At 60.3% G+C, this 57,671-nt stretch carries 33 protein-coding genes, 11 pseudogenes and 2 riboswitches (2 of these 46 running past the window's edge); of the genes and pseudogenes, 26 read left to right on the forward strand and 18 right to left on the reverse strand.

Going from position 1 to position 57,671, the window contains the following annotated elements:
- The 3 genes from JFV26_RS26470 to glgB all read left to right on the forward strand — a co-directional run.
- Positions 1–1,663, forward strand: partial view of an alpha-1,4-glucan--maltose-1-phosphate maltosyltransferase gene (locus JFV26_RS26470; protein ID WP_201196480.1) — the 3' portion only. The gene continues 335 nt to the left of window position 1, outside the view; 1,663 of the gene's 1,998 nt are visible here — the last part of the coding sequence; its start codon lies off the left edge, out of view; the stop codon is at positions 1,661–1,663.
- A 201-nt stretch (positions 1,664–1,864) separates the two neighbouring features.
- Positions 1,865–5,206: a maltose alpha-D-glucosyltransferase gene (gene treS, locus JFV26_RS26475; RefSeq protein ID WP_201196482.1), complete on the forward strand. Its 3,342-nt coding sequence runs from the start codon at positions 1,865–1,867 to the stop codon at positions 5,204–5,206.
- Between the two features lie 2 nt (positions 5,207–5,208).
- Positions 5,209–7,440: a 1,4-alpha-glucan branching protein GlgB gene (glgB, locus tag JFV26_RS26480; RefSeq protein WP_201196484.1), complete on the forward strand. Its 2,232-nt coding sequence runs from the start codon at positions 5,209–5,211 to the stop codon at positions 7,438–7,440.
- Positions 7,441–7,596: 156 nt separating this feature from the next.
- Here glgB and JFV26_RS26485 read toward each other — a convergent pair whose 3' ends face one another.
- The 4 genes and pseudogenes from JFV26_RS26485 to JFV26_RS26500 form a co-directional block, all read right to left on the reverse strand.
- Positions 7,597–8,664, reverse strand: coding sequence for an autotransporter domain-containing protein (locus JFV26_RS26485; RefSeq protein ID WP_201196485.1), 1,068 nt, complete (start codon positions 8,662–8,664; stop codon positions 7,597–7,599).
- Positions 8,665–8,986: 322 nt separating this feature from the next.
- A pseudogene (locus JFV26_RS26490) lies at positions 8,987–11,531 on the reverse strand (autotransporter family protein); the annotation flags it as partial.
- 272 nt (positions 11,532–11,803) lie between these two features.
- Positions 11,804–12,526 carry an endonuclease/exonuclease/phosphatase family protein gene (locus JFV26_RS26495; RefSeq protein ID WP_342215491.1) on the reverse strand — a complete coding sequence of 241 codons (723 nt, stop codon included), beginning with the start codon at positions 12,524–12,526 and terminating at the stop codon, positions 11,804–11,806.
- Between the two features lie 149 nt (positions 12,527–12,675).
- Positions 12,676–14,521 (reverse strand): annotated as a pseudogene (locus JFV26_RS26500) (amidohydrolase).
- A 274-nt stretch (positions 14,522–14,795) separates the two neighbouring features.
- Between JFV26_RS26500 and JFV26_RS26505 the strand changes: the two are divergent.
- Positions 14,796–14,960 carry a hypothetical protein gene (locus tag JFV26_RS26505; RefSeq protein ID WP_201196487.1) on the forward strand — a complete coding sequence of 55 codons (165 nt, stop codon included), beginning with the start codon at positions 14,796–14,798 and terminating at the stop codon, positions 14,958–14,960.
- 213 nt (positions 14,961–15,173) lie between these two features.
- Here JFV26_RS26505 and JFV26_RS26510 read toward each other — a convergent pair whose 3' ends face one another.
- Complete coding sequence (locus tag JFV26_RS26510; RefSeq protein WP_201196489.1) at positions 15,174–15,488, reverse strand: SCP2 sterol-binding domain-containing protein; 315 nt, start codon at positions 15,486–15,488, stop codon at positions 15,174–15,176.
- Between the two features lie 64 nt (positions 15,489–15,552).
- Positions 15,553–16,263: a histidine phosphatase family protein gene (locus JFV26_RS26515; protein WP_201196490.1), complete on the reverse strand. Its 711-nt coding sequence runs from the start codon at positions 16,261–16,263 to the stop codon at positions 15,553–15,555.
- A gap of 206 nt (positions 16,264–16,469) precedes the next feature.
- Between JFV26_RS26515 and sohB the strand changes: the two genes are divergently transcribed.
- Together sohB and JFV26_RS26525 are read left to right on the forward strand one after the other, a co-directional pair.
- Positions 16,470–17,492 carry a protease SohB gene (gene sohB, locus JFV26_RS26520; protein ID WP_201196492.1) on the forward strand — a complete coding sequence of 341 codons (1,023 nt, stop codon included), beginning with the start codon at positions 16,470–16,472 and terminating at the stop codon, positions 17,490–17,492.
- Positions 17,493–17,681: 189 nt separating this feature from the next.
- Positions 17,682–17,828 (forward strand): hypothetical protein, encoded by a 147-nt coding sequence (locus tag JFV26_RS26525; RefSeq protein ID WP_201196494.1) that lies wholly within the window; start codon positions 17,682–17,684, stop codon positions 17,826–17,828.
- Positions 17,829–17,949: 121 nt separating this feature from the next.
- Here JFV26_RS26525 and JFV26_RS26530 read toward each other — a convergent pair whose 3' ends face one another.
- On the reverse strand, positions 17,950–18,444 hold the full coding sequence (locus JFV26_RS26530) for a DUF934 domain-containing protein (protein WP_201196496.1): 495 nt from the start codon (positions 18,442–18,444) through the stop codon (positions 17,950–17,952).
- A complete protein-coding gene (locus tag JFV26_RS26535) occupies positions 18,428–20,086 on the reverse strand; it encodes a nitrite/sulfite reductase (protein ID WP_201196500.1) in 1,659 nt (552 codons plus the stop codon). Before JFV26_RS26535 ends, JFV26_RS26530 begins: the two co-directional genes overlap by 17 nt.
- A 524-nt stretch (positions 20,087–20,610) precedes the next feature.
- On the opposite strand from JFV26_RS26535, the pseudogene JFV26_RS26540 reads away from it, so the two are divergent.
- A pseudogene (locus JFV26_RS26540) lies at positions 20,611–21,683 on the forward strand (ABC transporter substrate-binding protein).
- A 7-nt stretch (positions 21,684–21,690) separates the two neighbouring features.
- Here JFV26_RS26540 and JFV26_RS26545 read toward each other — a convergent pair.
- Positions 21,691–21,909 carry a DUF2970 domain-containing protein gene (locus JFV26_RS26545; RefSeq protein ID WP_201196501.1) on the reverse strand — a complete coding sequence of 73 codons (219 nt, stop codon included), beginning with the start codon at positions 21,907–21,909 and terminating at the stop codon, positions 21,691–21,693.
- Between the two features lie 222 nt (positions 21,910–22,131).
- A pseudogene (metH, locus tag JFV26_RS26550) lies at positions 22,132–25,841 on the reverse strand (methionine synthase).
- Between the two features lie 155 nt (positions 25,842–25,996).
- On the opposite strand from metH, the gene JFV26_RS26555 reads away from it, so the two are divergent.
- From JFV26_RS26555 to nfuA, 3 genes are all read left to right on the forward strand, one after another.
- Positions 25,997–28,282, forward strand: coding sequence for a fatty acid cis/trans isomerase (locus JFV26_RS26555; protein WP_201196503.1), 2,286 nt, complete (start codon positions 25,997–25,999; stop codon positions 28,280–28,282).
- A gap of 157 nt (positions 28,283–28,439) precedes the next feature.
- The gene (locus JFV26_RS26560; RefSeq protein ID WP_201196505.1) at positions 28,440–29,474 is read left to right on the forward strand and encodes an acyltransferase family protein; all 1,035 of its coding nucleotides are present in this window, start codon (positions 28,440–28,442) and stop codon (positions 29,472–29,474) included.
- A gap of 57 nt (positions 29,475–29,531) precedes the next feature.
- Positions 29,532–30,116: a Fe-S biogenesis protein NfuA gene (gene nfuA / locus JFV26_RS26565; RefSeq protein ID WP_054050953.1), complete on the forward strand. Its 585-nt coding sequence runs from the start codon at positions 29,532–29,534 to the stop codon at positions 30,114–30,116.
- Positions 30,117–30,258: 142 nt separating this feature from the next.
- On the opposite strand, the gene cobM is transcribed toward nfuA, so the two are convergent.
- From cobM to JFV26_RS26585, 4 genes are all read right to left on the reverse strand, one after another.
- Positions 30,259–31,005, reverse strand: a complete 747-nt coding sequence (cobM, locus tag JFV26_RS26570) for a precorrin-4 C(11)-methyltransferase (protein WP_201196506.1) — start codon at positions 31,003–31,005, stop codon at positions 30,259–30,261.
- 83 nt (positions 31,006–31,088) lie between these two features.
- Positions 31,089–31,502, reverse strand: a complete 414-nt coding sequence (locus JFV26_RS26575; protein WP_201196508.1) for a cobalamin biosynthesis protein — start codon at positions 31,500–31,502, stop codon at positions 31,089–31,091.
- A complete protein-coding gene (locus JFV26_RS26580) occupies positions 31,499–32,206 on the reverse strand; it encodes a CbtA family protein (protein ID WP_201196510.1) in 708 nt (235 codons plus the stop codon). The genes JFV26_RS26575 and JFV26_RS26580 overlap by 4 nt, the downstream gene beginning before the upstream one ends.
- Before the next feature lie 11 nt (positions 32,207–32,217).
- Entirely contained in the window at positions 32,218–32,412 is a 195-nt protein-coding gene (locus tag JFV26_RS26585; RefSeq protein ID WP_201196511.1) for a CbtB domain-containing protein, read from the reverse strand.
- Between the two features lie 118 nt (positions 32,413–32,530).
- A riboswitch (cobalamin riboswitch) is annotated at positions 32,531–32,759 on the reverse strand.
- Positions 32,760–32,936: 177 nt separating this feature from the next.
- Positions 32,937–33,149, forward strand: a riboswitch (cobalamin riboswitch).
- A gap of 96 nt (positions 33,150–33,245) precedes the next feature.
- On the opposite strand from JFV26_RS26585, the gene cobW reads away from it, so the two are divergent.
- The 5 genes and pseudogenes from cobW to JFV26_RS26610 all read left to right on the forward strand — a co-directional run bounded on the left by cobW (position 33,246) and on the right by JFV26_RS26610 (position 41,750).
- The gene (gene cobW, locus JFV26_RS26590; RefSeq protein ID WP_201196513.1) at positions 33,246–34,319 is read left to right on the forward strand and encodes a cobalamin biosynthesis protein CobW; all 1,074 of its coding nucleotides are present in this window, start codon (positions 33,246–33,248) and stop codon (positions 34,317–34,319) included.
- A 438-nt stretch (positions 34,320–34,757) separates the two neighbouring features.
- A pseudogene (gene cobN / locus JFV26_RS26595) lies at positions 34,758–38,184 on the forward strand (cobaltochelatase subunit CobN).
- A 137-nt stretch (positions 38,185–38,321) separates the two neighbouring features.
- Positions 38,322–39,337: pseudogene (locus JFV26_RS26600) on the forward strand (ATP-binding protein).
- A gap of 34 nt (positions 39,338–39,371) precedes the next feature.
- Positions 39,372–39,974 carry a vWA domain-containing protein gene (locus JFV26_RS26605; RefSeq protein ID WP_207204069.1) on the forward strand — a complete coding sequence of 201 codons (603 nt, stop codon included), beginning with the start codon at positions 39,372–39,374 and terminating at the stop codon, positions 39,972–39,974.
- A 130-nt stretch (positions 39,975–40,104) separates the two neighbouring features.
- Positions 40,105–41,750, forward strand: a pseudogene (locus JFV26_RS26610) (phospholipase D-like domain-containing protein).
- A gap of 89 nt (positions 41,751–41,839) precedes the next feature.
- Here JFV26_RS26610 and poxB read toward each other — a convergent pair.
- Positions 41,840–43,564 carry a ubiquinone-dependent pyruvate dehydrogenase gene (poxB, locus tag JFV26_RS26615; protein ID WP_201196518.1) on the reverse strand — a complete coding sequence of 575 codons (1,725 nt, stop codon included), beginning with the start codon at positions 43,562–43,564 and terminating at the stop codon, positions 41,840–41,842.
- Between the two features lie 321 nt (positions 43,565–43,885).
- Positions 43,886–45,108 (reverse strand): annotated as a pseudogene (locus JFV26_RS26620) (NADH:flavin oxidoreductase/NADH oxidase family protein).
- Positions 45,109–45,186: 78 nt separating this feature from the next.
- On the opposite strand from JFV26_RS26620, the gene JFV26_RS26625 reads away from it, so the two are divergent.
- Positions 45,187–45,597: a MerR family transcriptional regulator gene (locus JFV26_RS26625; protein ID WP_201196520.1), complete on the forward strand. Its 411-nt coding sequence runs from the start codon at positions 45,187–45,189 to the stop codon at positions 45,595–45,597.
- Here the strand turns inward: JFV26_RS26625 and JFV26_RS26630 are convergent.
- Positions 45,581–47,115: pseudogene (locus JFV26_RS26630) on the reverse strand (MFS transporter). The gene JFV26_RS26625 and the pseudogene JFV26_RS26630 sit on opposite strands and share 17 nt — an antisense overlap.
- A gap of 141 nt (positions 47,116–47,256) precedes the next feature.
- On the opposite strand from JFV26_RS26630, the gene JFV26_RS26635 reads away from it, so the two are divergent.
- The 10 genes and pseudogenes from JFV26_RS26635 to JFV26_RS26680 all read left to right on the forward strand — a co-directional run bounded on the left by JFV26_RS26635 (position 47,257) and on the right by JFV26_RS26680 (position 57,483).
- A complete protein-coding gene (locus JFV26_RS26635) occupies positions 47,257–48,177 on the forward strand; it encodes a LysR family transcriptional regulator (protein ID WP_201196522.1) in 921 nt (306 codons plus the stop codon).
- A gap of 299 nt (positions 48,178–48,476) precedes the next feature.
- Positions 48,477–50,033, forward strand: coding sequence for a TerC family protein (locus JFV26_RS26640; protein ID WP_201196524.1), 1,557 nt, complete (start codon positions 48,477–48,479; stop codon positions 50,031–50,033).
- A 645-nt stretch (positions 50,034–50,678) separates the two neighbouring features.
- The gene (locus JFV26_RS26645) at positions 50,679–51,527 is read left to right on the forward strand and encodes a transporter substrate-binding domain-containing protein (RefSeq protein ID WP_201196525.1); all 849 of its coding nucleotides are present in this window, start codon (positions 50,679–50,681) and stop codon (positions 51,525–51,527) included.
- Between the two features lie 176 nt (positions 51,528–51,703).
- A complete protein-coding gene (locus JFV26_RS26650) occupies positions 51,704–52,366 on the forward strand; it encodes an amino acid ABC transporter permease (RefSeq protein WP_201196527.1) in 663 nt (220 codons plus the stop codon).
- Positions 52,367–52,375: 9 nt separating this feature from the next.
- A complete protein-coding gene (locus tag JFV26_RS26655) occupies positions 52,376–53,038 on the forward strand; it encodes an amino acid ABC transporter permease (protein WP_201196529.1) in 663 nt (220 codons plus the stop codon).
- Positions 53,035–53,825 (forward strand): annotated as a pseudogene (locus JFV26_RS26660) (amino acid ABC transporter ATP-binding protein). The gene JFV26_RS26655 and the pseudogene JFV26_RS26660 overlap by 4 nt, the downstream one beginning before the upstream one ends.
- A 24-nt stretch (positions 53,826–53,849) precedes the next feature.
- Entirely contained in the window at positions 53,850–54,239 is a 390-nt protein-coding gene (locus tag JFV26_RS26665) for a RidA family protein (RefSeq protein WP_201196531.1), read from the forward strand.
- Between the two features lie 130 nt (positions 54,240–54,369).
- Complete coding sequence (locus JFV26_RS26670; RefSeq protein WP_201196533.1) at positions 54,370–55,134, forward strand: IclR family transcriptional regulator; 765 nt, start codon at positions 54,370–54,372, stop codon at positions 55,132–55,134.
- A gap of 39 nt (positions 55,135–55,173) precedes the next feature.
- Complete coding sequence (locus JFV26_RS26675) at positions 55,174–56,391, forward strand: amino acid deaminase (protein WP_201196534.1); 1,218 nt, start codon at positions 55,174–55,176, stop codon at positions 56,389–56,391.
- 157 nt (positions 56,392–56,548) lie between these two features.
- Positions 56,549–57,483: pseudogene (locus tag JFV26_RS26680) on the forward strand (sugar kinase).
- Positions 57,484–57,615: 132 nt separating this feature from the next.
- Here the strand turns inward: JFV26_RS26680 and JFV26_RS26685 are convergent.
- Positions 57,616–57,671: the final stretch of a peptidylprolyl isomerase gene (locus JFV26_RS26685; protein WP_007898282.1), read on the reverse strand. Its footprint extends 220 nt past the window's final position; only the last 56 of its 276 coding nucleotides appear in the window; its start codon lies beyond the right edge, outside the window; the stop codon is at positions 57,616–57,618.

Consider the following 57,671-nt stretch of genomic DNA (forward strand, 5'->3'; position numbering starts at 1 on the left):
TCTGTTCGCCAGCTTCTGTTACGAGCTGGAAAAGAAACACACCGCCCGCGTGCCGGTGAGCCTGGAGTTGCAGGAAGGCCGGACGCTGGTCCAGCAGGCCGTCGAGCGCAGCGACGGTCAGCTCAGCGAACAACTGGCGGGGCTGCACCATGAACTGTCCGGGCTGCTCGAAACCGAGCAGGTTGCGCTGTTTCTGCACCAGCGTAGCGCCGAACTCATGGCCCAGGCCGATCACCGCGCTTTCCTGAGTCTGAGCCCGGAATACCCGCTGGATGTGGAACGGGATATCGCCCAATTTGCCAGTTGGTACGAGCTGTTTCCACGCTCGATCACCGACGATCCGACCCGTCATGGCACCTTTAACGACGTGCACGCGCGATTGCCGATGATTCAGGACATGGGCTTCGATGTGCTGTACTTTCCGCCGATTCATCCGATCGGGCGCAGTTACCGCAAAGGCCCGAACAATTCCCTGACCGCCGGACCCGACGATCCGGGCAGTCCGTATGCCATTGGCAGCGCCGAGGGCGGGCACGAGGCGATTCACTCCGAGCTGGGCACCCGCGAAGACTTTCGCAGGCTGGTCGTTGCGGCGGCGGATCATGGGCTGGAAATCGCTCTCGACTTTGCCATCCAGTGTTCCCAGGACCACCCGTGGCTTGAACAGCATCCGGGCTGGTTCAACTGGCGCCCCGACGGCACGATCAAATACGCCGAGAACCCGCCGAAGAAATACCAGGACATCGTCAACGTTGATTTCTACGCCGCCGACGCAATTCCCAGCCTCTGGGTTGAGTTGCGCGACATCGTGGTCGGGTGGGTCGAGGAGGGCGTGAAGATCTTTCGCGTCGACAACCCGCACACCAAACCGCTGCCGTTCTGGCAATGGCTGATCGCCGATGTCCGGGCGCTGCACCCGGAAGTGATCTTCCTCGCCGAAGCCTTTACCACCCCGGCGATGATGGCTCGACTGGGCAAGGTAGGTTACTCCCAGAGCTACACGTACTTTACCTGGCGCAACACCAAGTACGAACTGTCGACCTATTTCAGCGAGCTGAACGAGTCGCCGTGGCGCGAATGCTTCCGCCCGAACTTCTTCGTCAACACGCCGGACATCAACCCGGGGTTTCTCCACGAATCCGGGCGTCCGGGGTTTCTCATCCGCGCGGCGCTGGCGACTATGGGCTCAGGCCTTTGGGGCATGTATTCAGGCTTCGAGCTGTGCGAAGCCGCCGCCGTGCCGGGTAAGGAGGAATACCTCGATTCCGAGAAGTACGAGATCCGTCCACGGGACTTCAATGCGTCGGGCAACATCATTGCCGAGATCGCCCAGCTCAACCGTATCCGTCGGCAAAACCCGGCACTACAGACGCATCTGGGGCTGAAACTCTACAACGCCTGGAACGACAACATTCTGTATTTCGGCAAACGCAGCGCCGACGGCAGCAACTTCATTCTGGTGGCCATCAGCCTCGATCCGCATAACGTCCAGGAAGCGAGTTTCGAGTTGCCGCTGTGGGAAATGGGCCTGCCCGACGACGCCAGCACCCAGGGCGAAGACTTGATGAACGGCCATCGCTGGACCTGGTACGGCAAATACCAATTCATGCGGATCGACCCGGCGCATCAGCCGTTCGGCATCTGGCGGATTACCGCCTCTTGAGTGCAGGCATCGACGGCTGCTGATTCACCCCGTAGGAGCTGCCGAAGGCTGCGATCTTTTGATCTCAAGCTTTTGGCGCCTTGGACATTGCCGAAGATCAAGATCAAAAGATCGCAGCCTTCGGCAGCTCCTACACTGGGTTGCCAGTGCCAAGTGGGTGTTGCGCCTTACTCGCGCTATCGAATTCAACAGGAGTTTCAAATGGCGAAGAAACCCAAGTCAGCCACCTTTATCAAAGACCCGCTCTGGTACAAGGATGCGGTGATTTATCAGGTTCATGTTAAGTCTTTTTTCGACTCCAACAACGACGGAATCGGCGACTTTCCCGGTCTGATCGCCAAACTCGATTACATTGCCGATCTGGGCGTCAACACCATCTGGCTATTGCCGTTCTATCCCTCGCCACGCCGGGATGACGGTTACGACATTGCCGAATACCGCGGCGTCCATCCAGACTACGGGACCATGGCCGATGCCAGGCGCTTCATCGCAGAGGCCCACAAACGCGGCCTGCGAGTGATCACCGAGCTGGTCATCAACCACACCTCCGACCAGCATGCCTGGTTCCAGCGCGCACGCAAGGCCAAGAAAGGCTCGGCCGCCCGGGACTTCTACGTCTGGTCCGATGACGATCAAAAGTACGACGGCACCCGCATCATTTTCCTCGACACCGAGAAGTCCAACTGGACCTGGGACCCGGTCGCCGGCCAGTACTTCTGGCACCGTTTCTACTCCCACCAACCGGATCTTAACTTCGACAACCCGCAAGTCATGAAAGCCGTGCTCTCGGTGATGCGCTACTGGCTCGACATGGGCATCGACGGGCTGCGGCTTGATGCGATCCCGTACCTGATCGAACGCGACGGTACCAACAACGAAAACCTGCCCGAGACGCACGACGTCCTCAAGCAGATCCGTGCCGAAATCGACGCCAATTACCCCGACCGCATGTTGCTGGCCGAGGCCAACCAATGGCCGGAAGACACTCAGCTGTACTTCGGTGACACCGACGCCAAGGGCCTGAACGGCGACGAATGCCACATGGCGTTCCACTTCCCGCTGATGCCGCGCATGTACATGGCGCTGGCCCAGGAAGACCGTTTCCCGATCACCGATATCCTGCGTCAGACCCCGGAAATCCCGGCCAACTGCCAGTGGGCGATTTTCCTGCGCAACCATGATGAGCTGACCCTGGAAATGGTCACCGACAAGGAGCGTGATTACCTGTGGAATTACTACGCGGCCGACCGTCGGGCGCGGATCAACCTGGGGATTCGCCGCCGTCTCGCGCCGCTGATGGAGCGCGACCGCCGTCGTGTCGAGCTGCTCAACAGTTTACTGCTGTCGATGCCCGGCACGCCGACCATGTATTACGGCGATGAAATCGGCATGGGCGACAACATCTACCTCGGCGACCGCGATGGCGTGCGTACGCCGATGCAATGGTCGATTGACCGTAACGGCGGCTTCTCCCGCGCCGATCCGGCCAGCCTGGTGCTGCCGCCAATCATGGACCCGCAATACGGCTACCTCTCAGTCAACGTCGAAACCCAGGCTGGCGACCCGCATTCACTGCTGAACTGGACCCGGCGCATGCTGGCAGTGCGCAAGCAGTCCAAGGCCTTCGGTCGCGGCACGCTGAAAATGCTTTCGCCGAGCAACCGCAGGATTCTGGCCTACACCCGTGAGTTCACTGGCGCCGACGGCAAACACGAAATCATTCTGTGTGTGGCCAACGTGTCCCGCAGTGCGCAGGCGGCAGAACTCGACTTGTCAGCCTACGCCGGCATGGTTCCGGTGGAGATGCTCGGCGGTAACGCCTTCCCGCCGATCGGCCAGTTAAATTTCCTCCTGACCCTGGCTCCATACGGTTTCTACTGGTTTGTACTCGCGGCCGAAAACCAGATGCCGAGCTGGCACGTGGAACCGGCGCAAAGCCTGCCGGACTTCACCACGCTGGTGCTGAAAAAACGCATGGAAGAACTGCTCGAAGCGCCGTCTCGCGGCACACTGGAACAAGGCATCTTGCCGAACTGGTTGCAGAACCGTCGCTGGTTTGCCGGCAAGGACACGGCCATCGACAGCGTCAACATCGCTTATGGCGTGCGTTTCGGTGACCCGCTGCATCCGGTGTTGTTGAGTGAAATCGACGTCACCAGCGCCGGCCAGACCAGTCGCTATCAACTGCCGTTTGGCTTTATCTCCGAAGATCAGGTTGGCGCGGCGTTGCCGCAACAACTGGCATTGTCGCGGGTTCGGCGAGTGCGCCAGGTCGGTTTGATCACCGATGCGTTCAGCCTCGACACTTATATCCGCGCCGTGCTGGAAGGCCTGCAGGCCAGTACCGTGTTGCAGTCCAGCGAAGGCGAGATTCGTTTCGAACCGACCGCCGAACTGGCCAAGCGCGGTCTGACCGCTGAATCGGAAGTGCGTTACCTGGCCGCCGAACAGTCCAACAGTTCGGTGGTGATCGGCAACAGCCTGGTGCTGAAATTGATCCGCAAACTCGCCTCGGGCGTGCACCCGGAACTGGAAATGAGCGCGTACCTGACCGCCGCCGGTTTCGGCAATATTTCGCCATTGCTCGGTTCGGTGATTCGTCGTGATTCGAAGGGCGAAGACACCCTGTTGATGATTGCCCAAGGTTATTTGAGCAATCAGGGCGACGCCTGGGAATGGACGCAGAACAACCTTGAACGGGCGCTGCGGGACGAACTGGCCGACGCCATGTCCGAGCAGGAGCAGCACTACAACGCCCTCGGCGAACTGAAAGATTTCGCTGGCATGCTGGGCCAGCGCCTGGGGGAAATGCACGCGGTGCTGGCAACGCCGACCGACGACCCGGACTTCGCCCCACAAATCACCTCACAAAAGGATGCCCTGGCTTCGGCCAGGGACGTGGCGGCGCAACTGGAACACGCCTTGAAGTTGCTCAAGCAGCATCAAAGCGAACTGAACCCGGCAGACAAAGCCTTGGTCAGTCATTTGCTGGACAACAAAAAAGCCATTCTTGGCCATGTCCAGCAACTCGGTAAAAAAGCCGCGGGTGGGCTGCGTATTCGGGTCCACGGCGACTTGCATCTAGGCCAGGTACTGGTGATCAAGGGTGACGCCTACTTGATCGACTTCGAAGGTGAGCCGGCGCGGCCACTCAGCGAGCGGCGCGGCAAGCACAGCCCGTATAAAGATGTGAGCGGGGTGTTACGTTCGTTCGATTACGCGGCAGCGATGGCGATCAACGTGCATAACGTCGATAACACCGCCGATGCCCAGGCAGCCCGACAACGGGTGGCCGCTCGTTATTTAAGTGAAGCGCGACAGGCATTTATCGACGCTTATCGGCTGGCGGCAGCTAGTCTTGCTCATGCGTGGCAAGATCCTGAGGGCGAAGACGCCGCATTGGCGTTGTTCGGTCTGGAGAAGGCGGCCTATGAAGTGGCTTATGAGGCGGAAAATCGCCCCACCTGGCTGCCGGTGCCGTTGCACGGTTTGTATGGGTTATTGAGTGGGCTCAAACCCTTTTCCGATCTTGGTGGAGAGTAGTCATGAGTTTCTCGAACACGGAACAGGGTCACCACAAAGAAACACTGCTGCCCAGGGCGTCGGACATTGATGCGTTGGTACGCGCAGAACACCACGACCCGTTTGCCATACTCGGCCCTCACGGCGATGACAATGGCGGGCAATTCATCCGGGCCTATCTGCCAGACGCTTTAAGCGTTCAGGTGCTGGCCAAGGATTCCGGCGAAGAGCTCGGCAGCCTTGAAGCCACTCAGACGCCGGGGCTGTTTGTCGGCCACTTCAACCGCGCCCAGCCTTACCTGCTGTGCACCCGGTGGGCCGGCGGCGAGCAAGTCGCCGAAGACCCTTACAGCTTCGGGCCGCTGCTCGGTGAGATGGACTTGTATCTGTTTGCCGAAGGCAATCACCGCGATCTCAGCGCCTGCCTCGGCGCGCAGTTGAAGAGCGTCGATGGCGTCGATGGCGTGCGGTTCGCTGTGTGGGCGCCAAATGCCAAACGGGTGTCGGTGGTCGGCGATTTCAACGTCTGGGACGGTCGTCGGCACCCGATGCGCCTGCGTCATCCGACCGGGGTCTGGGAGTTGTTCATTCCGCGCCTGCAAGCAGGGGAGGCGTACAAGTACGAAATCCTCGGCACGCAAGGCATTTTGCCGCTCAAGGCTGACCCGATGGCCCTGGCCACGCAAATGCCGCCGGACACTGCTTCGAAAGTCGCTTCGCCGCTGAACATCGACTGGCAGGACCACGAGTGGATGCAGTCCCGTGGCGAGCGTCAAAAACCGAGCGCGCCGCTGTCGATCTACGAGCTGCACGCCGGTTCCTGGCAGTGCGAGCTGGATGATCTGGGCGAAGTTGCCCGCCAGTACACCTGGCACGAATTGGCCGGGCGGCTGATTCCGTATGTGAAGGAGCTGGGTTTCACCCACATTGAGCTGATGCCGATCATGGAGCATCCGTTCGGCGGTTCCTGGGGATATCAGTTGCTCTCGCAATTTGCCCCGAGCGCTCGTTACGGCACGCCGGATGACTTCGCCGCGTTCGTCAACGCCTGTCACCAGGCTGAGATCGGCGTGATCCTCGACTGGGTGCCGGCGCATTTCCCTACCGATACCCACGGTCTGGCGCAGTTCGACGGCACGGCGCTGTATGAATACGCCAATCCGATGGAAGGCTTCCACCAGGATTGGGACACGCTGATCTACAACCTCGGCCGCACCGAAGTACACGGCTACATGCTCGCTTCGGCGCTGCACTGGCTCAAGCATTTCCACGTCGATGGCCTGCGGGTCGATGCGGTGGCGTCGATGCTCTATCGCGATTACTCGCGCAAGGCCGGCGAATGGGTGCCGAACCGCCATGGCGGCCGCGAGAACCTGGAAGCCATCGACTTCCTGCGCCATCTCAATGACGTCGTCGATCTCGAAGCGCCCGGCGCGCTGGTGATCGCTGAAGAGTCGACAGCCTGGCCGGGTGTCAGCCAGAACACCCAGCAGGGTGGCCTCGGTTTCGACTACAAGTGGAATATGGGCTGGATGCACGATTCGCTGCATTACATTCAGCAGGACCCGGTGTACCGCGCCCATCATCACAACGAGCTGAGTTTCGGCCTGGTGTACGCCTGGTCCGAGCGCTTTATCCTGCCGATTTCCCACGATGAGGTGGTGCACGGCAAGCATTCGCTGATCGACAAGATGCCTGGCGACCGCTGGCAGAAATTCGCCAACTTGCGGGCGTACCTGAGTTTCATGTGGGCGCATCCGGGCAAGAAGCTGTTGTTCATGGGCTGCGAGTTCGGCCAGTGGCGTGAGTGGAATCACGATCAGCAACTGGATTGGTACCTGTTGCAGTACTCGGAACACAAAGGCGTACAGAAACTGGTGGGTGACCTCAACCGGCTGTACCGCGAAGAGCCGGCGCTGCACGACCAGGACGACGCACCGCAAGGCTTCCAGTGGTTGATCGGTGATGATGCGATCAACAGCGTCTATGCCTTCATGCGCTGGAGCAAAGAGGGGCGGCCGGTGCTGGTGGTCGCCAACTTCACCCCGGTGCCGCGTCAGGCCTACCGGATCGGCGTGCCATTTGCCGGGCGCTGGACCGAGATGATCAACAGCGATGCCGACACCTACGCCGGTTCCAACTATGGCAATGGCGGCGGGGCGTTTACCGAGGAAGAACCGAGCCATGGCCAGGCGCTGTCGCTGGTGCTGAACTTGCCGCCGCTGGCGGTGTTGATTCTGCGTCCGGAGGGTTGATTTAAAACCGTGTCGCTCCCTTCGCGGGCAAGCCTCGCTCCTACAGGCGTTATGTCGTGCCGAAATGACGATGACGCGACCAACACAAATCCTGTAGGAGCGAGGCTTGCCCGCGAAGGCGCCAGATCAAACAACATACCTATTGCGGTTAACCCCTCACCACCGCATCCGAATCCCCAAACTCCCAATAATCCCGTTCAAATCATTCGCGTCCACGGCACTGCTGTAATCGGCACTGATGTACAAGCTGACGGTGGGCGAGACCCTGGCCACCAATCCAAGCCCCAACTCGACCGTGGATGAATTGCGACTGCTGCTGATCTTGTCCACCTGATCCAGTGTCACGGTATTCCCGGTATACATGGTGTGCCACAGGTTGGTCCGCACATAGGGTTCGACTGGCAGGCCATTGATGGCGTAGTTGCCTTTCAATTGGGCGCCGACCCGACCGCTCCAGGACGACAGATCGCTGCTGGTGGCGTTATTGGCACCGGCATAGGGCGTGTCCAGGGTAATGCGCTGGTTAACCAGCTGGACCTGGGGTTCGATCACCCAGTTGTCGCCCAGGCCGATGGGGAAACCACCTTCTACCGATACCGTCATCGCGCTGCCTTCAGCGGTTTGCCGCATCCCTTGGGCATCTCGGCTAAAGCCGTTGACCCGGCCGCCGCTGGCAGTCAAGTCGACGTGCCAGCCTTGGGGGCCGATCAGGCTCCAGTAGGCGCCGAGGGCCTGGCCTTGAAGGTTGAGGGTGTCGTTGCCGGGGTCAGTAAAGGCGCGATTGCTCAGCAGGCCGTTGCTGTTGCCCTGGTACTGGCTGATGCCCCCCACCAACCCGACTCGTTGCACCCGGCCGCCGCTGCTTTGCAGGGTCAGGATGGCCGGGCCTTTGAATTCGTCTGCGCCGGGGAGCGAAAAAGCCCCGGATAGAACATTGGTTTCTGCCAGGCGTGAAGCCTGCCCGTAGAGTTGATCCCAGGCACCCGGCGCGGCGTCTTCGATGGTCAGGTGTGAGCTTCGCATGTCCGGGGTTGCACTGAAGTGCCCCGGGTAAATGGCCGCGATGTTTGGCAAGGTCAACGTCGGGACGTCCTGGCGATACCAGGGGGTGGCGTCATCCTCGGCCGGCCCGGCCTGCACCTCCATGGACGAGCACAGCAGGAGTGAACCCGAGACCGTGTAAAAAGTAATTTTTATCTCTTGTTGGGTGAATGAAGTTTTCATGGAGGTCTACCTTGCAAACGCATGCCATATCGCGCTTTGGCGTCTCTCCTACCCCGAATGAGGGGCGACCGAATGGATTGGGGCAAGCCTCTGGCCGCCCGTTTTTGCAGGTTTCTGAAGGCTTGCCCCTGGTGATATTTCCGGGGGTAGTACGGTGTAGCTAAGAAGACCTGTGGCCTTGCGTCAAGAAAATGGCCGATAAATGGTATGGCTATTTTGGTGATTACAAATAACTGATTTTTGGCGTGTCTATAAGTTATTGTTTGTAAAAAAAATCATCAAAAACCGCTGATACAAGGGCTTTCGATAGCTGGCTATCGGCTTACCAGCTCATCCTTATCCCGATGTTGCCGACGATTCCACGCAACTGATTGCTGTCAATATTGCTGGTGTAATCGGTACTGGCGTACACACTCACGGAGGAGGCGACGCTTCAGTAGGACCCCGACGCCAAGATCGGCAGACGAGGATCGTTGCTGAGTCTGGATCTGGTCGGCATGGTCGAACGTCACCGTGTCGGTGCCCGAAAAGGTGTGCCACAGATTCGCCCGCAGATAAGGTTCCAGAGGCCGGCCACTGATCTCATAGCGGGCCTTTAAGCGAGCGCCGAGGCGACCGGTCCAGGCACCGTCGGAGTCAAACGACACCCGTGAAATGCCGTCGTCCTGGCTGTCCAGGGAAATCTTCTGATGGATGACTTGTGCTTGCGGTTCAACCACCCAGTTGCCTGGCAACGCGATCGGGTAGCCGACCTCTGCCGAAAGGCTCAGGGCATGGCCGCGGTTGTCGATTTTGAGGCCGCGATCGGAACGGTTGTCGCCGTCAAACCGAGTGCCCATGGCCACGGTATCGAGGTACCAGCCTTCAGGATCGGTCAGCGTCCAATACAGGCCAAAGCTGTCGCCTTCCAGTTCCACATTACCGGCGTGCTGGCCTTCAAAGCCTTCGTTGAAACCGTCGACATCGCCCTGCAAACGGGTGTGGCCGACGAAGAACCCGGTGCGTTGGGTTTGCCCGCCCGAGGTCTGCGAACTGTACAGGTCGTTACCGACCTGAAAACCGTCCAACGAACCATTGAGCCGTGGCGTGACAGTGCCGGCCCAGGTCTGGTCGAAATTCTTGCCATACACTCGACCCCAGCCGGCGCCGAACGCCCCGGTTTCAGTGAGCAGTCGTTGATCGCCCTGACGATCATGGAAAGTGCCAAGGGCACTCAAGGTCAGTTGCGCGGCGGCGGGTGGCAGCACCGACCAGGTCGGGACTTCCGGTCGATACAGCGGAATCGGCGCAGCGCCCGGTACGGCAGCGGGTAATACCGGTAGCGTTGGAGCGCCGACCGCAACGATGATAGGTGGCAAGGATGGATCGGGGTTGGGAATGCTTATGATCGTCGGCGTCGCAGCTGCCACGGGTATCGCCACCACCGCAACGATGATCGGTGGCAAGGCTGGATCGGGGTTGGGAATGCTCATGACCGCTGGCGCGACCACCGCCGAGCGAAGGTACCAACTGTTTTCGGAGCCTGCGGTCACGCCACCCTTGAAGAGGCGGTAATCGTAAGCACCCGCCGACACCGGGCCCTTGAGGACAAACGCGGTGTTATCGCTGACCGCCGAGCCTTGGGCCTGGACCAACTGGATACCGTTCTGCAGGGTCAGACCGCCGACGCCGCCGAGGTTGGTGACACTGATCACAGTACTTCCGGTCAAGGTCCCGTCATTCACCACCAGTTTGTCGCTGGGGGAGCTGTCGTCGCCGACAACACTTTGCAACAGCAGTTGGCCGCCATTGCCAGCGTAGTTGCCTTGCACCGTCAGGGTGTCGTTGGTGCGAGTGTTGCCGCTGGCCAGGTCGATCACCCCGGCGTTGTTCAGGGTTGCGAATCGACCTGCGGTGAAGGGTGTGATGCTGCCCTGGGTGGACGTCAGCGTGCTGCTGCCATCAATGTTGAACACCCCGGTGCCGCTGATGCTGTCGCCAAGAACGACTTTACCGGCGAGGTTGAGTTGCGAGCCGTTGCTCAGATTGACCGTTTCCCAGTTGATGTAGCGGGCGGGGTTCGCAGAGTTGGTGTGATCAAAGGTCAACAGGTCATTGCCGGGACCGCCGTCAATACTCGGGGTGAGGGCGAGGGTGTTTTCATCCAGATTGCTCAACGTCGCACGGTCATTGCCGTCGCCCATCAGGATGGCTGAACGGATGATTCCGCCGCCATTCCAGACCAGAGTGTCGTCGCCAGTACTGGCGCGTATTTCGCCGACAATCTCGCCACCGGTGACGGTGATGCTGTCGTTACCGCCGCTGACGCTGATATTGCCGCCGATTCGCCCGCCCGAGACGATAATGGTATCCGTGCCAAACCCGGTGACCAGGTTGCCGAGGATCTGGCCGCCCGAGAGGTCGAAAATATTGTTATCGAGCTTCATGTCAACCCGGCCAATGGTCCCGCCAGTCATCCTCGCCACATCACCGTCTTCGAAAGCGCCGGTGATCGTGCCGCCCGTCATCAGGAAGGTATCGCGCCCGTCGCCTTGGGCGAGGGACTGAATCGTCCCGCCGCTCATGATGAAATTATCGATGCCGTTGCCTTGGCTGACGGCGCCAGTGATTTGCCCGGCGCTGATGCGCAGGCTGTCGTTGCCACTGCCCTGATCCAATTGACCGGTGAGGGTGCCGGAGTTCATTTCCACCGCGTCGCTGCCGGCACCGAAGGTCACATTGCCGTTGATCCGGCCGGTGCCATTGGCGGGGAAGGTCAGGCTGTTGTTGCCCGCCAGATCGGTCAATGCACCGCTGGTGCCGCTGTCGCAGGTGAATACATCGTTACCGGGGCCGGCAATCAATATGCAGGCACCGGAGGCTGGGGGCTGACGAAAATCAACAGTGAAACGGGTACAACGAAGACCTGCGGCAAAGTCCGCAGAAGCCCGATGTAACGACTCATGGTGAATCCCTGCTTTGAGTTTCGGGGATATCATCCTTGGTGGTTCGCCGGACTTTGAATTAACTCGATTTCATGAATTACGCGAGACCTGTGCCCTAACGACTTGAATCTGCTACTCCTTAGCTTTTTAAGGTGTAGACGCATTCTTGGGGTCTGGTCAGTGCGGCTGACGAATGGTTCGGTCAAAAGTATGAGTCAGAGGTGTATTTCCACCGCCAAGGGCAAATGGTCAGAGAGGTGGGTCCACGGTTTGTTGCCGAGAATTTTCGGTTGATGGCTGCTGGCATTGCGCAGGTAGATACGGTCAAGCTGCAACAGCGGAAAGCGGGCCGGGTAAGTCTTCGCGGGCTGCCCTTGGTGGCGTTCGAAGGCTTCGTGCAGGTATTCGCGCCGGGCGAGGGCGGCATTGCCTTGCAGTTGCCAGTCATTGAAATCACCGGCGATGATCACCGGTGCGTTGTCGGGCAGGGAATCGAGCAGTTGGCAGAGCAACTGCAACTGGCGATGGCTTTCGAGCAGGCTCAGGTGCACGCAAATCGCGTGGACTTCGGCGTGGCCCGGCACGTCCAGCACGCAGTGCAACAAGCCACGGCGCTCGGGGCCGGTGATCGAGACATCGAGGTTGCGATATTCGCGGATCGGGTATTTCGACAGCAGCGCGTTGCCGTGGTGCCCGTCGGGGTAGACCGCGTTGGGGCCATAGGCGAAATCACTCCACATGCTGTCGGCGAGGAACTCGTAGTGCGACACCTGCGGCCAGGCGTTGTAACGGGCAGAGTGCCGCTCGTGCTCACCGACTACTTCCTGGAGAAACACCAGGTCTGCCGAGGTGCTGCGTACCGCTTCGCGCAGTTCCGGAAGGATGGCGAGGTGCTGCAGCGCGGCGCCACGGCCGAGCTGTTTGGCTCGGCGTGGCATCCGTATACGCGGGAGTTGCTGGGACATCGTTCGCACAGAGTCCCTTGCAGGAGCGAAGCTTGCTCGCGAAGGCGGCTTAACATTCAACATTGAAGTTGACTGACATGCCGCCTTCGCGAGCAAGCTTCGCTCCTACAGTTGGTCGGTGATCAGAACGCGAAACACGAGCAGCCAAACGCGCCCCAAAACCCTTGGAAATCACTGACCGGCGCCGACGACATCCGCGCCTGTTGGTGACTGTGAGCATGCACCGCACACGCCCCGACACACTGGTGAACCTGTGCCGTCAGCGGCGCCAACGGTTTCCAGTGCCCCGGCACCTTGGCCACCGGCGACCACTGCGGCACCACCGGAATCGGCGGCGGTGAGAGCTTGTCGAACTCGACGGCGCCGTAGACGATCTTGCCATCGACGATGGTCAGCACCGATTCGATCCACTTGATCGCTTCGTCCTCGATGTGGAAGTAGTCCGCTGACAGTGCAATCAAGTCCGCCAGTTGCCCGACTTTGATCTGGCCTTTCTGGCCTTGCTCCGACGAGAACCAGGCGCTGCCGTGGGTGAACAGCTCCAGCGCCGTGTCGCGGCTCAAGCCTTGCGGGTACAGTTCCAGGCCACCGACGGTGCGGCCGCTGACCAGCCAGTACAGCGAAGTCCAGGGGTTGTAGCTCGACACGCGGGTGGCATCGGTGCCGGCGCCGACCGGGATACCTTCGGCGAGCATCCGGGCAATCGGCGGGGTGTGCTCGGCAGCTTTGGCGCCGTAACGGTTGACGAAGTATTCGCCCTGAAACGCCATGCGATCCTGAATCGCAATGCCGCCGCCCAGGGCTTTGACCCGCTCGATGTTCTGTGGGGTGATGGTTTCGGCATGGTCAAAGAACCATGGCAAGCCATCGAACGGAATGTCGCGGTTAACCTTCTCGAACACGTCGAGCATGCGGCCGATGGATTCGTTGTAAGTGGCGTGCAGGCGAAATGGCCAACGCTGTTCCACCAAGTGCCGCACCACCGGTTCCAGTTCCTGTTCCATGGTTTGCGGCAGGTCCGGGCGCGGCTCGAGGAAGTCTTCGAAATCCGCCGCCGAGAACACCAGCATTTCCCCGGCACCGTTGTGCCGCAGGAAGTCGTCGCCCTGACCGTAATGGGAGGTGCTGGTCCAGTTCTTGAAATCGCTCAGTTCTTCCTTGGGTTTCTGAGTGAACAGGTTGTAGGCGATGCGCACGGTGAGCTGTTTGTCGTTGGCCAGTTGCTGGATGACTTGATAGTCGTCCGGGTAATTCTGGTAACCGCCGCCGGCATCGATGGCGCTGGTGAGGCCGAGGCGATTGAGTTCACGCATGAATTGGCGGGTCGAGTTGACCTGATATTCCAGTGGCAACTTCGGCCCCTTGGCCAGGGTCGAGTAGAGAATCATCGCATTCGGCCGGGCGATCAGCATGCCGGTCGGGTCGCCATTGGCATCGCGCACGATCTCGCCACCCGGCGGGTTCGGCGTGTCGCGGGTGTAGCCGACCACTTTCAGCGCCGCGCGGTTGAGCAGGGCGCGGTCGTACAGGTGCAGGACGAACACCGGGGTGTCGGGTGCGGCTTTGTTCAGTTCTTCAATCGTCGGCAGGCGCTTTTCGGCGAACTGGAATTCGGTCCAGCCCCCACCACTCGCACCCACTGCGGCGTGGGTGTGCGGTCAGCCTGGTCCTTGAGCAGGCGCAAGGCATCGACTAGTGACGGCACGCCTTCCCAGCGCAGTTCGAGGTTGTAATTGAGGCCGCCGCGAATCAAGTGCAAGTGCGAGTCGTTGAGGCCGGGATCACCGTGCGACCGTGCAGGTCGATGATTTGCGTGCCGGGGCCTTGCAGGGCCATGGCCTGGGCATCGCTGCCGACCACCACGAAGCGTCCGTCCTTGATCGCGACGGCACTGGCCTGGGGTTTCTTGCGGTCGACGGTGTGCAGGCGTCCGTTGTACAGAATCAGATCGGCCGGGGCATCGGGCATGGTTTTACTCCCTGCGAAAAGTGGACTGACCCAGGCACCGGCGGTGCCTGCCGAAAGGCCATGCAGTACACGGCGGTGATTGAATCCGTCGTGGTCGTCAGGTGGGCTCATGGCAGTGTTCTCCGCATGACTCTTCGTAAAAGAAGTCGGATCGAACAGCCGATGTCTGACGCATGCGGCCAGAAGGAATATAGACCGCAAATCCGCTGGCAGCCTGTTTTAGGTCCCTGATAGATCAGTTAGATTCCTGCCCGCCCAAACAAGGATGTAGACGATGATTAAACTCAGTAACCCGAAAGGTATCTTGATCGCTGCGCTGATCGCCGTCGGCCTGGTCGGGACTTATCTGTATGCCAGTCAGGCCAGCGCTATCCCCGATACTGTCATGATGACGGCTGACTCTATGGGGAGGGTTGCAACGTTCGATGCGACAAAGTGAAATGGATGACGCCGGCACGTGCTAAACCAGGATGATCACGTAGGAGCTGCCGAAGGCTGCGATCTTTGATCTTGATCTTTTCGGCACCGATGAAGATCACAAGCAAGATCAAAAGATCGCAGCCTTCGGCAGCTCCTACGCTAGAAACGACGAATCCCGCCAGGCGGGATTCGTGTGCAGCCAGAGAGGCTCCCCAAGGCGGGAGCCGTCATCTTACGACGGGAATAGCTCGGACAGTTTCATCGCCAGCATCATGTCGCCTTCAGCGCGCAGCTTGCCACCCATGAACGCTTGCATGCCGTCGGTCGAACCGTCGACGATGCCTTCCAGGGTTTCAGCGTCCATGACCAGGGTCACTTGAGCGTCCGGGTTGACCCCTTCTTGCAGGTCGCAAGTGCCGTCTTTAACGATCAGCGAGAAGTTTTTGTCTTCGTCGATGCGGAAACCGAATACCAGGTCCAGGCCGGCAGCAGCGGCTGGGTTGAACTTGGCTTTCATTGCTTGTACGGCATCAGCTACGGAGGTCATGGTTCGATCCTTTCTTGGGTAATTAGAGCTGGGTGATTACAGCCAGGGTCACAATAGTCCGGACTCAGCGAAACGTGATGAGTTCCGGGGCCTTCAGCAGTTGCAGGTGAGCATGACTGTTGAAGGAAGCCAGAGCCACCTCGCGACCACGAAACTTCAGTTGGTTGAGCGAGGTGTTGACGATTTGCCAGTTGAGTTCAAAAGCCTGCCGGGCAGGCATTTGCGTAATGAGGTGGAGCAGGGCAGTGATGGTGCCGCCGGAGGTGAACACGGCGATTTTCTGGGTGTTGTCGGCTTGTTCAAGGATGCGGTTCAGTCCGCCTTGCACGCGTTCGACAAACCCCAGCCAGCTTTCCAGGCCCGGTGTGTCGTAAGTGCCGGCCAGCCAGCGCTCGATGATCAGGGCGAAAATACGCTGGAACTCAGCACGGTTTTGCGCGGCGTTGCGCAGGATGTCCAGCGCCTCGGGTTCGTCGGCCAGCATGGCCGGCAGCAGGGCGCGAATCACCGCGTCGGCGTCGAATTCATTGAACGCGCAATCGATTTCCAGCATTGGCACCGGCAGGCCCACCGCGGCGTACTGTACCAGCGCGCTGTTGGCAGTATGTTGCTGACGGCGCAAGTCTCCCGACAGGCAGCGATCGAAGCTGATACCGAGCTCAGCGAGGTGCTGGCCGAGGATTTCTGCCTGGCGAATACCGGTCGGCGACAGGACGTCGTAGTCGTCTGCACCAAAGGAGGCCTGGCCATGTCGAATCAAATAGATGCTGCCCACGTCCGCGTCATCCCGGTACGTTGAAGGTTTGGCGAGGTTATGAGGATGGCAGTGAGCTGTCAATGAAAAAACATACGCTTGTTTGAAATGCCCGTTACAGGCCTGTTGCCAGCGCTTTCACGGCTGGCCCCAAAGGCGGGGCATGGGTATGCTGGCGTCATCCCGCGCGCGCGTATATGCGGCGCATTGCATTAAAGGAGTCCTGTGTGGAGTTTTTTGCCGAGTACGCCAGTTTTCTGGCCAAGACCGTGACACTGGTGATCGCCATTCTGGTGGTGCTGGCCAGTTTCGCGGCATTGCGCAGCAAAGGTCGGCGCAAGTCAGCCGGTCAGTTGCAGGTCAGCAAACTCAATGATTTCTACAAAGGGCTGCGCGAACGCCTGGAGCAAACTCTGCTCGACAAGGACCAACTCAAGGCCCTGCGCAAGTCCCAGGCTAAAACCGAGAAAAAACAGAAGAAAAAACCCGAAGCCAAAGGCCGGGTGTTCGTGCTGGATTTCGACGGCGACATCAAGGCTTCCGCCACCGAAAGCCTGCGCCATGAAATCACCGCGCTCCTGACCCTCGCGACCCCCAGGGACGAAGTGGTTCTGCGTCTGGAAAGTGGTGGCGGCATGGTTCACAGCTATGGCCTGGCATCGTCACAACTGGCGCGCATCCGTGAGGCCGGTGTGCCGCTGACCGTGTGCATCGACAAAGTCGCGGCCAGCGGCGGCTACATGATGGCGTGCATCGGCGAGAAAATTATCAGCGCGCCGTTCGCCATCCTCGGCTCCATCGGCGTGGTGGCGCAGTTGCCCAACGTCAACCGCTTGCTGAAAAAGCATGACATCGACTTTGAAGTCCTGACCGCCGGTGAGTACAAGCGCACACTGACGGTATTTGGCGAAAACACCGAGAAGGGCCGGGAAAAGTTTCAGGAAGACCTGGACATCACCCACCAATTGTTCAAGAACTTCGTCTCCCGCTACCGTCCGCAATTGGCCATCAATGAAGTGGCCACCGGTGAAGTCTGGCTCGGTGTCGCGGCACTGGACAAGCAACTGGTGGACGAACTCAAGACCAGTGACGAATACCTCGCCGAACGCGCCAAGGGCGCCGAGCTGTTCCACTTGCATTACGCCGAGCGCAAGAGCTTGCAGGAACGAGTTGGCCTGGCTGCCAGTGGCTCGATTGATCGCGTACTGTTGACCTGGTGGAGCCGACTGACCCAACAACGCTTCTGGTAATGCTCCTTGAAAACCCGGTCACTGTCGGTGATCGGGTCTAATGAGAGGGTCCGTCTGACCGAGAAGCCCTGCAGGTTTACGCTTGCAGGGCTTTTCTCGTTTTCGGCGCAGGATCTCTCATGAATACGATGACGCTTCTGGGTATCGACATTGGCAAACACCGCTTCCATTTGCACGGCCGATTTGCGAGTGAACGACACAGCGCTGCAGGAACGTGTGCGGCATAGGGTTGACGAGCTGGACGCGTCACCGGGGCTGTGCCGCGACCTGTTCGAGGAGGTGCAATGGCCGGCGATTGATGGAGATGATTCGTTTGCCGGTTTCGTGCGGCTGTGAAGGTTCAATCGCTGAGTACGGGAGTGCTGCTGCGGGAAAAAATTCGCGGTAATGACTTTCTCCAGGCGAAAAAAAACCTCGAGCTCCGGCACACTGGCCAAGACTCAAGGCTTTTTGACAGTCAGCGGCGACGGAACAGCGGCAGCGGTTCGTCGGTCGCGGCCTGGTACGTCACCGAGAAGTCCTTGAGGCTATCAAGGGCTTCGTACGGGTCTTTATCGGCGCGCAACGCAAAGGCGTCGAAACCGCAGCGGCGCAGGTAGAACAACTGGTCGCGCAGAATATCGCCAATTGCCCGCAGTTCGCCCTTGAAACCATAACGGTCACGCAGCAGGCGGGCGTTGGAGTAGTTACGGCCATCGGTGAAGGCCGGGAAGTTCAGGGCAATCACCTTGAACTGATCGACCTCGTCACCGATTTCCTCGGCTTCTTCATCGGCGTCCAGCCACACACCCAGGCCGCCATCGCGGGCCTTGAGCATACGGCTGTGTTCGCGCCACAGCGCCAGTGGCACGATCAGGTCGTCGCAGTTGCTGATCTCGTCGATGTTGAAGTCCTTGGGCAGCAAGTGCCAGGTTTCGTCGACGACTTCGTTGTTCTTAATGATTCGCTGCATAGACGCGCTCCTTGAAGAGGTCGATGCCAATACGTTGATAGGTGTCGATGAAGCGCTCGTCTTCGGTACGTTGTTCGATGTACACGTTGATCAGCTTTTCGATCACATCAGGCATGGCTTCCTGGGCAAAGGACGGGCCGAGGATCTTGCCCAGGCTGGCGTCACGGCTGGCGCTGCCACCCAGGGACACCTGGTAGAACTCTTCGCCTTTCTTGTCCACCCCGAGGATGCCGATGTGGCCGACGTGGTGGTGACCACAGGCGTTCATGCAACCGGAGATGTTCAGGTCCAGTTCGCCGATGTCGAACAGGTAGTCCAGGTTGTCGAAACGACGCTGGATCGATTCGGCAATCGGGATCGACTTGGCGTTGGCCAGGGAGCAGAAATCACCGCCAGGGCAGCAGATGATATCGGTCAGCAAGCCGATGTTCGGCGTAGCAAAACCTTGCTCGCGCAACTCGCCCCACAGGGTGAACAACTGAGCCTGTTCGACGTCGGCCAGGATGATGTTCTGCTCGTGGGAGGTGCGCAGTTGACCGAAGCTGTAACGCTCGGCCAGGTCGGCCACCGCGTCGAGCTGCTTGTCGGTGATGTCGCCCGGTGCAACACCGGTCGGCTTCAGGGACAGGGTCACGGCCACATAGCCCGGCTTCTTGTGCGCCAGGGTGTTGCGGGTGCGCCAGCGAGCGAAGCCGGCGTGTTCTTTGTCGAGGTCGGCCAGTGCCTGGGACTGGTTGTCCAGGGCCTTGTAATCCGGGTCGACGAAGTGTTTGGCGACGCGATGCACTTCGGCCTCGGTCAGCGTGGTCTGGCCACCGCGAAGGTGTTCCATTTCCGCGTCGACTTTTTGCGCGAAGACTTCAGGGGTCAAGGCTTTGACGAGGATTTTGATCCGCGCCTTGTACTTGTTGTCGCGACGGCCGTAGCGGTTATAAACCCGCAGGATGGCGTCGAGGTAGCTCAACAGGTCCTGCCACGGCAGGAACTCATTGATGAACGCACCCACCACGGGGGTACGGCCCAGGCCACCACCGACCAGCACACGGAAACCGAGTTCACCCGCAGCGTTGTGTACCGGCTCGAGGCCGATGTCATGGACTTCGATGGCCGCACGGTCAGACGTCGAACCGTTGATGGCGATCTTGAACTTGCGCGGCAGGTAAGCGAATTCCGGGTGGAACGTGGTCCACTGGCGGACGATTTCGCACCACGGACGCGGGTCGATCAACTCGTCGGCAGCGACACCGGCGAACTGGTCGGTGGTGACGTTGCGCAGGCAGTTACCGCTGGTCTGGATTGCGTGCATCTGCACGGTCGCCAGCTCAGCCAGGATGTCCGGAATGTCTTCCAGCGCCGGCCAGTTGAACTGCACGTTCTGCCGGGTGCTGATGTGGGCATAGCCCTTGTCATAGTCACGGGCAATCTTGGCCATCATTCGCGTCTGGCGCGAAGTCAGTTGGCCGTAAGGCACCGCGACCCGCAACATCGGCGCGAAACGCTGGATGTAAAGGCCATTTTGCAGGCGCAGGGGGCGGAATTCTTCTTCGCTCAGCTCGCCTGCCAGATAGCGTCGGGTCTGATCACGGAACTGCTTGACGCGGTCCTCGATGATCCGCTGATCGTACTCGTCGTATACGTACATATAAGTCCTGTTCTCAGGCTTGGGCCGGTCGGTTCCAGTTGCGTTTTTCGCTTGCTGACGTTTCCGATACTGCCTCGGCAATTCTGCGCGCACGGCCGCGCACTCCCTACGGAGCCGGGGCAAGATACCAGTTTGCAGTTATGCGCAAAAGTGATGTTTGAGTATATGTAAAGAACCAAAATAACTAACGAGAGCCGTTATTGCTAAACCCTTATTTGTGGTGCGGGCAATCGTCGTCTTTACTGTGGTCGAGTCTTTATGCAATCACCGATAAAACCGACAAGAGGCGATGCAATGAGCAACCCAACCAAAGCAAGGAAAAGCGATAGCACGGTCGATGCCTGGGCGATTTTGTTCCTGATCATCCTGGTCGTGGGCACGGCAGTATTTTGGGTCGCGCATCTATAAACGACCCCGTCCGGGCCTGGTTCCGACGATTGTCGGACAAAAACCGGAATCAGCGCAGTTTGCCGGCAGTTCGGGGGCTATAATGCGCGCCATTTTTCCGGGGCTCGGATGATCCAATGTTCAAGTTTTTCTACACCTGCCTGCTGATGTGCGGCGCAGTCTACGGACCCGGCGTGCGCGCGGAATCGGTGTTGTTCCTGAACCCGGGCTCCACTCAGGAAAGATTTTGGGTCAGCTACTCGCAATTCATGCAGGCGGCCGCCAAGGACCTGGGCATGGATCTGCAGATTCTTTATTCCCAACGCATGCCCGAAGTGACGATTGCCCAGGCCCGAGAGGCATTGCAGGGGCCCAATCGTCCGGACTATCTGGTATTCGCCAATGAACAATACGTCGCCCCGCAAATCCTGCGCCTGGCCCAAGGCAGCGGCGTGAAACTGTTTATGGTCAACGCATCCCTGACCGACAATCAGTTGCGCCTGCTGGGGGAGCGCCCGGATCGATTGGGTAGCCTGGTGCCCAACGACGAGGAGGGCGGCTACCTGATGCTCAAGGAACTGATTCGCCAGCATCCACCGGCAACGCCTGGCCAACCCATCGAGTTACTGGCGTTTTCCGGCCTGAAGATCACCCCTTCGGCGCAACTGCGCGAAAAAGGCATGCTGCGCGCCTTGGCTGAACACCCTGAGGTGCGCTTGCGCCAATTGGTCTACAGCGGCTGGACCCGTGAGCGCGCCTATGAACAGGCGAAACTGCTGTTTCGGCGCTACCCCGAGGTATCGCTGGTGTGGTCCGCCAATGACGAGATGGCGTTCGGTGCCATGCAGGCGTATTCGGAGACGGGAGGCACGCCGGGAAAGGGGGCTTGTTCGGTGCTTTCAATACCTCGCCCGCAGCCTTGAACGCCCTGGTCGACGGCCGTTTGAGCGTGTTATTGGGTGGGCACTTTACGCTCGGTGGCTGGGCGCTGGTGCAATTGCATGATTACGATCAAGGCGTGGACGTGAACCAATACGGCGGTCGTGACCGGCAGATTCCGTTATTGCAACTGATCGACAAGGCCCAAGCCAAGCGGCTGCTGGCCAAGGGCGATTCACCGGATTTCGGTGTGAACTTCCGGCTCCTGTCGGCCAAGGGGCGACCGATCTCCTATCGCTACCCGTTCAGCCTGCAAACGTTGATGCGCTGAAACCGCGTCACACCCCGGCCAGGTGCAGCACCAGTTTCACGATGCCAAACAGCGTCAGCGCGAATACCGCTGTGAACAGTATCCCCATAATCACGAAATGACTCGGCTTGCCATGGGTAAAGTCCCGGGCGCGATTCTTCCCGCTCTGCACCCCGAACGCCGCGGCTATCACGCTGTGCAGCATCTGCAGGAAGGTCGGTGGCTTGTTGTCGACTGGATCGTCCATAAATCCCCCGTCACGTATGTATGAGCCGTAAGCATAGACAACAGACACGAATCCTGTAGGAGCGAGGATTTGTGACCGCCCCAAAACCACTGTGGGAGCGAGCCTGCTCGCGAAGGGGCCATCACATTCAACATCATCGTTGAGTGTCACACCGCCTTCGCGAGCAGGCTCGCTCCCACAGGGTATTTGTGTTGGCCACTGTGTTGTGGCCAGTCCGTGAGCTTAGTTGTCGTACCCGAGGTTCGGGGCCAGCCAGCGCTCAGTCACGCTCAATTCCTGCCCTTTGCGCGAGGTATAGCTCTGCACCTGGTCCTTGTCGATCTTGCCCACGGCAAAGTACTGCGCCTGCGGGTGGGCGAAGTACCAGCCGCTGACCGCTGCCGCCGGGAACATCGCATAGTGTTCGGTGAGGAACACGCCGCTGCGACCGGCGTGCATTTCGCTGGCTTCGGGGTCGAGCAGGGCAAACAGCGTGCCTTTCTCGGCGTGATCCGGGCAGGCCGGGTAGCCTGGTGCCGGGCGGATGCCGGTGTATTGCTCCTTGATCAGCGCCTCGTTGTCCAGCGTCTCGTCCTTGGCATAACCCCAGTGTTCTTTACGCACCTGTTGGTGCAGCCACTCGGCGCAGGCCTCGGCCAACCGGTCGGCGAGGGCCTTGACCATGATCGAGTTGTAATCGTCGCCTGCGTCCTGGTAAGCCTTGGCCACTTCTTCGGCACCGATCCCGGCGGTAGTAATGAAACCACCCACGTAGTCGGTCACTTCGCTGTCTTTAGGCGCCACAAAGTCGGCCAGGGAGAAGTTCGGCTTGCCGTCAGTCTTGATGATCTGTTGGCGCAGGTGATGCAGCTTCGCCAATGGCTTGCCGTCATCGCCGTAGACTTCGATGTCATCGTCGCGCACCTGGTTGGCTGGCCAGAAGCCGAACACCGCGCGGGCACTGATCAGTTTCTCGTCGATCAGCTTGGCGAGCATGTCCTTGGCGTCGGCGTACAGCGCGGTGGCGGCTTCACCGACCACTTCGTCTTCGAGAATGCGCGGGAACTTGCCGGCCAGGTCCCAGGAGATAAAGAACGGCGTCCAGTCGATGTATTCGGCCAGCACCTTCAGGTCAATATTGTCCAACACGCGAGAACCGGTGAAGGTCGGCTTGACCGGCGCATAAGTGCTCCAGTCGAACTGCGGCTTCTTGGCGATGGCCGCCGGGTAGCTCAAGCGTTCGGTGCGGGCGCTGCGGTTGGCGGTGCGCTCGCGGACTTCGATGTATTCCAGGCGCGTCTTCTCGACAAACGCCGGCTTCAATTCCTTGGACAGCAACTGCGTCGCCACGCCCACGGCGCGGGAGGCGTCGGTGACGTAGATCACCGCGTCGTTGCTGTACTTCGGCTCGATCTTCACCGCGGTGTGGGCTTTGGAGGTGGTCGCGCCACCGATCATCAACGGCAGGTGGAAGTCCTGGCGCTGCATCTCGCGAGCCACGTGGACCATTTCGTCCAGCGAAGGCGTGATCAGGCCAGACAGGCCGATGATGTCGCACTTCTGTTCCTTGGCGACCTGCAGGATCTTCTCCGCCGGTACCATCACGCCGAGGTCGACGATGTCATAGCCGTTGCAACCCAGCACCACGCCAACGATGTTCTTGCCGATGTCGTGCACGTCACCCTTGACCGTGGCCATGAGGATCTTGCCCTTGGCTTCGGGCTTGTCGCCTTTTTCCAGTTCGATGAACGGGATCAAGTGCGCCACGGCCTGCTTCATCACGCGGGCGGATTTCACCACTTGTGGCAGGAACATTTTGCCGGCGCCGAACAGGTCGCCGACGATGTTCATGCCGGACATCAGCGGGCCTTCGATCACTTCGATCGGGCGGGCAAACGACTGACGGGATTCTTCGGTGTCTTCAACAATGTGCGTGGTAATGCCTTTGACCAGCGCATGTTCCAGGCGTTTGTTGACGGGCCAGCCACGCCATTCCTCGGTCTCGGCTTCCTTGACGCTGCCGTCGCCCTTGTACTTGTCGGCGATGGCGAGGAGGGCGTCGGTGCCTTCCGGGGTGCGGTTGAGCACCACGTCTTCCACGGCGTCACGCAGTTCGGCCGGGATCTGGTCGTAGATCTCCAGTTGGCCGGCGTTGACAATACCCATGGTCAGGCCATTGCGGATCGCATACAGCAGGAACACCGAGTGGATCGCCTCGCGCACCGGGTTGTTGCCGCGGAACGAGAACGACACGTTGGACACGCCGCCGGAGGTCAGCGCGTACGGCAGTTCGTCGCGGATGTAGGCGCAGGCATTGATGAAGTCCACGGCGTAGTTGTTGTGTTCTTCGATGCCAGTGGCCACGGCGAAGATGTTCGGGTCGAAGATGATGTCTTCCGGCGGGAAGCCGACTTCGTTGACCAGAATGTCGTAGGAGCGTTTGCAGATTTCTTTCTTGCGCGCTTCGGTGTCGGCCTGACCCGCTTCGTCGAACGCCATCACCACGACTGCGGCGCCGTAGCGCTTGCACAGTTTGGCGTGATGAATGAACTGCTCGACGCCTTCCTTCATGCTGATCGAGTTGACGATGCCCTTGCCCTGGATGCATTTCAGGCCGGCTTCAATCACTTCCCACTTGGAGGAGTCGATCATGATCGGTACGCGGGAGATGTCCGGTTCACCGGCAATCAGATTGAGGAAGGTCACCATGGCCTTCTTCGAATCGAGCATCCCTTCGTCCATGTTGATGTCGATCACCTGGGCGCCGGCTTCGACCTGTTGCAAGGCGACTTCCAGGGCTTCGGTGTAGTTGTCTTCACGGATCAGCCGGGCGAACTTGGCGGAACCGGTGATGTTGGTCCGTTCGCCGACGTTGACGAACAACGAGCTGCGATCGATGGTGAACGGTTCCAGGCCCGACAAGCGGCAAGCCTTCGGGATTTCGGGGATTTCACGTGGCGCGTAACCGGCTACCGCTTTGGCGATGGCTTCGATGTGGCCCGGGTGGTGCCGCAACAGCCGCCGACGATGTTCAGAAAGCCGCTTTGGGCGAACTCTTCGATGACCTTGGCGGTTTCCGACGGCAATTCGTCGTACTCGCCGAACTCGTTCGGCAGGCCGGCGTTCGGGTGCGCCGAGACGTGGGTGTTGGCCTTGTTCGACAGCTCTTCCAGGTACGGACGCAATTCGCTGGCGCCGAGGGCGCAGTTCAGGCCCACCGAGATCGGCTTGGCGTGGGCCACGGAGTTCCAGAACGCTTCAGTGGTCTGGCCAGAGAGGGTCCGGCCGGAGGCGTCGGTGATAGTGCCGGAAATCATGATCGGCAACTCGATGCCCAACTCTTCGAAAACCCCTTGCACGGCGAAGATCGCGGCTTTGGCGTTCAAGGTGTCGAAGATGGTTTCGATCAGGATCAGGTCGGCGCCGCCTTCGATCAGGCCTTTGGTGGCCTCGGTGTAGTTTTCCACCAGTTCATCGAAGGTCACGTTGCGGTAGCCGGGGTTGTTCACGTCGGGGGACAGCGAGCAGGTGCGGCTGGTCGGCCCGATCACGCCGGCGACGAAACGCGGCTTTTCCGGGGTTTCCAGGGTCTTGGCATCGGCGATTTTGCGGGCCAGGCGCGCGCCTTCTACGTTTAGCTCGTACGCGAGGCCTTGCATGCCGTAGTCTGCAAGGGAGACTTGGGTGGCGTTAAAGGTGTTGGTTTCCAGAATGTCGGCGCCGGCATCCAGGTAGGCTTTTTCGATCGCCCCGATCACGTCCGGGCGGGTTAACACCAGCAGGTCGTTGTTGCCTTTGACATCGCTCGGCCAGTCGGCGAAACGTTTGCCACGGTAATCCTGCTCTTCGAGCTTGTAGCTCTGGATCATCGTGCCCATGCCGCCGTCGAGAATCAGGATGCGCTCTTTGAGGGCGTGCTTGAGAGCTTGAAGGCGAACACTGCGATCGGACATTTGGACTACTCGGAAAGACCATGACGAAGGGGCGGGATGATAGCAAACCTGTGCGCTTTTAGAGCATGCCAAGGTTTTGCATGAATATCGCTCATGTTGGTGCCAGGGCCGGACCGGTAGAATCGCGGCGTTTTCATATGATCGGGACCAGGGACATGTCGTATCGCGTCGTCATCAGCATTTTTTTGCTGTTTTCAAGCTGGGGCGCCGCTGCGCAAAGTCCCGCCATTTCCTACACCCGAGATATTCAACCGATCTTCACCGAAAAGTGCGTGGCCTGCCACGCCTGCTACGACTCCGCCTGTCAGCTCAATCTGGGCAGCGGCGAAGGGGCGGCCCGCGGTGCGACCAAGATTGCGGTCTACGACGGTGAGCGCAGCGTCGCATCCGCGCCAACCCGTCTGTTCTATGACGCCTTCGGCAAACTGGCCTGGCAGCACAAGGACTTCTATTCGGTCCTCGACGCCCAAGGCAGCCAGGCAGCGCTGATGGCGCGGATGCTTGAGCTGGGCCACAAAACCCCGTTAACGCCCAATGCCAGGTTGCCGGAAGACATCGTGCTGGGCCTGAACCGGGAAAACATGTGCGCCATGCCGGCGGAGTTCGACGGTTATGCCGGCGCGCACCCGAAAGAAGGCATGCCGCTGGCGGTGACCGGCCTGACCGATCAGCAGTACCAGACCCTGCAACGCTGGCTCGCAGCCGGTGCGCCGATTGACGAACAAGGCCTGGTGCCCAGCGCCAGAGAAGCGCTGCAAGTGCTGCAGTGGGAAAATCTGCTCAACGCCCCCGGTGCTCGCGGCAGTCTGGTGGGACGCTGGTTGTTCGAACACTGGTTCCTGGCGCATATCTACTTCAAGGATGGCGAGCCGGGGCATTTCTTCCAGTGGGTGCGTTCACGCACGCCAACCGGCCAACCGATCGACCTGATCAACACCCGCCGGCCGAACGACGATCCGGGCACGCAGATTTATTACCGGTTATGGCCGGTGCAAGGTGTGATCGTTCAGAAGACCCACATCACCTATCCGCTGAGCGCGGCGAAGCTGTCCCGGGTCAAAAGCCTGTTCTTCAGCGGCAACTGGCAGGTCAACGCCTTGCCGGGGTACGGCCCGGAGCGCCGGGCCAATCCGTTTACCACGTTCGAGGCGATCCCGGCCCAGGCGCGTTATCAGTTCATGCTCGATAACGCCGAGTACTTCGTGCGCACCTTTATCCGCGGCCCGGTGTGCCGTGGGCAGATCGCTACAGATGTGATTCGTGACAACTTCTGGGCGCTGTTCCAGGCGCCGGAGCACGACCTGTACATCACCGATCCGAACTATCGCGGCCAGGCCACGCCGCTGCTGGCAATGCCGGGCCAGAACGACGACGTCGGCAGTGTTTTGAGCCTGTGGCATGACTACCGCAACAAGCGCAACGAATACGAAGCCCTGCGCCGGGACAGCTACGCCCAGGTGCCGGCGCCGAGCTGGTCGACGCTGTGGGCCGGCAACGACAACGCGTTGCTGACGATCTTCCGCCACTTCGACAGTGCCTCGGTGAACAAAGGCCTGATCGGTGACGTGCCGCAAACCATGTGGCTGTTCGATTTCCCGTTGTTGGAGCGCACGTATTACCAGTTGGCAGTAAATTTCGACGTGTTTGGCAACGTCTCCCACCAGGCCCAGACGCGGCTGTACTTCGACCTGATCCGCAACGGTGCCGAGCAGAACTTCCTGCGCTTGATGCCGGCCGATTCCCGTAACGACTACCTCGACGATTGGTACCAGAGCAGTGGCAAGTTCAAGATGTGGCTGGATTACGAGTCCATCGACAACGACAAGTCCAGCGCGCTGAAACTCGACGAAAAAGACCCGAAACGGGATTTCGCCATGCAACTGCTGGCGCGTTACGGCGACCTCAACGCCAAACCCGACCCGATCAACCGCTGCGACGGCGCGTATTGCTCGCGGCCGAACATCGCCCCGGCGTTGCAGAACGCCGAACAAGCCTTGAGTCGCCTGACTTCGCGTCCGGCAGCAGGTTTGAAGGTCATTGATCAATTGCCGGAAGCAACGATGTTGCGCATCGAAACGGCGAGCGGCAAACGCGAGATCTACAGCCTGCTGCGCAACCGTGCGCACAGCAACGTGGCATTCATACTCGGTGAATCCCTGCGTTATCAGCCGGGGCTCGATACGTTGACCATCTATCCAGGTGTGCTCAGCAGTTATCCGAACTTCATGTTCAACATTCCGGCGGAGCAGGTGCCTGAGTTTGTTGATGCGATGGAAAAATCCAAGGACACCGACAGTTTCGAGAGAATCGTCGAGCGCTGGGGCGTTCGGCGTAGCCATCCGCAGTTCTGGTTCTACTTCCACGACCTGAGCACGTACATCCACGAAACCGACCCGGTGGAAGAGGGCGTGCTGGACATGAACCGCTACGAGAATCTTTGATCGACCTTTGCAGATCAGCAAGTGTCCCACCTGTAGGTGCAAAGCTTGCTCGCGATGGCGGTCTGACAGTCATGTTGATGTTGAATCTGCCACCGTCATCGCGAGCAAGCTTTGCTCCTACCGGGGATATGAGGTGATTTGGACGGGAGGGCGGTCGATGTTGATTTCAGTACAAGCCCTGCGCGCCATCGCAGCCTGGGCAGTGGTCTGCCACCATTTCATGCAGATTTTCTTTAACTTCCAGGCGCGCGGACCGGTGGGGCAGGCGTTTATCGACAAGGGCGCCGTGGGCGTCGACATCTTCTTCGTCATCAGCGGTCTGGTGATCTTCCTGTCCACCCAGGGCAAATCGCTGCCGCCGGCGCAGTTTCTGTTGCATCGGCTGTGCCGCATCGTCCCGGCGTATTGGCTGTACACGGTACTGATGGCGCTGGTGGTGGTGTTCGCACAACCGCTGTTGCCGGATCAGACGGTCGACTGGTCGCACTTCCTGCTGTCGCTGCTGTTCATTCCTGGGCAAAACCCCGGCGGCTATGGGATTTATCCGACGCTTAATGTCGGCTGGACGCTGAACTACGAAATGCTGTTTTACCTGCTGTTTGCCTGGGCGCTGCTGTTTCGCTTGCAGGTCAGGTTGCTGATCGTCGCAGCGCTGCTGTTTACGGTGTGCCAGGCCTGGACCGGTTATGGCTGGGTTAGCCAGTTCTATCGATCCGGCATCGTTTATGAGTTTTTGCTGGGGATTGCCATCGGCATGATCTACCGCCGGGGCTGGATCAAACCGGGGTTATCACTGCCGCTGCTGGGGATTGGTGGCGCGTTATTGGCCATTTACCACTGGGCACCGGAGCCTCGATTCCTGGCCTGGGGCTTGCCGAGCGCCCTGTTGGTGATTGCGTGCATCTCGCTGGAGCGTTACTTCGAGAACAACCGGGTATTGGCGTTACTTGGCAATTGTTCTTATTCGGTCTACCTGATGCACGTGCTGGTGCTGTCAGCCGGCGGATTTATCGCACAACGCTACGGCGTAAATCCTTACATCACGTTTGCCATTTGCGCGGCCACCATCGGCGTGGCTTCCTGGGTAAGTTACGAATGGGTGGAAAAACGCAGCTATCGGTGGCTTAAAGCCTGGATTGACGGCGAAACAGTTGCGCAGGCGGTGCCGGCTCTTTCCCGACAAAAATACTAGGACTTTGTGCCGCGCGATGATTGGCGTAAACTGCGCCCAAGCCTGCGAGGAGTTTCCATGACCGCTATTACCATCACTGACGCCGCCCACGATTATCTGGCTGATCTGCTCTCCAAGCAGAACACCCCAGGCATCGGCATCCGCGTCTTTATCACCCAGCCTGGCACCCAGTACGCCGAAACCTGCATTGCTTATTGCAAGCCGGGCGAAGAAAAACCTGAAGACACCGCGCTGGGGCTCAAAAGCTTCACCGCGTACATCGACTCATTCAGCGAAGCCTTCCTGGACGATGCGGTAGTCGACTACGCCACCGACCGTATGGGCGGGCAACTGACCATCAAGGCGCCAAACGCCAAAGTCCCGATGGTCAACGCCGACAGCCCGGTCAACGAGCGCATCAACTACTACCTGCAAACCGAGATCAACCCGGGGCTCGCGAGCCACGGCGGTCAGGTCAGCCTGATCGATGTGGTCGAGGACGGCATTGCCGTGCTGAAGTTCGGCGGCGGTTGCCAGGGCTGCGGCCAGGCCGACGTCACCTTGCGCGAAGGCATCGAGCGCACCTTGCTCGAACGCGTTCCCGAGCTCAAGGGTGTACGCGACGTGACTGACCACACGCAGAAAGAAAACGCCTACTACTAAGGTGTTCGTCTGCTGAAAGTAAAAAACGGCACCCGTGAGTGCCGTTTTTTTATGCGTGAAGCAAAAGATCGCAGCCTGCGGCAGCTCCTACAGGGGCACGTATTTCTCTGTAGGAGCTGCCGAAGGCTGCGATCTTTTGATCTTAGGGCCTATAAAGATGCGCATGCCCCGCGCGATACAGCGACGACTCACTAAAGTGATCGCTCCCCAGCACCCGACCCACCAGAATCAACGCCGTACGCCGAAACCCCTTGGCCTCAACCTTCGCGGCAATGTCCTCAAGCGTCCCCACCACCCAATCCTGGTCCGGCCAGGTCGCGCGGTGAATCACCGCAATCGGGCAGTCTGCGCCGTAGTGCGGCAGCAATTGGGCGAGGATCTTCTCCAGATGATTGACCCCCAAATGAATCGCCATGGTCGCCCCGTGTTGCGCCAGGCTACCCAGCTCTTCTCCGGCCGGCATCGCGGTTTTGTCCGCGTAGCGGGTCAGAATCACGCTTTGTGAGATGTCCGGTAAGGTCAACTCAGCTCCCAGCAGTGCTGCGCAGGCGGCGATAGCCGTGACACCAGGAATGATTTCAAACGCAATACCGAGTTCGCGAAGATAACGAATCTGCTCGCCAATCGCGCCATACAGGCTCGGGTCGCCAGAGTGCACGCGGGCCACATCCTGCCCTTTGGCGTGAGCACTTTTGATCAGTTCAATGATCTGTTCCAGGTGCAACTCGGCGCTGTTGACCACCGTTTGTGCCTGGTGCCCTTCCAGCACGGCAGCCGGCACCAGGGAGCCGGCGTAGATGATTACCGGGCAGCTGCGAATCAGCCGCTGGCCTTTGACGGTGATCAGTTCCGGGTCGCCGGGGCCTGCGCCAATGAAGTAGACGGTCATCTTCGGTTCCTGTGAGAAAAAGGGCCTGGGCAAGGCTTCAGATGAAGATTGCTCATGATCGAAGGCGGTGATTATCGGGGGTTTTACGCAGCACTGGCCAATGCGAGGGTGGCCTGCGCGTATTTTTGCCTGGAAATCAGCAGTTTCGCCGGTGCCTGGGCCAGGTGTTCGGCCAGTGCCAGGGCGGCACTTTCCGCGACGCCGTAACAGCCGGTGCGTTCGAAAGCGATCTGCGAATGGTGGCTGAGTTGCGGCTGATAACCGGCCAATTGTTCGCTGCTGAAGTACATCACTTCCAGCCCAAGCTGCGCGGCCAATTCGATCAGGCCAGGTTCATCACGTTTCAAGTCGATGCTGGCCAGGGCCTTGACCTGTCGAAGTTCGATTTGATGCGCCTGTAACGCCTGATCAAGCAGCGCCCGCAACGTGCTGGCGGGGCAGCCGCGCTGGCAGCCCAGGCCGACCACTAAAGTCGGCGCTGTGCTGGTGTCGGTCATGCGTGGTATTGGCCATCGCTTTTGCGGCGGAACAACCAGGCGCTGATCAGGCCCAGGGCCAGCCAGAACACCACGTTGGTCAACTGCGAAGCGATTTTGAACTGAGATTCCAGGGCTTGCGGGGCCAACATCGAGTGGACTTCCGGTTGTGGCGCGCCAATTACGTGCGGAACCGCCAGAATCGCCACGCCCAGGACCTTCATCAGCCAGTGACGGCTGAACACGATCAGCGCGATGCCGACAGCGGTAGACGCCGCAGTGCCGATCCACCAGACCTGCCGTTGCGCCAGATCGGCGGCGGCAGTGCCTGGCAGTTCCGGCGGTAGACCGAGGGTCGGCGCCAGTACAAAGGTTGCGTAACCGGCCAGACCCCAGAGTAGGCCCTGAGCGGTTTTAGTCGGCGCGCGCAAGGTGTAGAGACCGGCGAGCATCAGCGCAAAGCCGACCGCGACCACCAGGTTGCCGCCTGTGGTAGACAGCACGCGCTGCCAGCCGTCTTCCGGTTCCCAGGCTTCGGCATCGTGGGTGTGAGCGGCCATGGCGCCTTCGGTGTGCTCGTGAGCTACAGCGGCGGCGGGTTCGGATTTTTCGTAGGTTTCCGCCTGAAGAATCAGCGGGGCAACCCAGAAGCTTTGCAGCAGGGTCAGCAGCAAGGCGGCCAGCAGCCCGGTGAAACCTGCGGTTTGAGCAATACGCTTGATCATGTCAGCAGGTCTCAATGGCACGGGAATGCGGAGCTGTGATGGGTATCGTGAGCGGCGTTGTGCACCGCTTCGATGTGCGAGAAACCGGCGAAATACACCAGGCACGCACCGAGGATCGACGCGCAAACGGCGGCGGTCAGGCGTTGGCTCAGGGTTGTGGTGGTGCTTGCAGTGCTGCTGTGGTCGGTGCTGCTGATGATCGACATGGCGCATCCCTCTGGTCTGTCAGCGGGTGAATAGAGCGCATGCAAACCCCTGCGAGCGTGTGCGCAGAGGCTTAAACAGCGCCCGCCCACCGCGGGTTTGTTATTCAGTGATCGTACTGATCACTTTGTGTTGCGGGCCGGTCTCCGGGCTCGCGAGGGGTCAAGGCTTGTGCCCGAACCTGCAAGAATCGCCTTCCCATGCCGAACTGCTGGCACAGTGGATCTGATTCTTCGCTCGCTTACCGTTGCGGGGGCAGCACCGGACTGACATGGCTTTAGAGTAAAGCACATGATTCACCGGTTTCCCGTTTCACCCTGTGAAGGGCACCCGTAACAAGGCGCACAGGAGACCATGGGCCGGGGAGTGGAGTCAATTGGCAAGGGTTCTCAACTCGGAATCGAGGTGCGCCCATCGCGGGCAAGCCTTGCTCCTACAAGAGCGCCGCCGCCCTGTAGGAGCAAGGCTTGCCCGCGATGGCGTCTTTATGGTCGCCACAAGACATTGACCCGCCCCCACACCATGCGTAGCCTTGCGCTTTCGAGGTTCTTCGGCGTTTGCCGAAGCTAAGAAGGGAACGCGGTCGATGCCGCGGCTGCCCCCGCAACTGTGAACGGTGATGTTCGCTGCCACGCCACTGCAAACCCTGCCAAGGGTTCGCGGGAAGGCGCAGCGAATGCCAGGCCCGCAAGGCCGGCACACTGTCAGCCAGGAGACCTGCCTCGAAACGAATTCTCACTACAACCGGGCGGGGTGATCCGGTGGCGAAATCTTCCGCGCATCGATCGCCGCGGTCGTCGTCCCGTATGCCCGCCACCTTGCCAAAGGGCATCCGATGAAAACACTGGCCAAACTCCCCGTCACCATCGTTACCGGCTTCCTCGGCTCGGGCAAAACCACCTTGCTGCGGCACATGCTCGATAACGCTCAGGGTCGCCGCATCGCGGTGATCGTCAACGAGTTTGGCGAACTGGGCATCGACGGCGAAATCCTCAAGCAATGCTCCATCGGCTGCACCGAAGAAGAAGCCAGCGGCCGCGTCTACGAACTGGCCAACGGCTGCCTGTGCTGCACCGTCCAGGAAGAATTTTTCCCGGTGATGCGCGAATTGGTCGCCCGCCGCGGCGACCTCGACCACATCCTGATCGAAACCTCGGGTCTGGCCCTGCCAAAACCACTGGTGCAAGCTTTCCAGTGGCCGGAAATCCGCAGCGCCTGCACCGTTGACGCGGTTATCACCGTAGTCGACAGCCCGGCCGTGGCCGCTGGTACCTTCGCCGCGTTCCCGGACCAAGTGGACGCCCAGCGCAAACTTGACCCAAACCTGGACCACGAGTCGCCGCTGCACGAGCTGTTCGCCGACCAACTGGCCAGCGCCGACCTGGTGATCCTCAACAAGGCCGACCTGATCAGCCCTGAAGACCTGGCCCGTGTGCGCCTGGAAGTCGCCGAAGAGTTGCCGCCGGCAGTAAAAGTCATCGAAGCCAGCAGCGGTCGCGTGCCTCTGGACGTGCTGATCGGCCTCGGCGCCGGTTCCGAAGAACACATCGACAGCCGTCACAGCCATCACGACCATCACCACGGTGAAGGCGATGACGACCATGATGATCATGACCACGATGCTTTCGACTCGATCTCCATCGAACTGCCGCAAGCCGACGAAAGCCTGCTGATGGACGCGCTGACCCAACTCGTCGTCAAGCACGGCATCCTGCGCGTAAAAGGCTTCGCCGCGATCCCGAACAAGCCGATGCGCTTGCTGATCCAGGGCGTGGGCACGCGTTTCGACAAGCATTTCGACCGCCAGTGGGGCGCCGATGAGGCCCGCACCACCCGGCTGGTGCTGATCGGCCAGGAATTGGACGCCGCGCAACTCGAAGCGCAATTGCGCGCCGCACTCAGCGTTTAAGCCATGCACCTGCTCAGGACCCAGCCCGGCGGTTTCGTGTCGGATGACAACATTGCCGACCTTGGACAAACCCCCGCCGAGCTGGTGATCCTGTGCAGCGGCGATTCCAGCCTGGCACTGCTCGCCGAAGCGGCGCAGCAGTTACCCGACGATTACCCAAGCGTGCGCCTGGCCAACCCGATGCAGGTGCAGAATCACGCTTCGGTCGATTTGTACGTCGACGAAGTGCTGCGCCACGCCAAGCTGATTCTGATTTCGCTGCACGGCGGCATCGGTTATTGGCGTTATGGCGTCGAGCGGCTGGTCGAGCTGTCCGAGCGTGGTGTGCAACTGATTCTGGTGCCCGGCGATGACCGCCCGGACCCGGAACTTGGCGACTTGAGCACCGTCGTCGCGCAAGACCGCGATCGTCTGTGGCAGTTTCTGCGTCAGGGCGGCATGGCCAATGCCCTGGATTTTTTCCGCTGTCTGGCCAATCGCTGGCTGGATCGCGATTACGCCTGGGCCGAGCCGCAAACGCTGGCGCGCACCGCGATCTATCACCCACACAAAAGCCCCGCTGAACTGAGCGATTGGCAAGCCGATTGGCAGGCCGACCAACCGGTGGCGGCGGTGTTGTTCTACCGCTCGCATTTGCAGGCGGCGAACACCGGTTTCATCGATATTTTCTGCCAGCGTTTGCAGGCGGCGGGGCTGAACCCGTTGCCGATAGCGTTGGCCAGTTTGAAAGAGCCCGGCTGCCTGGCGGTGGTCGAGGACTTGCTGGACGAAGTCGAAGCGGCGGTGATTCTGAACACCACCGGTTTCGCCCAATCCAGTCCCGAAGCACCGCACTTGCGGCCGTTTCGTCGCAATATTCCAGTGATCCAGGCGATTTGCGCCCAGGACAACGAGCCCGGCTGGCGCGCCAGCGAGCAAGGCCTCGGCCCGCGCGACCTGGCGATGCACATCGTGCTGCCGGAACTGGACGGGCGGATCATCAGCCGGCCGATCAGCTTCAAGGACCTGGCCTGGCGCAGCGAGCGCAGTCAGTCCGATGTGGTCTGCTACCGGCCGCAACCGGAACGCATGGATTTCGTTGCCGAACTGGCGCGGCGCTGGATCGATCTGGCCCGGGTGCCCAATGGCGAAAAACGCATCGCCCTGATCCTCGCCAACTACCCGACGCGCGACGGTCGCATCGGCAACGGCGTCGGCCTCGATACGCCGGCGGCGGCGCTGAATATCCTCCGCGCACTCTATAAAGAAGGTTACCCGCTGCCGGCCGAGTTACCGGACAGCGGCACCGCGTTGATCCAGCAATTGCTCGGCGGTGTCAGCAATGACCTCGACACCCTCGACCAACGCCCGTGCATGCAAAGCCTGGCGCTGGACGACTATTTTTTGATGTTCGACGCACTGCCCGAAGCCAATCGCCAAGCCGTCCTGGAGCGTTGGGGCGTGCCGGAAAACGATCCGATGTTCCGTGGCGGGCGGATGATGATTGCGGGGCTGCGCTTGGGCCTGACCTTTGTCGGCATTCAACCGGCCCGGGGTTATCAGGTTGACCCGAGCGCGGTCTATCACGATCCGGACCTGGTGCCGCCCCATGGCTACCTGGCGTTCTACTTCTGGCTGCGCAACACCTACGGCGCCCACGGCGTGATTCATGTCGGCAAGCACGGCAACCTCGAATGGTTGCCGGGCAAGGGCGTCGGGCTCTCGGAAAGCTGCTGGCCGGATGCGCTACTCGGGCCGCTGCCGAACATCTATCCATTTATCGTCAACGACCCGGCGAGGGCGCCCAGGCCAAGCGTCGTACGCAAGCGGTGATCATCGATCACCTGATGCCGCCGTTGACCCGCGCTGAAACCTACGGCCCGCTGCGTAACCTGGAACTGTTGGCGGACGAGTATTACGAAGCGCAGTTGCTCGACCCACGTCGCGCCCGGAGTTGCAGCGCGACATCCTGCAACTGGTGCGCGACACTCACATCGACCGCGAACTGCAACTGGACGAAAAACTTGATAGCGACGCTGATGCGGCGATCTGGCTGCCGCGTCTGGATACCTACCTGTGTGATTTGAAGGAATCCCAGATCCGCGATGGCCTGCACATCTTTGGTGAGTCGCCGACCGGGCGGTTGCGCATTGATACCTTGCTGGCGCTGCTGCGGATTCCACGTGGCGATGGGCGTGGCGCGCAGTCGAGTCTGCTGCGGGCGTTGGCCAAGGCGTTCACGCCAGGCTTTGATCCGCTGGATTGCTCTTTGGCCGATCCGTGGACCGGACCAAGACCGGCTGAACTGCAACTGCTAAGCGATGAAGCCTGGCGCACGGCGGGTGATACCCGCGAACGTCTGGAATTGTTTGCCGCGCAACTGATCTTGCAGACCTTAACCCAGCCTCAAGCCGAGCCTGGCCTCTGTGGGAGCGAGCCTGCTCGCGAAGCGGTTGACCATCCAATATTGATGTCGATTGACCCACCGCTATCGCGAGCAAGCTCGCTCCCACAGGAGGCAAACTGGTCTGACGTGAAAGCAATCATCGACAACCTCTGTGAGGTGGTTGCTCCAAGACTGGACGCCTGCGGCCCGGCAGAAATGCGCGGTTTGCTCGACGCCCTCAGCGGTCGTTTCGTCCCCGCCGGGCCGAGCGGTGCACCGAGTCGCGGGCGGCTGGACGTGCTGCCCACCGGGCGCAATTTCTATTCGGTGGACGTGCGCAACCTGCCGACCACCACGGCGTGGCGCATCGGCTTCCAGTCGGCCAACCTGATTCTAGAACGGCACCTGCAGGACCACGGCGATCACCTGCGTCAGCTCGGCCTGTCGGTCTGGGGCACGGCGACGATGCGCACCGGCGGCGACGACATCGCCCAGGCTATGGCGCTGATGGGTGTGCGACCGGTCTGGGCGACGGGCAGTCAGCGGGTCGACGATTTTGAAATCCTGCCGCTGAGTTTGCTGGACCGTCCGCGGGTGGACGTGACCTTGCGGGTGTCCGGGTTCTTTCGAGATGCCTTCGCCAACCTGATCCGGCTGTTCGATGCTGCTGTGCAAGCCGTCGCCGCGCTGGACGAGCCGGACGATCTCAATCCGTTGGCGGCCAAGGTTCGCGCCGAGCATGGAGCGTTGCTGGCCTCGGGGCTAGACGAGGAGGCCGCTCGACGTCAGGCCGGTTGGCGGATTTTCGGGGCGAAACCCGGTGCCTATGGCGCGGGCGTGCAGGGCGCCATCGACGGCCGCCTGTGGCAGAGTCGCGAGGACTTGGCCGAGGTGTACCTGAACTGGGGCGGTTACGCCTATGGCGGTTCCGACGAAGGCACCGGCGCCCGCGAACAGTTCGCCCAGCGCCTGAGCCAGGTGCAGGCGGTGCTGCAGAATCAGGACAACCGCGAGCATGACTTGCTCGATTCCAATGACTATTACCAATTCCAGGGCGGTATGCTTGCGGCCGTGGAAAGCCTCAGCGGCGAAGCGGTGGCCAGTTATCACGGCGATCACAGTCAGCCGGACTTGCCGAAAATCCGCACGTTGAAGGAAGAGTTGAACCGGGTGATTCGTTCCCGGGCGGCGAATCCGAAGTGGATCGACGGGGTCAAGCGCCATGGCTATAAAGGTGCGTTTGAACTGGCGGCCACGGTTGATAACCTGTTTGCTTTTGATGCCACCACGCAGTTGATCGACGATCACCAGTACGCGTTGTTGGCGGACGCGTACTTACTGGACCCGGCGACTCGGGACTTCGTGCGTGAGCACAACCCGCATGCCTTGCGTGATATGACTGAGCGGATGCTCGAGGCGCAGCAGCGCGGGATGTGGAAAGAGCCGGGTGCGTACCGCGAGGCGCTGGAGAATTTGTTGCTGGATATAGAAGAGAGCTAGCCATAAAGCCTACGAGGACTTCGTCCTCGATCGCGGGCAAGACTTGCTCCTACAGAATGTACGCGCACTCTGTAGGAGCAAGACTTGCCCGCGAAGACGTACTGATAGACACCACCGACCACAACGAGAAACCCGACATGACCGACACCCCGCATTTCCCGCTCTGCGCCGTGGTCGGCGCCGACGACTTGAAGCTCGCCCTGTACCTGAGCGCCATCGACCCGAAAATCGGTGGCGTACTGATCGAAGGCCCGCGTGGCATGGCCAAGTCGACGCTCGCCCGTGGCCTCGCCGACCTGCTGGCCAGCGGTCAATTCGTCACCTTGCCCTTGGGCGCCACCGAAGAGCGACTGGTCGGCACCCTCGACCTCGATGCCGCCCTGAGCGAGGGGCGGGCACAGTTTTCCCCGGCGTGCTGGCCAAGGCTGACGGCGGCGTGCTTTACGTCGATGAAGTCAATCTGCTGCCCGATCACCTCGTCGACCTGCTGCTCGATGTGGCCGCCAGCGGCACCAACCTGATCGAGCGTGACGGCATTTCCCATCGGCATTCGGCGAAGTTCGTGTTGATCGGCACCATGAACCCGGAAGAGGGCGAACTGCGTCCGCAACTGCTTGACCGCTTCGGCCTGAACGTCGCGCTTAGCGGTCACACCGCACCGGCCGAGCGCGGTCAGATCATCCGTCGGCGACTGGATTTCGACAGTGATCCTCAAGGCTTCTGTGCCGAGTGGGAAAGCCAGCAGCAATCCCTGCGCGAACGCTGCCAGCACGCGCGCAGCGCATTGGCGAGCATTCCTCTGGATGACGCGGCACTGGCGCAGATCACCGAGCGCTGTTTTGCTGCGGGTGTCGATGGCCTGCGCGCCGATCTGGTCTGGCTGCGCGCCGCGCGGGCCCACGCGGCCTGGCGCGGGGCAAAAGCGATTGCCGAAGAAGATATCGACGCAGTTGCCGAATTTGCCTTGCGCCATCGCCGCCGCGAACAGACCCCACCGGCACAGCAACAAAGCCAGGCGCCCTCCAGCCAAAACGACAGCCTGAGCGTAGGCCAGGGCCAGTGGGGCGAAATGCCGGCCCAGGCATTGCCGGTCGGGGCCCGACGTGAAGTGCCGAGCTGGCCAAAAAGCCTTAGGCATTCGCCCTCGATCTGACGCGGGGGCGAATGCCAGACCCCGCGCCGGGCGGCTGGACAATGGCCGACAAGGCAAACGCCGCGCCACACCACAAGGTTCGATCAACTGGCCCGGCACCTTGCTCAATGGCCGCCCGCGGCTGCATGAAGATTTGCTGTTTCATCTGCGCACACGCTCGGCCCACGAACTGTGGCTGGTGATCGTCGACGCTTCGGCTTCGACCCGGCGTCATCGGGCGTTGAGCGATGCCAAGGGCTTGTTGGCGCAACTGTTCGACGACGCCTACCGGCAACGCGCGCGACTGGCATTACTGACCGCCAGCGGCAGTGCGCCGAAGTGGCAGGTGCAAGGCTTGAAGGCTTCCAGCGGTTTGCGTGACTGGCTGGATCGGCTGGGGGCGGGCGGCGGCACGCCGTTGCTCGCGGCGCTGAGTCAGGCCGGGCAGTGGCTGAGCACTCGGCAGAAACGCTATCCGGCGGAGCAGCAGCGTTTGTTGCTGGTGACTGATGGGCGATTGAAGGAATGGCCGGGGTTGCCGATGCTTGAGTGTCCGGGGCTGCTGATTGATATCGAGCGCGGGCCGATTCGGCTTGGGCGGGCTAAGGTGATGGCCAGTGAATTGGAGGCCGAGTATCGGCATATTGATGATGTGTAGCGGGGCAAAAAGATCGCAGCCTTCGGCAGCTCCTACAGGGAGCGGCGACACCGGCAATGTCTTTGGTGTACAACAATCGATGTAGGCGCTGCCGAAGGCTGCGATCTTTTGATCTTCACAGGAGTGACCCATGCGTGTTCTAGTCGCAAATAATCAGGATGATTTCCGCGTCAAAGCCTACGCTGGCACCAACGGCGTGTTGTTGGCCATGGACCTGGCCGAACCCCGTCGTAAAGGCTTGCTGGGGTTTGCCATCGAAAAGCAGCAGGGTGACAAACCCTGGCTGTTCCTGTTCAACAGCCTGACGTTCCCCGGCAAGGTGCACACCTTCCCCCAATACGCCGCCACCCCCAGCGATATCGCCCCGTTGCAGAAATTCCGTTGGGCCGATTACGCGGTCAATCCGGGAACGACGATGCATTACCGCGTCCACCTGGCCTATGGCACGCCGGATGCGCCGCAATTGGGCGAGTTCCTGGAGCTGTCGATCACCGCTGACGATGGTCTGCCAAAAACCAGAGCGTGATCTTCAACCGGGCCGTGGCCGCCAGCCAGGCGTTCCAGCGCAAATTCCCCGACCTCGACGCCCAGATCAGCGCCAACAAGAACCTGCCCATCGAAGCCTGGCCCATCGCTGCGCAACAATGGCTGGAAAACGGTTTGCTTGGGCGCCTCTTGGGGTTTATCAAGCGTGCAGTGGACGATCAATGGGCGCTGGACATTGCGATCTATGAGTACCAATTGCAGTCGATCATCGATGAGGTGAACGCCGCGTTCGCCCGCGGGGTCAAGGTGCGCGTGCTGTATCACGCGAAACCGGACGATCCTGATACCGCAATGAACGAAGCCAGCCTGGAAAAGATCCCGGCGGCGAACAAGCGTGGGCGAGTCACCCACAGCATCTTTCACGACAAGTTCATCGTCCTGAGCAAGGCCGATGGCGCGGGCGAGCACCAGCCGCAAGCGGTGCTCTGCGGCAGCACCAACTTCACCCCCAACGGTGTCTACCGGCAGGCCAACGTGGTGCATGTGCTGGACGATGTGCGGATCGGCACCGCTTACCTGCAAACCTTCGAGGAAGTGTGGGCGAACCCGGCGGACGTCGGCGCCACGCGAACCTGGCTGACCAAAAACAACCCCATGGACCCGACGCAGCCGCTGTTCGCCGGGTTTTCGCCGCGTTCGGGCCAGGGTGACTTGAAAGCATTCGTCGAGATCATCAACGCGGCGAAAAAGGACGTGCTGTTCGTCACCGCGTTCGCCTTGCCTGACGAGATCCTCAACGCCTTGCTCGGCCAGCCCCACGACGATATTTTGCGCTACGGCCTGCAAAACACCGCCAGCAGCATCACCGGCTTCCACGCCGACCGCACCGCCGAATTCGCCGCGACTGCATTGCTCAACACCGGGCTGGAAGGCTGGCTCAAGGAAAACATGAAAGGCCAGAAGGGCAACCTGCTGGTGCACACCAAGGCCATCGTCACCGACTTCACCACGGACACGCCGACGATCATCAGCGGCAGCCACAACCTCAGCGTGTCGGCGAGCGACGGCAATGATGAGAACTTCCTGATTATTCATGGTGATACGGACCTGGCGGATCGGTACGGCTTGGAGTTGTTGCGGTTTTATGAGCATTACCGGTTTCGTTATTTTGCGAAGAAACTGGCGCTCAAGCAGGTGCAGCCGTTGTCGGCGGATGACAGCTGGACCCATGACTATTATGTGGAAGGGGATTTGCGGCAGTTGTCGCGGTTGCGTTTCTCTGGCCGATAAAAGATCGCAGCCTTCGGCAGCTCCTACGGGGTTTTGCGTACACCTGTAGGAGCTGCCGGAGGCTGCGATCTTTTCAGCATCAACCCATTTCAGCGAAACCAGTTAGTCCGCGCCAACTCAATCACCTCATCGCCACGCCCGCTCATCACCGCTTTGAGCATGTACAGGCTGAACCCCTTGGCCTGCTCAAGCTTGATCGCCGGCGGCATGGCCAGTTCCTGAGTTGCGGTAATCACGTCCACCAGCACCGGCCCGTCATGGGCCAGCGCCTGGCGCAACGCCGGCTCCAGCGCTTGCGACTCTTCGACACGAATCCCGAGAATGCCCATGGCATTGGCCATCGCCGCAAAGTCCGGGTTGTGCAGGTCAGTACCGGTATCGAGCATCCCGGCGGACTTCATTTCCATGGCGACAAAGCCCAATGAAGCGTTGTCGTAGACGATGATTTTCACCGGCAACTTCAACTGCGCCAGGGAAATGAAATCCCCCATCAACATGCTGAAGCCGCCGTCGCCGGACAACGAAATCACCTGCCGATCAGGAAACGCCGCTTGCGCGCCGATGGCCTGAGGCATGGCGTTGGCCATCGAGCCGTGGTTGAACGAACCGAGCAACCGGCGCTTGCCATTCATCTTCAGATATCGGGCCGCCCACACCGTCGGGGTGCCGACGTCGGCGGTGAAGATCGCGTCATGATCCGCCAGTTCGCTCAGCAGCCGGGTGAGGTATTGCGGGTGAATCGGCCGGCCGAGCGATGAAGGTTGGGCCAGGTCATCAAGGCCTTGACGCGCCTTTTCGTAATGTTTGAGGGACGATTCCAGAAAGCTCCGGTCGCCGCGATAGGGTAGACGCGGCAGCAATGCGGCAAGGGTTTCGCTGACGTCGGCGGCAATGCCCAGGTCCAGCGCGGTACGTCGACCGAGGGCTTGAGGGTCGTGGTCGATCTGAATGATCGTGGCGTCGGCGGGGTAGAACTGCCGATACGGGAAGTCGGTGCCGAGCATCACCAGCGTGTCGCAGTTGAGCATCGCGTGATACCCGGAACTGAAGCCGATCAACCCGGTCATGCCGACGTCGAACGGGTTGTCCCACTCCACGTGTTCCTTGCCGCGCAAGGCATGCACCACCGGCGCGCCGAGGGCGTCGGCCAGGGCCACCACTTGGTCATGAGCACCGGCGCAGCCTGCGCCGCACATCAGGGTCACGGCTTTGCTTTGGCTGAGCCGTTCGACCAGTCGATCCAGGTCCTGGGGCGCGGGCAACGTTCGGGGTTTGGAAAGGACCGGCCAGGGCTTGAGATTGTCTTCGACTTCCTGCAACGCCACGTCACCGGGAATCACCACCACCGCGACGCCACGATTAAGGATCGCGCTGCGCATCGCCCGGTGCAGCACCTGCGGCATCTGCGCCGGGTTGCTGACCAGTTCGACGAAGTGGCTGCATTCCTTGAACAGGTCCTGCGGATGGGTTTCCTGAAAGTAGTTCAGGCCGACTTCGGACGAGGGAATCTGCGCGGCGATGGCCAGCACCGGCACATGGTTTTTGTGGCAGTCGAACAACCCGTTGATCAAATGCAGGTTGCCCGGCCCGCAACTGCCGGCACACACCGCCAGTTCTCCAGTGACGGCCGCTTCGGCCCCGGCGGCAAACGCCGCGACTTCTTCGTGACGCACGTGCATCCATTCGATGCTGTTCATGGTGCGCAGGGCTTCGGTCAGGCCGTTGAGGCTGTCGCCGGTCAGGCCCCAGATGCGTTTGACGCCAGCCTGTTCAAGAGTGGTTGCCAGTTGCTGGGCAATGGTGATTTTCGCCATGGGGTGCTCCAGTGATCGATGAGTTGTCCTCGGGATTAAAAGAGGACAACTCAAAGACCGGCATGACTCCCCCCGATTGAAGATCAGATCAGGTGTCGCGCGACCTGTAGCAGCTGTCGAGCCCGCGAGGCTGCGTTCGGCTGCGCAGCAGTCGTGAAATCAGGCGATGCGGCGTATCAGGAATATCTCGCACTCAGGTTTACGACTGCTGCGCAGCCGAACGCAGCCTCGCGGGCTCGACAGCTGCTACACGAGCCGAACGCAGGCTTGGCAGCTGCAACAGGGAGCGTATTTGGCTTGCGATTTTTTAACTGATCCGCATTAGGAGGTCATCGCCTTTTTGTACTGTCGGGTACGCCGGGCGATGTACACCTGATCGCGGATCAATGCCCATAATGCCGAGACTTGCGGCCGGGGCTTAAGTCCGCGACTCAGGCGATGCAACTGGAATTTCACCACCGCCATGCTTGCCAGTGCGGCCAGGGGTTTGCGCTTCCACTGTATTGGCGGCAGTTGCGGGTGGCTGTTGCGGCCTTCGCGCCAGTGTTTGACCAGGTGCGGCTCAATCGCCATCGCCGTGCCGATCCCGGCCATGGCGATGCCGCTGTCGAGCACTTGTTCGACGATCGCCAAACGGCGAATCCCGCCGGTCACCATCACGGGCATGCGCGCCACGCTGGCCAGTTCGCCGGCCATCTCCAGGAAGTAAGCTTCGCGGGCCAGCGTCCGGCCATCCCGTGCTTCGCCTTGCATCGCCGGGGCTTCGTAGCTGCCGCCGGACAGTTCCAACAAGTCGATCTGCTGCTCGTTGAGCCACTGGATCACTTGCTTGGCATCGTTGGCATCGAAGCCGCCGCGCTGGAAATCTGCAGAGTTGAGCTTCACCGCCACACAGAATTGTGGCGACACAGCGTTGCGAACCGCGCTCACCACCGCCAGCAGCAAACGCGCACGATTTTCCAGTGAGCCCCCCATTGATCGGTGCGGCGGTTGGTCAGCGGGGACAGAAACTGGCTGAGCAAATATCCGTGGGCCGCATGGATCTGCACGCCGGTGAACCCAGCCTTTTGCGCCAGGGCGGCGCTGGTGGCGAAGCGCTGGATCACCTCGGTGATATCGCTGTCGGTCATCGGCTTCGGTTCAGCGAACATCTTCGAAAACCCACCCAGATCCAGCGCCACCGCCGATGGCGCCAAGGCCCGTTGACCCAGGTTGGCCATGGTCTGGCGGCCGGGGTGGTTGAGCTGTACCCAGAACTGTGCGCCGCCGCCCCGGCCAATGGTTGCCCACTGACGAAAACGTTGTAGGTGCTGCTCGTCTTCCAGGACCACGCCGCCGGGACCGGTCATGGCGCGCCGGTCGATCATCACGTTGCCGGTGAGCAACAACCCGGCTTCGCCCTTGGCCCAGGCTTGATACAGGCGCAACAACGCATCCGAGGGGGCTTGTTGGGTGTCGGCGAGATTTTCCTCCATCGCGGCTTTGGCGATGCGATTGCCGATGGTCTGGCCGTTGGGTAAATTCAACGCTTGGAAGGGCGACATTGCTTGACTCCTCATCAGTGATGCGTAGAGGCTAAGCTTAAAGTTAACTTTAATGTCAAGCGGGTAAATGAGGCTGAAATGAAAATTGGTGAATTGGCGCAGTTGAGCGGGTTCAACCCGTCGCGCATTCGGTTTTACGAGGCTCAGGGCCTGATCCAGAAAGTGGAACGCCGGGCCAATGGCTACCGGCATTATCCCGACCAGGTGTTGCAAACGCTGTATCTGATCCAGTGCGCGCAGCAGGCCGGGTTCAGCCTGGAAGAGTTGAAGCAACTGATGCCAGACACTGCGACCGGTGAATTCAACCACGACGAACTGCTGGCGGGTCTCAAGCGCAAAGTCGAGCAGATTGAAGAGATGCAAAAGCATCTGGCGCAGAGCAAGGCCAAGCTGCTGGCGGTGATCGACGACATTCAAGCGAAGCCCGAGGGCATGGGTTGCGACGCGAACGCCGAGCGGGTGCTGGCGTCGTTCAAGCAGACGCGCTGATAGCGTTGGGTGCGGGGATCGGATTGCGCATTAGCGTGCCCACCACCAGCGCTCCCAGCAATGCCAGTAAACCGGCGACCAACAGCAGCAAGCTGAAACCGCCGACGAACGCCTGCCGGGCCAATGGTTCGACCACACTGTGCGCGGTTTCCGGCAGCAGCCCCAGCGCCGCCGCCATGTCTCCGGCCACCACCCGCGATGCGATACCTCGCGTCTGATCCAGCCATTGCCCGCCTTGTGCCGACAGGCTGTTACGCAGCAACAACTCGGTATGACTGGCCAGCAATGCGCCGAACACGCCGATGGCCAACATGATCGCGCTAAAGCGCATGGTGGTGCTCATGCCCGAGGCCATGCCGGCGCGGTCCCGAGGCACGCAGGCCATGATGTTTTTCTGCGTGTCGCCATTCAGCAGCCCGGCCCCGGCCCCGGTTACGGCAATCGCCAGCGCGAAGGGCAGGTAGCCGCCGCTGTTGACTGCCCAGGCGCTGAGCAGGTTGCCGCTGCCGACCAGTGTCAGCCCGGCGGCCATCAAGGTCGCGGGTTCAAACCGGCTCGCCAGCCGTGCACCGATGCGCGGGCAGATCAGCATCGTCAGGGCAAACGGCAACATCCCCAGTCCCGAAGCGATGGCCGAGAAACCCAAGCCGTTTTGCAGGTAGAACGGCAGAAACGTCATCATCACCTGGGCGCACCCGGCGTAGGCAAACATCCCCAGCAGCGCGCCGATAAAGCGCGGATGCTTGAACAATTGCAGGTCGACCATCGGCCGTTGCTGCATCCGTTCAATCAGCACAAACAACCCCAGCAATAGCGCGCCGCCGATCAGCCGGGCGTAGGTCAGCGGGTTGCTCCAGCCAATGCGGTTGGCTTCGATCAAGCCCCAGATCAGGCACAACAAACTCGCACTGAACACCAGGCTGCCCCACGGATCGAGGCGCGCAGCCTGGGTGTCCCGGATTCCGGCACGTTGCGCCAGACCATCGCCATCAGCAGCACACCCACCGGCAGGTTGAGGTAGAAAATCCAGCGCCAGCCCACGTATTCGGTGATTAATCCGCCGAGGGTAGGCGCAGCGGTCATCGCCACGCCCATGCACGCGCCCCAGAACGCCCAGGCTTTGGCCCGTTCCACTTCGTCGTGAAAGGTATGACCGATGGACGCCAGCGCCGAGGTCAGCAGCAACGCCGCGCCGACACCCTTGATCGCCCGGGCAATGTCGAGCAACAACGCGCTCGGCGCAGCACCGCAACCGATTGAAGCGAGAATAAAGATGCCCAGGCCCCAGAGCAGGGTTTTTTGCCGGCCAAAGCGGTCGGCGATGCTGCCTGCGGGCAGTAGCAGCGCAGCGAACGTCAGCATGTAGGCGCTGACCACCCACTCGATGTCGGCAAAATTGGCGCCCAGGTCCCGTGCAATGGTCGGCAGGGTGACGGCTACGATGTTTGTGTCGAGGACGATCAACGAACACACCCCAGAGGCGGTCAGCAGTGTCATGCGTGGGCTGACCCGGTTCATGAGGTGATTGCCTTTTGAGCAAGGTGTTTGACGTACATGGTTTTGGCTCTCTACTGTGGCTGCATCGAAAGCTTATCCCGGTCCAAGTCAGCCTTTGTTAGCTGCCGGTCGAGACTTCATTACCTTTGAGCTAACACGCCGATGGATATTCGCCACTTCCGCTACTTCCTGGCCGTTGCCCGGCAGCGCAACTTCACCCGGGCTGCGGAGCAACTGGGCATCGCACCACCGACCTTGAGCCGGCAGATTCAGGACATGGAAACCGAACTGGGCACCCGGCTGTTCCTGCGCCGCCAGCGCGACGTCAGCCTGACCGAGGCCGGCGCGGCATTGGTGATCGAAGCCGAAGCCACGGTGCGCCAGTTCGAATTCGCCCAACGCAATGCCCAGCGTGCCGGGCGTGGTGATATTGGCCATATCGAACTGGGTTACGTGGCGTCGGCGGTGTACTCGGGGTTGCTGCAAAAACAGGTGCAAGCGTTTAGCCGCCAGTGTCCGGACGTCAGCCTGAATGTGCGGGAAAGTCCAATGGCCGCGCTGCCGGGCCTGGTGATCGAGGGTCGATTCGATATCGGTTATGTTCGTTCGCCCATGACCCTGCCCGACGGGTTGGAGGCGATTCGGCTCGATTCAGAAGGCTTTGTCCTGGCGCTGTCCGGCGATTCCTGGCTGTGCCGCTTGCCACAGATCAGCCCGGCGCATTTGCAAAATGAAACCTTCATCCTGCCGGAGCAAATCAGCGGCACTTTGCAAGTCGCCGCGCAGGGTGGTTTCGCACCGACCCTGGGGGCACAACCGGGCGGGTTGGTGGCAGTGATTGCCTTGGTGTCGCTGGGGCAGGGCGTGGCGGTGGTGCCGGAATCGGTGGTCGGGCATGTCGGGTTGCCGGGTGTGGTGTACCGGCGGATCGAAGGGTGTGAGGCGAGCTCCTGGCTGTCGATGGTTTATCGGCGGTTTGAGAGGTCGGCGGTGGTGGCCAGGTATATTGAACAAGTGAAGGGGGTAACAGCGAAAAGATCGCAGCCTTCGGCAGCTCCTACAGGAGCACGCAATCCCATGTAGGAGCTGCCGAAGGCTGCGATCCTTTGATCTGCTACAGATCTTGTAATAATTTCCCGCTGTAGGAAATGTCTCCATCACCTGTACGCTCCAAGTCCTTTTTGCCTTTCAGGACCTGCATGAACACCCTCTCGGAGCCTCCCAGTCAGCCCTTCATCTCGCGCATTCGCGCAACCCTGACGCACGCCAAACACCCGGTTTTCCGATTCCAGTCTCTCCCTTCTATCGCAGCCCCACGGCCCTCGCGCCGCACCTTGCCGTGCCCGGCATTCTGAATTCGCTGAAGAGATCGAGATATTTTTATGGAATGGATGGCTGACCCCACCGCGTGGCTGGGCCTGTTGACCTTGATCGTGCTGGAGCTGGTGCTGGGCATCGACAACCTGGTGTTTATTGCGATCCTGGCGGACAAGTTGCCGCCGGAGCAGCGTGACCGTGCACGCATCATCGGTTTGTCCCTCGCGCTGCTGATGCGCCTTGGCTTGCTGGCGAGTATTTCCTGGTTGGTGACCCTGACTCAGCCACTGTTCGAGGTGTTCGACAAAAGCTTCTCGGGCCGAGACCTGATCATGCTGTTCGGCGGTGTGTTCCTGTTGTTCAAGGCCACCATGGAATTGCATGAACGGCTCGAAGGTCATATCGGCCAGCGCGCCAGTAACAGCACTTATGCGAAGTTCTGGCCCATCGTGGCGCAGATCGTGGTGCTCGACGCGGTGTTCTCCCTCGATGCGGTGATAACCGCCGTGGGCATGGTTGATGAATTGGCGGTGATGATGATCGCGGTGATTATTTCCATCGGCCTGATGATCGTCGCCAGCAAGCCGCTGACCCGATTCGTCAACGAACACCCGACGGTGATCATGCTCTGTCTGGGCTTTTTGATGATGATCGGCTTCGCCCTGACCGCCGAGGGCCTGGGGTTCCACATTCCCAAGGGCTACCTGTATGCCGCCATCGGCTTCTCGATCCTGATCGAAGTGTTCAACCAGATTGCCCGGGCCCGACGCAAGCGTTCCCTGCAGGGGCTACGGCCGATGCGCGAGCGTACCGCCCATGCGGTGATGCGTTTGCTGGGTGGTCGTACCTTGGCGGCGGAAGAGGTTGGCGAGGAGATTGCTGACTTGCTGGATAACGGTGCAGCGCCGAGTGAAGTGTTGTTCGACCGGCGCGAGCGGGTGATGATCAGTGGCGTGCTGCAACTGGCCGAGCGGCCGATTCGGACCTTGATGACCGTGCGGGCTGACGTCGACCACATCGATTTATCTGACGATGCCGAGACCATTCGTACACGGCTGATGCACTCGTCCTACTCGCGCCTGCCGCTGATTCGCGACGGCGCGGTGGATGAACCGTTGGGCTTCGTGCACAAAAAGGAACTGTTGAAGGAATACCTGGCCGGTAACGAGCCTGACCTTGAAGAGCTGGCGCGCAAAACCATCAACTTGCTGGACAGTTATTCGATCCTTAATGCTTTGGAACAGATGCGCAAAGCCTCGACCCACATTGCCTTTGTGGTCAATGAATTCGGTGATTTTGTCGGTGTGCTGACCATGACCGATATTCTCGAGTCGATCGCTGGCGAACTGCCGGACGCCAGCGAAATAGAAGGTCCGGATGTGGTTGAAGAGCAGGGCGGGTTCATGGTCAGCGGTGCGTTGAACCTGGCTCGGACTCGGCAGTTGACCGGTTTCAGCGCCGAACCCACTGAGGATTACCAGACCCTCGCCGGGTTGGTGATGAGCGTGCTGGATCGCCTGCCGATGATCGGTGACAGCCATGAGTGGGACGGCTGGACGATGACGGTGATGGCGGTGGAAGAGCGGCGGGTGATGCGGGTGTTGCTCAAGCGTATCGGCTAGGGATTTTGTGTTGGTTTTCAGGGCCTCATCGCGAGCAGGCTCGCTCCCACATTTTGATCGAGGGTGTACACAACGTTTGTGTTCACAGGCGACCCCTGTGGGAGCGAGCCTGCTCGCGATAGCGATCTACCCGACAACACAAATCTCAACCCCGGACCAAAGAACTCGCCCGGGCAACAGTACACAATCTACGCAAAATCCAAGGCTTGATGACGTTAAAGGAGGGTGGCGGGTGAGTCTACTGTCAGAAATTACAGGCAGGAATGCACTATTTCCCGTCGACACCCTCCGAGTAGGAGCTGCCGAAGGTTGAGATCTTTTGATCTTGCGCTTGAGATTCAAGCGATCTTCAGAGAAAAGATCGCAGCCTTCGGCAGCTCCTACAAGAGAATCGCCGTGCCACATTTTGAGTCGCCATGCTTCGGATGTGGTGCAAGTACCCGCGCACTGTGGCCCTTGGTAGCGCTCCGCCACCGGTGCGTTTGGTAACGCTTTAACCGCGCCATCACCTATCCATATGATTCAAAACACTTTTCAATCTCCCCAATATTGCCCCACATCCTATGGCACACTTTCTGCTGTCTATTCCGTTGTTACATACCTACTTCCGGTATAGCGGAATACATATCATCTGGAGTGCTTGCCATGCATCGCCGACCTTCCTTGTTCAAAGCGTGTGTTTTGATTCTCGCGGCTTCCGCCGCTGCCGTGGGTGTTGCCCAGGCGGCGGACAGCAAGCTCGATAGCGTGCTGTCTCGTGGGAAATTGATCGTGGGTACGGGGAGTACCAACGCGCCGTGGCACTTCCAGGGAGCGGACGGCAAGTTGCAGGGTTTTGATATTGATATCGGGCACATGATTGCCAAGGGTTTGTTCAACGACCCGAGCAAGGTCGAGTATGTGGTGCAGTCGTCCGATGCGCGGATTCCCAACCTGCTGACTGACAAAGTCGACATCAGTTGCCAGTTCATTACCGTGACCGCCAGCCGTGCGCAGCAGGTTGCATTCACCCTGCCGTACTACCGCGAAGGCGTCGGCCTGTTGCTGCCGACCAACAGCAAGTACAAGGAAATCGAAGACTTGCAAGCCGCTGGCGACAGCGTGACCGTGGCGGTGCTGCAAAACGTGTACGCCGAAGAACTGGTGCATCAGGCGCTGCCCAAGGCCAAGGTCGACCAGTACGACAGCGTCGACTTGATGTATCAAGCCGTGAACTCCGGCCGGGCCGATACCGCCGCCACCGATCAGTCGTCGGTCAAATACCTGATGGTGCAGAACCCTGGCCGCTATCGCAGCCCGACCTACGCCTGGAGCCCGCAAACCTACGCCTGTGCCGTCAAACGCGGCGATCAGGACTGGCTGAACTTCGTCAACACCGTGCTGCATGAAGCCATGACCGGCGTCGAGTTCCCGACCTACGCGGCGTCGTTCAAACAATGGTTCGGTGTCGATCTACCTACCCCAGCCATCGGTTTCCCCGTCGAATTCAAATGAAAACTGCTGCGCTCGAAAATACTGCGTTGAAAACAGCCTCGAAATGCTCATTGGCTAAAGCCAACTCCGCTTTCTCGCCTGTTTTCGCCTTGTCTTTCCTTCGCTCGCGACGTTTCCATTTCTAAAATGATGAGCGGGGCGGCTATGAAGGCGCCCCGTTCAAGGTACTGCTGACCATGAACTATCAGTTGAACTTTGCCGCCGTGTGGCGCGATTTTCCCAGTTTGCTAGCGGGGCTCGGTCTGGGCCTTGAGCTGGCTCTGGTGTCGATCGCCATCGGCTGCGTGATCGGCCTGCTGATGGCGTTTGCTTTGTTATCCAGGCATCGCGCATTGCGGGTGCTGGCGTCGGTGTACGTGACGGTGGTCCGTAACACGCCGATTCTGGTGTTGATTCTGTTGATCTACTTTGCGTTGCCGAGCCTGGGCATTCGCCTGGACAAGATCCCTTCGTTCATCATCACCCTGTCGCTGTATGCCGGGGCGTACCTGACCGAAGTGTTCCGCGGCGGGCTGTCGAGCATTCCCAAGGGCCAGCGTGAAGCCGGGTTGGCCATCGGGCTCGGCGAGTGGCAGGTCAAGGCCTACGTCACCGTGCCGGTGATGCTGCGCAACGTGCTGCCAGCGCTGTCGAACAACTTCATTTCGCTGTTCAAGGACACCTCGCTGGCGGCTGCAATTGCGGTGCCGGAGCTGACCTATTACGCGCGCAAGATCAATGTCGAGAGCTACCGGGTGATCGAAACCTGGATGGTGACCACAGCGCTCTATGTTGCGGCCTGTTACCTCATTGCCATGATCCTGCGTTACCTCGAGCAGCGTCTGGCGATTCGCCGATAGGAGCCTCCCATGTACGAATCCCCTAGTTGGTTGCATGAGTTGTGGGTGGCGCGAGACGTGCTTTGGCAGGGCTTTCTGGTCACGGTGCAGTGCTCGGCCCTGGCGATTTTGCTGGGCACGCTGATCGGTATTGTGGCCGGGCTGGTGCTGACGTACGGCAATGTCTGGATGCGCGCACCGTTTCGCTTCTACGTCGATTTGATCCGTGGCACGCCGGTGTTTGTGCTGGTGCTGGCCTGCTTCTATATGGCGCCGGCGCTGGGCTGGCAGATCAGCGCATTTCAGGCCGGTGCCTTGGGCCTGACGCTGTTTTGCGGTTCCCACGTCGCCGAGATCGTCCGTGGTGCGCTGCAAGCGTTGCCGCGCGGGCAGATGGAAGCGAGCAAGGCAATTGGCCTGACGTTTTACCAGTCGCTGGGTTACGTGTTGCTGCCTCAGGCGTTGCGGCAGATCCTGCCGACCTGGGTCAACTCGTCCACCGAGATCGTCAAGGCTTCGACCTTGCTGTCGGTGATCGGCGTCGCCGAGTTGCTGCTCAGCACGCAACAGATCATCGCCCGGACCTTCATGACCCTGGAGTTCTACCTGTTCGCCGGTTTCCTCTTTTTCGTCATCAACTACGCCATCGAATTACTCGGCCGGCACATTGAAAAGCGGGTGGCTTTGCCATGACTCAGACTTCTACTGCACCAAACGGCCAGGCTCTGCTGGACATCCGCGGCCTGCACAAACAATACGGCAAGCTCGAAGTGCTCAAGGGCGTCGACCTGACCATGCAGCGCGGTAACGTGGTCACGCTGATCGGTTCCAGCGGCTCGGGCAAGACCACGTTGTTGCGCTGTGTGAACATGCTCGAAGAATTCCAGGGCGGGCAGATCCTGCTCGACGGCGAATCCATCGGTTATGACGAGGTCAACGGCAAACGTGTACGCCACGCGGAAAAAGTCATTGCCCGCCATCGCGCGATGACCGGCATGGCGTTCCAGCAGTTCAACCTGTTCCCGCACTTGACCGCGTTGCAGAACGTCACCCTCGGTTTGCTCAAGGTCAAAAAGCTGCACAAGGATGAAGCCGTGGCGCTGGCCGAGAAATGGTTGGAGCGGGTCGGCTTGTTCGAACGCCGTGATCACTATCCCGGCCAGTTGTCCGGCGGTCAGCAACAACGCGTGGCGATTGCCCGGGCGATTGCGATGAACCCGAGCCTGATGCTGTTCGACGAAGTCACCTCGGCCCTGGACCCGGAACTGGTCGGCGAAGTGCTGAACGTGATCAAGGGCCTGGCCGATGAAGGCATGACCATGCTGCTGGTGACCCACGAAATGCGTTTTGCCTTCGAAGTCTCGGACAAAATCGTCTTCATGAACCAAGGGCGAATCGAAGAGCAGGGGCCCCCAAGGAACTGTTCGAACACCCGAAATCGCCGCGTCTGGCGGAATTTCTCAAGAACACTCGTTTTTAACCCTATTAATCAGGAGAAACACTCATGAGCATTACTCGTTACGGCACCGGCAGCAGCGCCGGTGGCGGCCAGCCTCGTCCTTTCGCCCGCGCCGTTGAAGCCGATGGCTGGCTGTATGTGTCCGGCCAGGTGCCGGCGCTGGATGGCGAAATCATTGTGGGCGGTATCGTCGAGCAAACTCACCAGACCATGAAGAACCTGATCGCGATCCTCGAAGAAGCCGGTTATGGCCTCGAAGACGTGGTGCGTGCTGGCGTATGGTTGGAAGATCCGCGGGATTTCTGGAGTTTCAACAAGGTGTTTTCCGAGTACTTCAAAAGCGAACACGCCCCGGCCCGGGCCTGCGTGCAGGCGAACATGATGGTTGATTGCAAGGTTGAGATTGACTGCATCGCGTACAAGAAAAAGGCCTGAACCCTATTGGCTCTTGTAGGCGCTGCCGAAGGCTGCGATCTTTTGGCGTTTTTGGAGATGCCGAGATCGTCCGAACGCGGCCCGAGCCTGCGGCAGCTTCTACGGGGCAAATTGTATGGGAATCATTGACATGACCGAAGACACCATCAAGCGCCGGGCACGCGGTCTGGACCGGGCGTTCGATATCCTCGATTTCCTCAAGGAAATCGGCCAGCCCCTGCGCCCGAACGAAATCGCCAGCGGCATCGGCAGCCCGAAATCCACGGTCTACGAACTGGTGGCCTCGCTGCTGGAACGGCGCATCCTTGAACCCGTGGGCAAGGACGGTCACGTTTACCTCGGCCGTCAGCTGTACTTCCTCGGGCAGGCGCACTTGCGCCATTTCGACCTGACTCGCGAGGCCGATCACGCCCTCCAGGAAATCGTCAGTCAGACCCACGAAACCGCGCAAATGTGCCTGCTCAATGGTCGCAAGTACACCGTTGCGCTGATGAAAGAGGGCGAGCGGCATTTTCGTATTTCCTCGGACATCGGCGAAAACGCGCCAATTCCCTGGACCGCTTCCGGGCGCCTGCTGCTGGCGCACTTGAGCGATCAGGCAATCATCGACCTGATCGACCACGACGACTTCATCCTGCCTGGCGGCGAACGCCTGCCGCTGGAACAGTTTCTCCAGGAAATCCGCCAGGCTGGCCTTGATGGATTTTTCTCCTTCGACAGCGTCGCCGACACGTTTACCCATTGCTTCGCCGCCCCGGTCAAAGACCCCAGCGGCATCGCCATTGCAACCCTGTGCATCGTCGCCCCTCGGGCCGATGCCAAGAACAATTACAACGACTATCGCCGGGTGCTGATCGACAGCGCGAACAACCTGGCCCGACGTATCAACGAATAATAGCGGCTGCCTGCGGCCGCGAATGTAAGGAGTTTGACCATGTCTTCTGTCGAATCGACTGCTGCCGTAGAAAAGGGCTTTGCGCACACCGGTGCGCATCTGGTGCGTGACGTCAGCCTGCCGGTACTGGTGTTGCACCGTGAGGCGCTGGAACACAACATTCGCTGGATGCAGGCGTTTGTCAGCAACAGCGGCGCGGAACTGGCGCCCCATGGCAAAACCAGCATGACCCCGGCGCTGTTTCGCCGCCAACTGGACGCCGGCGCCTGGGGCATCACTCTGGCCAGCGCGACCCAGACCCGTGCCGGTTACGCCCATGGCGTGCGTCGGGTGTTGATGGCCAACCAACTGGTAGGCACGCCGAACATGGCGTTGATCGCTGACTTGCTGGCAGACCCGACTTTCGAATTCCATTGCATGGTCGATCATCCGGATAACGTCGCTGACCTTGGCGCGTACTTCGCCTCGCGCGGTGTGCGGTTGAACGTGATGATTGAATACGGCGTGGTCGGCGGTCGCTGCGGTTGCCGCAGTGAGCTGGAAGTAATCGAACTGGCCAAAGCCATCGCGGCGCAACCGGCGTTGGCGCTGACCGGTATCGAAGGTTACGAAGGGGTGATTCACGGCGATCACGCGGTCAGCGGTATCCGTGAATTTGCGGCTTCCCTGGTGCGTCTGGCGGTGCAGTTGCAGGACAGCGGAGCATTCGCGATTCCCAAGCCGATCATCACCGCGTCGGGCTCGGCCTGGTACGACCTGATCGCCGAATCCTTCGAAGCCCAGAACGCCAGCGGGCGCTTTCTCAGCGTGCTGCGCCCCGGCAGTTACGTGGCCCACGACCACGGCATCTATAAAGAGGCGCAGTGCTGCGTACTCGACCGTCGCAGCGATCTGCATGAAGGCCTGCGTCCGGCGCTGGAAATCTGGGCGCATGTTCAGTCGATGCCGGAACCGGGCTTTGCAGTGATCGCCCTCGGTAAGCGCGACGTGGCGTATGACGCCGGCTTGCCGGTGCCGTTGTTGCGTTACAAGGCCGGCGTGCTGCCGGCGGTGGGTGACGATGTGAGCGCCTGCAAGGTGACGGCGGTGATGGACCAGCATGCGTTCATGACCGTGGCGCCGGGGGTTGAGCTGCGGGTCGGGGACATCATTTCGTTTGGTACTTCGCATCCGTGCCTGACGTTCGATAAGTGGCGCACCGGGTGTCTGGTGGATGAGCAGTTGCAGGTGATTGAAACCATGGAAACCTGTTTCTAAGGCCTGAAACCGAGGTGTGGCCTTCGCGGGCAAGCCTTGCTCCTACAGGTTTTGTGGTTGTCACCGGATAGGGGCTCGACACAAAACCTGTAGGAGCAAGGCTTGCCCGCGAAGACACCCTCCCAGACCACATCGCAACACCAGAGACCCCACACTCATGAACACCATCAACACCCTGGGCCCCAACACCCCGCGCATCGCCCTGATCGGCGAGTGCATGATCGAGTTGCAGCAGCGGGCCGACGGCAGCCTGCAACAAAGCTTCGGCGGCGATACCCTGAACACGGCGGTCTACCTGTCCCGGGAACTGGGCGAAGGTGGCACGGTGGATTACGTCACCGCCCTGGGCGATGACAGTTTCAGCGATGCCATGTGCAGGAGTTGGGCGTCCGAGAACATCGGCCTGGACAGGGTCCAGCGCTTGCCCGGCCGTTTACCTGGCTTGTATTGCATCCAGACTGACGCTGCCGGCGAGCGCCGCTTCCTTTACTGGCGCAACGAAGCCGCTGTCCGTAGCTGTTTCACCACCCCGGCGGCGGAACCGATTCTGGCGGCGTTGCCGGACTACGACGTGCTGTATTTCAGCGGCATCACCCTGGCGGTGCTCGGCGAGCAGGGCCGGCAGAAGTTACTGGAAACCCTGATCGAGGCGCGGCAGCGGGATGCGCGAATCGTCTTCGACAACAACTACCGACCACGGCTGTGGGCTTCGCTTGAGGAGGCGCGTGCGGCCTATCGCAGTGTTTTGCCTTACGTCGACCTGGCATTGCTGACCGTCGATGACGAACAGGCGCTGTTTCATTTTTCCGATAGCGATGCGGTGTTTGACGCGTACGAGTTGATCGGCACGCCGGAAGTGGTGCTCAAGCGCGGCGCCGAGGCTTGCCTGATTCGCTGTGGCGGCGAGTCGTTCGAAGTGCCGGCGCAGAAGGTCGAGCGCGTGGTGGACACCACGGCGGCGGGGGATTCGTTCAGTGCGGCGTATCTGGCCAGTCGGCTCAAGGGGGCAGCCCGGTGGAGGCCGCCGAGGCGGGGCATCGGTTGGCGAGCCAGGTCATTCAAGTTCCGGGAGCACTGATCCCCAAATCTTGAAATACCATCCCAATGTAGGAGCTGCCGAAGGCTGCGATCTTTTGATTTTGATTTTGATTTTCAAGATCAAGATCAAGATCAAGATCAAAAGATCGCAGCCTTCGGCAGCTCCTACAGGTCGATCATTACCGATCAATCCCGATAAAACACCTGCACCAGGTGATACCCGAACTTGCTCTTGATCGGCC

The sequence above is a fragment of the Pseudomonas sp. TH31 genome (assembly GCF_016650815.1).
Lineage (GTDB): Bacteria > Pseudomonadota > Gammaproteobacteria > Pseudomonadales > Pseudomonadaceae > Aquipseudomonas.

Coding starts and splice junctions, on each gene's coding strand:
- JFV26_RS26495 (WP_342215491.1), bottom strand. CDS start 12,526: ATGCCACGCCGAGCCAAACAGCTCGGCCGTGGCGCCGCGCTGCAGCAC.
- JFV26_RS26675 (WP_201196534.1), top strand. CDS start 55,174: ATGTCTTCTGTCGAATCGACTGCTGCCGTAGAAAAGGGCTTTGCGCAC.
- JFV26_RS26560 (WP_201196505.1), top strand. CDS start 28,440: ATGTTGATTTCAGTACAAGCCCTGCGCGCCATCGCAGCCTGGGCAGTG.
- cobW (WP_201196513.1), top strand. CDS start 33,246: ATGAAAACACTGGCCAAACTCCCCGTCACCATCGTTACCGGCTTCCTC.
- treS (WP_201196482.1), top strand. CDS start 1,865: ATGGCGAAGAAACCCAAGTCAGCCACCTTTATCAAAGACCCGCTCTGG.
- nfuA (WP_054050953.1), top strand. CDS start 29,532: ATGACCGCTATTACCATCACTGACGCCGCCCACGATTATCTGGCTGAT.
- JFV26_RS26645 (WP_201196525.1), top strand. CDS start 50,679: ATGCATCGCCGACCTTCCTTGTTCAAAGCGTGTGTTTTGATTCTCGCG.
- JFV26_RS26555 (WP_201196503.1), top strand. CDS start 25,997: ATGTCGTATCGCGTCGTCATCAGCATTTTTTTGCTGTTTTCAAGCTGG.
- JFV26_RS26665 (WP_201196531.1), top strand. CDS start 53,850: ATGAGCATTACTCGTTACGGCACCGGCAGCAGCGCCGGTGGCGGCCAG.
- JFV26_RS26640 (WP_201196524.1), top strand. CDS start 48,477: ATGGAATGGATGGCTGACCCCACCGCGTGGCTGGGCCTGTTGACCTTG.
- glgB (WP_201196484.1), top strand. CDS start 5,209: ATGAGTTTCTCGAACACGGAACAGGGTCACCACAAAGAAACACTGCTG.
- JFV26_RS26625 (WP_201196520.1), top strand. CDS start 45,187: ATGAAAATTGGTGAATTGGCGCAGTTGAGCGGGTTCAACCCGTCGCGC.
- poxB (WP_201196518.1), bottom strand. CDS start 43,564: ATGGCGAAAATCACCATTGCCCAGCAACTGGCAACCACTCTTGAACAG.
- JFV26_RS26580 (WP_201196510.1), bottom strand. CDS start 32,206: ATGATCAAGCGTATTGCTCAAACCGCAGGTTTCACCGGGCTGCTGGCC.
- JFV26_RS26485 (WP_201196485.1), bottom strand. CDS start 8,664: ATGAAAACTTCATTCACCCAACAAGAGATAAAAATTACTTTTTACACG.
- JFV26_RS26585 (WP_201196511.1), bottom strand. CDS start 32,412: ATGTCGATCATCAGCAGCACCGACCACAGCAGCACTGCAAGCACCACC.
- cobM (WP_201196506.1), bottom strand. CDS start 31,005: ATGACCGTCTACTTCATTGGCGCAGGCCCCGGCGACCCGGAACTGATC.
- JFV26_RS26545 (WP_201196501.1), bottom strand. CDS start 21,909: ATGGACGATCCAGTCGACAACAAGCCACCGACCTTCCTGCAGATGCTG.
- JFV26_RS26535 (WP_201196500.1), bottom strand. CDS start 20,086: ATGTACGTATACGACGAGTACGATCAGCGGATCATCGAGGACCGCGTC.
- JFV26_RS26510 (WP_201196489.1), bottom strand. CDS start 15,488: ATGACCTCCGTAGCTGATGCCGTACAAGCAATGAAAGCCAAGTTCAAC.
- JFV26_RS26650 (WP_201196527.1), top strand. CDS start 51,704: ATGAACTATCAGTTGAACTTTGCCGCCGTGTGGCGCGATTTTCCCAGT.
- JFV26_RS26575 (WP_201196508.1), bottom strand. CDS start 31,502: ATGACCGACACCAGCACAGCGCCGACTTTAGTGGTCGGCCTGGGCTGC.
- JFV26_RS26655 (WP_201196529.1), top strand. CDS start 52,376: ATGTACGAATCCCCTAGTTGGTTGCATGAGTTGTGGGTGGCGCGAGAC.
- JFV26_RS26505 (WP_201196487.1), top strand. CDS start 14,796: ATGATTAAACTCAGTAACCCGAAAGGTATCTTGATCGCTGCGCTGATC.
- JFV26_RS26530 (WP_201196496.1), bottom strand. CDS start 18,444: ATGCAGCGAATCATTAAGAACAACGAAGTCGTCGACGAAACCTGGCAC.
- JFV26_RS26635 (WP_201196522.1), top strand. CDS start 47,257: ATGGATATTCGCCACTTCCGCTACTTCCTGGCCGTTGCCCGGCAGCGC.
- JFV26_RS26670 (WP_201196533.1), top strand. CDS start 54,370: ATGACCGAAGACACCATCAAGCGCCGGGCACGCGGTCTGGACCGGGCG.